Genomic DNA, 57,671 nt, shown 5'->3' on the forward strand with positions numbered 1-57,671 from the left:
CTCGGCGCAGAGGTCATCCAGTAGATCGTGGTAGGCAGTGCCGTTGATGTAAATTGAGGTCGGATCAAGCCAGGCAAATTTGTCGCCCTTGGTGTTTGGTGCCATGATACCAAAGTACCAGCGATCATCTCTTGGGCCTTTATCGTGGGTCATTTTGGGTCTCCCTATCGTTTGGTGATTTCCATAAGTTTGTTCAGGCGGGCGGGATCGATATTGTAAAAATCGTCCTCGTAATTGATGCCGGTCGCGACCATGAACAGGTCGACGTCATCGTCGTAATCCCCTGCATTTTCGGGGGTGATCCCAGAAGCGATACCCAGAGCAGTATCGCCGCAGTTTTTGCGAAACACCTGGATTTTCCCAAGGTCAGCGGCATGCCCGGTGGCCACACCGGAGGTCAGAACCACATCCATGTGCTGACAGGCCAGGCGTGCGCAATATCCATGCTGTGACGGGTCTACGTCGCGTTGTTTTTTGAATGCGGTGCCGCCCACATAGAGGCCATCCCATCCACTCTCGGCGCGAATGCGGCTGATTTCAGTCGCTTCAATCTGGTCGTCTTCGGCGCGGCGTTCGTCGATCCGGGCATCGTCGGCCCAATAACTGTCCACCCGAATACCTTCGTCCTGCAGTTTCCCTAAGATGGGGAAGGCTTCTTTGCCTGTGACGGCAAGAAAGTTCACCCCGATCCAATCGTCCGGAAAATGGCCACGAATGGCCCGAACAATGGGCACCAGTTTCTCTTTTTCAAAGTCGTGATTTATCAGGTAAACGCCGGGGCAACCGCCATCGAGAGCGATCTGAACATTGCGTTTCGTCTGCTCTGTGTCGATCACATGGATCACAGGCAGAACAATTGGTCCTGCGTTCCCGAATTGGGCGTGAAAATCGTTTCTGTGCATGGTTTGCCCTCGGCGGCGTCATCGTTGATGCGACGTTAGGGGTTCCATTTTGATTAGTAAAATTTATAGATATAATACCCACATTAGCAGGAGAAATGATTCATGATCGCGACCAACATACCAACGGATCTGCTCAGAACCTTTATCACGGTCATAGATCTGGGGGGGTATACACGCGCAGCTGAGGCATTGGGCCGCTCGCAACCGGCCATAAGCCTGCAAATGAACCGGTTGCAGGAATTGTTGCAAATCAAGTTGCTCGAACAAGATGGTCGCGCGCGTAAGCTCACAGAATCTGGAAATGCGCTGGCCGCATATGCGCGCCAGATCCTGCATTTGAATGACGAGGCCGTGGCACGATTCCAGGGCTTGGATAAGCAGGGCATTCTGCGGATTGGCTTGCCCACCGACTTTGCCGTTTCAAAGCTTCAGACTGAAGTTGCGCAATTCATTGACGACTATCCCAACGTCGATGTGAAGGTGGTTTGCGGCTTGTCACGCGCGCTGTTCGAATCCCTGCACCGGGGAGAGTTGGACCTGATTATCGGGCTGAGCAGTGCAGCAAGCCAACAGTATCTGGTTCGGGTTTGGGAAGATCAGCCGATTTGGGCAACGTCCAAAAAGCGATTGCCTAAAGATGGGAGCCCTGTGCCCTTGGTTTGCCATCCCAAAGGGTGCGAATACCGCATGAGGATGACCGAGGCACTTGGGATGATCAATCGTGACTGGCGCGTGGTGTATACCAGCCCTGACATCTCTGGCCTTTTGCATGCGGTCAGTGAGGGATTGGGCGTAAGTGCTTTGACACACGCCACGCTGACACCGGATTTGCGCATCCTTTCCGAGGATATGGGTTTTCCCAAGTTGCAAAAGATACGCATAGGATTGTTCTACAAGCTGCCCGAAATGTCAGCGGCAGGTATTGAGCTGTCGAATCGGCTCATTCAATGTTTGGACGAGAACGCCGACAAATATTTTACGCACTCCGAACACCCGCCCAAACCTTGAAAACAAACCTTTGTTTAAACGGTGCACAGCGCTGAAAGTGCGTCTGCTGGCTGTGCCGGCCCCCGGGGAGCCGCGGCAAAAGTATTTGAAATCAATGGGGTAAATATGTTCACTGAGGTGAGTGGTTTCGATACTCACCCAATACATCAGCATTAGTTATGTAATCATTTTTGCAATTAATTATCAAAATGTGTCGTGCTGAGCTTAATCTCTTCGACAAGAGAAAAGAAAAACACCGATTGGGAGAAATGGGATGCCAACGAATCGAATCAATAAGTTGATGGGCTGCACCGCCGCCACCGCGTTGATTTTTCAGACTGCTGCAACATCGGCGCTGGCTGGCGAAATTAATATGCTGGTTTGGGAGGGATACGCCGACCCGAGTTTCATCACGCCTTTTGAAGAAGCGACCGGATGCAAGGTGTCAGCCACTTATGTGGGTACCAGCGATGACTACGCCGCAAAGCTTGCCGCAGGTGGTAGCATCTACGATCTGACATCCGCGCCGCTCGATTCGACCGGTATCCTTGTCGATGCTGGTTTCATCGACCCGATTGATTTGTCACGGATCGAAGGCTGGGACGATATTTACCCTCAGTTTCGCGAAGCTAAGGCCATAAACAAGAATGGCGAAGTCTACGGTGTTCCCTATATCTGGGGCTCGGTTCCGATCATGTACCGTACAGATATGATCCTGGAAGAAATCGATTCAATCGAAGCGTTCTGGGACGAAAAATATGCGGGTAAGATATCGATCTGGGATGATCGGTCTGCGCTGTATATGGCGGCGCGTATGAACGGTGTCGAAGATGTCTACAATATGGATGCCGATCAACTGGCCGCGGCCCGTGAAAAAATGATTGAGCAAAAACCACTGGTTCGCAAATATTGGACAACAGCGGGTGAATTGGTTGACCTGTTCGTCAAAGGCGAAGTCTGGATTTCCAACACATGGGGTGGGTATCAGTCTTCGCTGATTGCCGAACAAGGGATCCCGGTGGTTGAAATCCTTCCCAAGGAAGGGGCAGGTGCCTATGCGGACTCTTGGAATATTGTAAAAAACTCACCCAATGTTGATTGCGCTTACGAGTACATTAATTTCGCAATTTCACCCGAAGGCCAATGCGGAGTTTACCGGGTAACTGGGTACTCGCTTTTGAACGAAGCGTCGGCACGCGAATGCATGACGCCCGAGGAGTTTTCGGCGGCGCATCAGGATGACCCAGCGTATTTTCAGCAATTGAATGTTTGGGAAAACCTGGGGGCCAATACGGAGCCGTACACAAACGCCTGGAATGGCGTGAAAGCTGCCAACTAAGACAAGAGTTTTCGGGCCACCAAGCAGTGGCCAGTACAGAACAGATCATCAGGAGTCGGCAATCCCGGCCTCCTGATGATAGACAAACAGGGAGAAAAGCGTGACCCGCACCTTCGAATATTTACGCCCTGCAAGCATCCGCGAGGCCATAGAGATGAAGGCAGCGCACAAAGACCGCGCCCGAGTATGGGCTGGCGGCACCGACATGTTGCTGCATTTCAAGCGCAAGATGCTTGATATCGACTATTGTATTGACCTCACCCATATCGACGAGTTGCGGTTTATCTCCGAAGACGCCGGAGTTTTCCGGATCGGGGCAATGGCCACACTTGATGATCTTGACCGGGCATCTGCAACGAACCCTGCAAGCGAAGCACTGGGTGAAACAGCCCGGATGATGTGCACAAAGCAGACCCGCACCATTGCAACGGTTGGTGGCAATATGTGCCACGCCTCTCCCTCTGCCGATCTTTCGCCACCGCTGACAGCCCTGGGAGCAGAGGCCGTGATTGTTGGCTTGAACGGCGAACGCACGATGCCGCTTGAGGATTTCCATGAGGGTGTGAACAAGACGGCTTTGGCCGCTGATGAGTTGTTAACGGAAATTCGCATTCAGAACAGTACTGGCCGCATCGCTGCATCCTATAATCGTGTTGCGCGCACAGTCGTTGATATCGCACTTGTAAGCTCGGCTGTCTGTCTGCGCCTGGACGACGACGGCAATATCGACCGCGCAGGTGTGGCGCTCGGTGCGGTTGCACCCAGCGTGCTGCGAGTCTCCGGTGCCGAGGGCGTTTTGTCTGGCGCTACGCTTGATCACGCCGTGAATGGGCTGGCAAAACAAGCGGGTGAACAGGCCGCTAAATCGGCTCGGGCAATTTCGGACATTCGCGCCAGTGATACATACCGCACTGATATGACTGCTGTGCTCACCGCGCGAGGCATCCAAAAATGTGTGGCCAATCTGAAAGGCAAATCATGACCCAGATTCTTAATGTAAATGGTCAGTCCTATCCGGTTGACATCAAACCGCACAAATCACTGTCCGACGTGTTGCGCGATGAGCTTGGCCTGCACGGTGTTAAAGTTTCCTGCGGCGAGGGCGAATGTGGATCATGCACAGTCCTTATGGATGGCGAGCCGGTCACATCTTGCCTTGTGTTGGGCAGTCAGGCGGTCGGGCGCGAAATCACGACCATCGAAGGCCTGGGCTCCCGGGATAATCTTGATCCGGTTCAGGAAGCCTTTATCGAAGAACAAGGGTTTCAGTGCGGTTTTTGCACACCGGGTTTTGTTATCGCGGCCAAAAAGTTCCTGGAGGAAAACCCCGAACCGACACAGGGCGAAGCCGCCATCGCCATGAGCGGGAATATCTGCCGCTGCGGGGCGCACCCCTACATAGTGAATGCTGTGTTGAATGCCGCCGAAAAAATAAAGGCGCGAAAAAACGGATAACCACACCTGGCGCACAGGCGCTTGGGGCCGGGCCTGACCCGGAACGACAGTTTGGAGGAAAACATGGGCCAAATTCGCTCACCTAAGAAGTTCAAGATCGTCGGCAAAGGCATTCCGGTGCTTGATGCCAAGGACAAAGTGACCGGCGAACTGGAGTTTGGCGTCGATTTCGAGCTGCCAAGGATGGTGCACGGTAAAATCATCCGCAGCACCGTTCCACATGCACGCGTCAAGAAAGTGGACGCATCCAAAGCGCTGGCTTTGCCGGGCGTTCTGGGGGTTGTTACGCACGAAGATGCCCCCGATCTGAACTGGGTGGGTGTCTGGGACAACTACCGGGGAAAAGTACTTGATGGCATTGCCCGCTTTGTCGGTGATGAGATTGGCGCGATCGCTGCGACATCAGTGGAAATTGCTGATCAGGCGCTTGAGCTGATTGAGGTAGAATACGAATTGCTTCCAGCTGTACTCGACGTCGAAAAGGCTCTTCTGGATGACGCACCTCAGGTGCGTGAAGAAGGCAATGTTCGCGACGAGTATTCCGTCATCTGGGGTGACACGTCAGAGGGCGAAGGCGATGCCGATGAGGTTGTCGAGATTGAGATGCGCTTTAAGGCGCAAAACTATGCCGGGATCGGTCGCAATGCCTGCATCTGCGATTGGGATGGTGACAAGGTCAATATGTGGACCTCGTCTCAAACACCGTCCGAACTGCAAATGGGCATTCATCAAGCCTTTGGCATTCCGATGGCCAACGTCCGTGTCGTAGCGCTGCCCTCGGGGGCATCCTTTGGCCTGTGGTGGTCAAATAACTTCATGATGGTAACGGCCTTGTTGGCCCAGAAAATCCGCAAGCCAGTGAAGATTGAACTGACCAGCGAAGAGTGTATGGGCGCCGTAAAACGCCGCCATATCGAAATCACCAAAGGCAAGATGGGTGTTAAAAAAGACGGCACCCTGACAATGGCGAAGTTCGACCACCTGATGGATAACGGGGCCTATGGCTTCAAAACAGATGTGTACTTCTTTTGCTGTGATCTTTGGGGCGGCGCCAAGAATGGTCGATATGGTGTGCGCGGGGCCAGTACCAATCTGGTGACGTCCGGCTGCATGCGGGCTGTTGGCGACATCACAATGGGCCTTGCCGTGGAACGTGCTGCTGATATGGCAGCGATTGCTGTGGATCACGATCCGGTCGAGTTCCGGATCAAAAACCAGATCAAGGCGGGCCAATCCCTGCGGATGCAGGAACCGCGCCAGCACATGAAAGGGTCGATGACAGATTATGTAGAAGGTCTGACCGATACCCAGAAAGAGGGATGGCCGGAAATGTTCCACCTGTCCTCTGGCGACACAGAAGCTTTGTTGCGTCAGGGCGCTGAAAAGTTCCGCTGGAAAGAGCGTTTCAAAGGTTGGGGTGTTCCTTCCAGCTCTGAAGGGAGCAAACGCCGCGGTGTAGGTGTTGGCACAGGGGCGCATTGTTGCGGTGTGGAATTTGGTGGCAACGTAAGTTCGGTTGTTCGCGTGAACCTTGACGGTTCGATCAATGTCTTTTCTGCCTGTGGTCGGCAGGGGCAGGGCAGCGAGACCACGTTGAGCCAGGTTGCCGCCGAAGAATTTGGTGTTCCAATGGACATGGTGAACATCGAAACCGGTGACACCGCTGCGGTTCCTTTCGCTTCGGGCTCATCTGCTTCAACAACCATGTTCCGTGTCGGCTGGGCGACACGCGAGGCCGCCAAGGATGCCAAGCGACAGGTTTTGAAAATCGCATCGCGTGAGTTCTTTGACAATATCGATCCCGAAGAACTGACGATTGAGGACGCGATGATCTGCCTAAAGACCCGCCCCGAAGACAACCGCCGGGTTTCGCTCGAAGAAATGATGAACGAGCTGTGCTCGGATTCACTTGCTCAAACGACGGTTATTACCGGGCGTCCGGATACCGCAATGCCCCCCACCATCGCCTTTGCCCGTCAATGGGCCGCGCAGTTCTGCGAGGTCGAAGTCGATATCGAAACCGGGATGATTCAGATCGTCGACTATCTTGCCGGTCAGGACAGCGGTACCGTGATGAACCCTAAGGTTCTGAAGAACCAGGTGATCGGCGGCGCAATCTGTGGTGCAGGCTTTGCACTTTATGAAGGGATCGAATTCGATCCCAATGATGGCCGAGTACTGAACGATGGCTTACTGGATTACAAACTGTTGCGGACGGGCGACTTCCCCCCTGATGCCGAGGTTTTCTTTGTCGAAAGCGAAGATCCGGTTGGTCCATTTGGGGCACGGGGGGCTGGGGAATCCCCGGCGGCCGCAGCTGCTCCGGCCATTTGCCAAGCTGTCTATAACGCTATCGGCGTTTGGGTGGATGTACCGATGACGCCTGAGGCTGTCGTTACTGCCCTGAAAAAGAAAGAAGCGGCTTCGGCGTAAAAGCGGTTTATGAACAACGGTGTAAGGCTTTGGGGTACCATTGCCACTTAGCCTTATCCAAAGCCTTTAACGCGCTTTGACGCGCGGCTTGCACAAAAGCGAAAAAGCGATTCCAAACGGGATTGTGACAATGGGGATACTCTGCGCATGACGGATATTTTGCAACTTCAGGGCCTGCGTAAAACCTACGGAGGCGGGTCTATTGTGGCGGTTGATAAAATGGATCTGAATGTGCAGAAAGGTGAATTCGTTACCTTTCTTGGCGCTTCGGGGTGTGGGAAAACGACAACCCTCAGGATGATTGCAGGATTTGAGGCCCCAGATGTGGGCAGCATTTCTCTGGATGGGGAAGACATTACACAAATGCCACCGCACAAGCGCAAGATCAACACGGTGTTTCAGGACTATGCGTTGTTCCCACACATGACGGTTTTGAAAAACATCTCGTATGGGCTCAAACGTATGGGACTTCCAAAGCATGAATGCGAGAAGCGCGCGATCGAGGCTTTGGAAACGGTCGAATTGCCAGACAAGGCGGGACAATACCCCGACAACTTGTCAGGCGGGCAGAAGCAGCGAATTGCTCTCGCGCGGGCGTTGGTTTGCAACCCAACGGTTTTGTTGTTGGACGAGCCACTGTCCGCATTGGATGCCAAATTGCGCGAAGCGATGCAGGTTGAGTTGAAAAAGCTGCATGACACGATTGGGCTGACGTTCATACTGGTCACGCATGATCAGACCGAAGCGATGGTGATGTCCGACCGGGTGGTGATCATGGACAAAGGACGTATCGCCCAAATTGCCAAGCCGGTAGACCTGTATGAACGCCCAGCGACACCATATGTTGCCGACTTTATCGGCACTGCAAATTTCATTGATGGCGATGTGGCTGCAATAAAGAACGGCGTCGCGACTGTGAAGACCATTGCCGGTGTTGTCGACGCCATGACTTATGGCAAAAGTTTCAATGTGGGTCAGAGCGTTCGATTGTGCGTGCGGCCCGAGAAGCTGAAAATCCTACACGAGAATGAAGACTTGACGGGGATGTCCGTCATATCCGGCCATATTGAGGACAGTTACTTCCATGGCAGCTATGTGCGGAATGACCTGACGATCGGCGAGCGTCAGACTCTCGTGATAGACAGCCAGCTGAATGCGAATATGGAACATGCTGGCGTGAAGACCGATGAAGCCGATGTGCGCGTCGGCATTCGAGCCGACAGCGTAATGATATTTGGGTAAGCCACCATGAGCCTTCTGAGAAAAAACAAAGCTGCCGGATATGCGGTCTTATCAGGTCCATTGATCTTTGTGTTGGCCTTGCTGGTGGTGCCCTACCTGATCATGTTCAGCTACAGTTTCTACCTGAAGACCTACCCGACATTTCAGCCGGATTTTCAGTTTGGAAACTACGCACTGCTGTTTACCGATCCGCAATATTATCAGGTGTTTCTGCGAACCTTCCTGATCGCTGTCAAAGTCACATTGCTGTCACTTCTGTTTGCTTTCCCGATCACCTATTATCTTGTGTTCGTTATAAAGTCTTCGCGCCTGCGGTCGCTGCTTTATCTCGCGCTCATCCTGCCATTGTGGGTGTCTTATCTGTTGCGCGGCTACATTTGGAAGATCATTCTTGGGAATGACGGCATCCTGAATTCACTGCTGATGTATCTGGGAGTTATCGACGAGCCCAGCCAGGTTTTTTTGTACAACCAAACATCGATGATCGTGACGTTTGTCTATATCCTCATCCCCTTCATGGCGATGCCGATCTATGCGGTTTTGGAAAAGATACCGCGCAATCTGATCGAAGCTTCCGAAGACCTTGGCTATCCGGCCTGGCAAACGTTTCTTCAGGTGACACTTCCTTTGTCGATCTCAGGTATTGTGGCTGGCTGCACCATGACCTTCTGCCTGACATTCGGGGATTTCATCACACCCATTCTGGTGGGTGGAACGGATGGTACTATGGTGGCCAATGTTGTGACCACGCAATTCGGAGCGGCACTGAACTGGCCGCTGGGCGCGGCCATATCGGTGGCAATGCTGGTTGTGGTCCTGATCGTTCTGAACATTGGTGACCGGCTTGAAAAACGCGGAATGGTGAAGGGGTAAATCATGCTAAACCGAAATATTTGGCGCCTGTTTGCCTTGCTGATGTTTGCGTTTCTTTACGTACCGGTGATCGTGCTCGTGGTCTACAGCTTCAATGACAATTCCATCATGAAGCTACCGCTATCCGGATTTACACTGGGGTGGTACAAGTCGGCCTTTGCCAACACCCAGATTATTGATGCCTTGACCAATAGTTTGATCGTGGCGGGTTCGACAACGATATTGTCTCTGGCAGTTGGCATTCCGGCTGCCCTTGCGATTAACCGCGTGGATTTTCGGGGAAAAAGCATTTTCAATCGAACCATCCTGTTGCCCATCGCTCTGCCCGGTGTGATAACAGGTATTTCGTTGCTGAGCTTTTTCAGTTCGCTTGAAATCCGTCTTAACCTTGGCACGATCATCTTGGGTCATACTGTTGCCTTAACTTCGATCACGGTCACGCAAATCCTTTCGCGCCTGCAAAACTTCAATGAACGCCTGGAAGAGGCATCAGCTGATCTGGGTGCGCGAGGGCTTGAGACATTTTTTCTGGTTACTCTACCCAATATCAAAACAGCGATCATTGGCAGCGCGTTGTTAGTGTTTACCCTCTCGTTTGACGAGATCCCGATTACCTTCTTCCTGACGGGGCGCGACAACACGCTGCCAATGTATATGTACTCGGTCATGCGTCGAGGGATTACGCCAGAATTGAACGCCATAGGATCGGTGATCATTGCGGTTTCTGTGGTTCTGTTGGTTACATCTGTTTTGATGCTAAACCGCTCCAGAACTTCGCCAAGATGACGAGCATAGGCGGAACAACCCGACTTTGACAGACGGAAAACTGCACGCTTTGAAGCGAAACATTCATCGCTTTGATTTGGTTGCAGCCGCGATGTGTAAGTTCATGAAGCGGACATCAGATCAGCTCAAAACCCTACTAAGTTTTCGATCATGTAGGAATAGAAAATTGTCAGTCATCATGATCCTCCCCCTTTGAATCGGTCCGCCCCTATAGTTAGGAAACGGAGGATCACAGATGGGAATCAAACGACACAAGCCGGAAGAGATTGTCACGAAGTTGCGGCAGGTTGAGGTGTTGTGCGGTCAGGGAATGCCGCGCACCGATGCAATCCGTCAGGTGCAGATAACCGAACAGACATTCTATCGTTGGCGCAAGCAATACGGAGGCATGGGGACGGACCAACTGAAGGAGCTCAAACGTCTTCAGAAGGAGAATGATCGGTTGCGCAGAGCGGTGTCGGACCTAACGCTCGATAAGCTCATCCTGTCGGAAGCCGCACGGGGAAACTTCTGAGCCCCTCTCGTCGCAGGGCCTGTGTCGATCACATTCGCAGCTCAATGCGGTTGTCTGAGCGACGGGTGTGCCGGGTCTTGGGTCAACACCGGTCCACTCAGAGACGGTTGCCAGTGGGGCGTGCAGATGAGGCGCGTCTGGTGGCCGACATGATCGAGCTGACCCGCCAGTATGGACGCTACGGTTATCGCCGGATCGCCGCTCTGCTGAGGGATGCAGGTTGGCAGGTGAACGACAAGCGCGTCGAACGTCTGTGGAGACGAGAGGGGCTGAAGGTCCCAATGAAACAACCGAAGAAAGGACGGCTCTGGCTCAATGACGGGTCATGTGTTCGGCTCCGACCAGAGTATCGCAACCATGTCTGGTCATATGACTTCGTGCATCACAGGACAGATGACGGGAAGGCATTCCGGACCCTGAACATCCTCGACGAGCACAGCCGGGAATGTTTGGCGATCCGGGTGAAACGGAAGCTGAACTCGACCGAAGTCATCGACGCGCTGACAGACTTGTTCATCCTGCGCGGTGTTCCCGCCTACATTCGCTCTGACAATGGCCCGGAGTTTATTGCCGAGGCGGTCAGGAACTGGATTGCAGCTGTCGGTGCAAAGACCGCTTACATCGAGCCAGGATCACCTTGGGAGAACGGATACTGCGAAAGCTTCAACGCGAGGCTCCGCGACGAGCTGCTCAACGGCGAGGTCTTCTACTCGCTGTGCGAAGCCCAGACCATCATCGAAAAATGGAGGAAACACTACAACACCAAACGACCCCACAGTGCTTTGGGCTATCGCCCACCGGCACCGGAAACCATCATCCCGAGGACGAGCCAGCCGCATCCACATCACCCGGTTTATCCGTATCTTCTGAGGAGGATGGTGATCGACCGGCCCAACCAGGTCTGGTGTGCCGACATCACCTTCGTGCCGGTCAAGAATGGCTTCCTGTATCTCGTGGCAATCATGGATTGGGCGTCGCGCAAGGTTCTGAGCTGGCGGCTGTCGAATACGATGCACGCGGACTTCTGTGTCGAGGCGTTGAAAGACGCCATCGCCCGGTTCGGCCCGCCCGAGATCATGAACACCGACCAGGGCAGCCAGTTCACCGGATCGGCCTGGATCACCACGCTGACCGAGGCCGGGGTGCGCATCTCGATGGATGGGCGCGGTCGCTGCATGGACAACATCTTCATCGAACGACTTTGGCGCTCGCTCAAGCAGGAGGCGGTCTATCTCGAAGAGATCAGTGATGGCTTCCAGGCCCGGCGCGTCATCAAAAACTGGATGACATTCTACAATACCGAGCGGCCTCATTCCGCGCTTGATCGGAGAACACCGAACGACGCATATTGGGCTGGCTTGGAAGAGCAAAAAGCAGCATGAAACCTAAACCCGATACACCTTAGAAGCGCTGCAAACCTGTCCGAAAAAATGGGACCACTTCAAGGTGATGCGGCACCACAAGATAGGCGGAAACCGGGGCAAAGAATACAACTTCGCCGCTGGCGACTCAATGTCTACCATTGGATTGACTAGAATAGTTCGAAACTGGATCAAACCGCCACCAACACTGACTTATGCTCTCTGACAGTCAGAACGATAAATGCCACCTTTGCACCCAACATCTGCCTCAAAACCCAGACAAACTCAATTTGACCTATTGTTGACACACGGTTTTCTTATGTTTTCTCGCCTGTTCCGCCAATATCGCCGCTTCTTACTCGGCTGCGGCTTCCTTATGTTGATCTGCTATATCGCAACTACATTCGGTTACTCGGAACCCCTTGAAATAGACGCGCCCCCTATCATTGCCGCCGTATCCCTGACCCTCGCAATTATTCTTGTCATGGGCCTGCTTATTACTACCCTCGCCTTGTTCCTCCCCGCCTGGTTGCCACTGGTCGAGCTTTTCGGGCTTAAAGGTCTGCTATGTAAAGTTCTGCCGACGAAAGAGAGCTACTGCCTCAGCAACAAGTTCTGCGTTTGACGCGGCCATGGACTGATCTTCAAGTCTATTCCCGTCCTCAAGTCCTACGCGTGTAGACCATCGCCTGATCCGCGCCTTGCGCACGAAATGCCATACCGTTGAATCAAATCCATGCAGAAGTATGGGGCGCTGTACCCCGGCTTCATTCAAGACAGCCTCGATACCATGTAGCGTCTCTTTAGCCCGTTCGATGTCCTGCCCTTCAATTTCAAATAGGACACGAAAGACCCCGTCACGTTGCGGCAGCGACACGAAACGCTTTGCGTCTTGAACTGTAGCGATGCCCGCTTCGATACCAACGCCTTTCGCTTCAAGTATCGAGAAAATCTCCGGCGCATCCGTTTCCGACAGGTTGACCGATGCGTAGTCCGGTAGGACAGACCAAGCTTGGATACGCTGCCTAGTCAGAGCAATGTCATTCTCGATCCATGCCCCAGTTGATACACCAACCAGCGTGCCTGGGCAGGCGCTTCGGATGCCACGCACAAGCTCATCCACATGGGCGAGGCTTTCATTTCTGTCCGGGTCGCGAGGGTGGATATGCAGTTCCCCTGCTCCAGAAGAAATGCATACTTCAGCATCAGCTATCATCGCGTCGGTCGTCAAAGGAAGAGACTGGTGGTAGCCCTCAGGCCGGGCTCCGTTAATGCACGCTTGAACAATCATCTGGTTGGCCTGCCTCTTCTTAACCTGTCATTGCGGACTTTCGTGCGATGCGAAGCATTTGTCAAAGAGGGCTCGAACCGGGCTTTCTCTGTGCGTCAAACGAATGGCAGCTTCCCAATAATTCAGGTCGAAAATCATGGGGTCCTGAATCTCAGAAATTCAAAATCCTAAGTAGCCGATTTTATTGTAGCCACAGTCTCAGCAATTAAGTGATCCGACACACATTCTAAACTGGGTTGCGACAAATTCCCTATCTTGCTGAAAAGCAAGGAGAACGGACATGGCCCACACAGAGCTGGATTTGCGTGAACGACGCGCAATCGAGGATATGTTGAATGCGAAGATGCCGGTGAGCGAGATCGCAGCCGAGATCGGCAGGCATCGCTCGACCGTCTATCGCGAGATCAAGCGGAACTATTTCACCGATGAGGAACTGCCGTACCTGAGCGGCTACTACGGAATGAATGCTCAGAGATACGCATCAGATCGGCGTGCACGAAGGCGCAAGTTGATCCGCCTGGATGATCTGCGTTCTCATGTCATCGCTCAATTGAAGATTGGCTGGACACCGGAACAGATTGCCGGCCGCCTCGGATATGACGACCAGCCTGTGCGCGTCAGCCATGAGACGATCTATGCCTATGTCTACAGCGCCGAAGGCCAATCAGAACAACTGGCCCGCCATTTACCCAGCCGTCGCAAGAAACGCAGGCCGCGCTATGCCAGACGCCCACGTGGCCAGGTATTTCCGCCGGATCGGTCCATCCATGAACGCCCTGACTATGTGAAGACCCGCGAGACGTTTGGCGAATGGGAAGGCGATCTGATGATCTTTGAGCGTTCTCAGGGCACGATGAATGTCGCCTCGCTGGTGGAACGCAAAACCCGGTTTGCTGTTCTGTTCCGTAACAATGACCGCAGCTCCACGCACCTCATGAACAAGCTGATGGACGTCATGGACCCCCTGCCCCAGCCAGCCCGCAAGTCGATCACGTTCGACCGTGGATTTGAGTTCCGCGCGTGGCGCAAGTTAAAGGTCGGCATCGGAACGGAAAGCTGGTTCCGCGATCCGCAAGCACCCTGGCAGAAAGGCTCGGTCGAGAACCTGAACAAACGCGCACGTCGATATCTCCCCCGAGACACACAGCTCGCGGCGCTCTCAAATCGCAATATGAAGGCGATCTGCGACCGCCTGAACGGAACGCCCAGAAAGTGTCTGGGATGGCGAACACCAACCGAAGCATTCAGAGAAGAGATGACGAAACTGAGATAGCGGAAACCGTCGCAACGACCCTTGAGCCATCACGGGAGAGCGCTACCCTGAAGTGCGACTCCTATTAGAAAACAATGAGTTATCTAATAGGAGATCATCGCATGGGAGCCGTGTATTCGCAACTATCGTTGTCTGAGCGTCGAAAAATCGAGAAATGGTGGCACGCAAAAGTGCCCGTCAGAGAGATGGCACGTGTCTTGAACCGCCACAAGTCGACGATCTTTCGAGAGATTAAGCGCAATTTCTGGGCCGATGATGCCTTCCCCAAGAAATATGCAGGCTACTTCGGCCATGCTGCTCAATTGCAGACGGACAAACGCAGATCCGTGCAGCGAAAGCTGATCAGGCATCCCGACCTACGCAAGACCGTGGTTGCGCAGATCAAGGAAGGTTGGACGCCCGAGCAGATCGGCAATCGAATGATCTAGGGTCAGTACCCATTAATTTTCGGGATTCCGCTCGGGTTTGAAGCGTGATTCAAGCTGTGCAGGAGGACCTGCCCATGTCGGATCAATTCTGGCTCACCAAAGCCCAGCTCAAGCGCATCGAACCCCATTTTCCGCTGTCGCATGGCGTGCCTCGTGTGGATGACCGTCGCGTTGTGAGCGGCATCATTCACGTGATCCGCAACGGCCTTCGGTGGCGGGATGCTCCCGAGGTCTACGGGCCACACAAGACCTTATACAACAGGTTCGTTCGCTGGTCACGCATGGGTGTCTTCGACCGCATCTTCGCCAACCTGGCCGCCGAAGAGGGCCCGCCCGACCGGCTGATGATCGACAGCACCCATCTCAAAGCCCACCGGACTGCCGCCAGTCTGCTTAAAGGGGGGATGTTCCCCGCCGCATCGGGCGCACCAAGGGCGGGCTGAACTCCAAGCTGCACGCGGTCTGCGACGGTATCGGGCGGCCGATCATCTTCCTGCTTACCGAAGGCCAGATGAGCGATCATAAAGGCGCGGCGATGATCTATCCGGTGCTGCCGAACGCCGACACGCTAATCGCTGACAAGGGGTACGACAGCGACGCGTTCCGCGAGGCGCTATCCGGGCGGGGCATCACACCTTGCATCCCGCCCAGAGCAAAGCGCCGGGCGCCCGCAACCTACTGCAAATCCTTGTATAAGCAGCGCCACAAGGTTGAGAACATGTTCGCCAAACTCAAGGATTGGCGACGCATCTCAAGCCGCTACGACAGATGCGCCCACACCTTCTTCAGCGCAATCTGCATCGCCGCAACCGTCATATTCTGGCTCAATCAATGAGTCCTGACCCTAACTATGCGGATTTGATAACCGACCAAATTGGGTCACCTGAAATCTTGGCGACGTTTCTTGCTATACGCTTTGTGTAGGATTGAGTCTCAAAGCGTGTTCGACTTGAGGCACCGTCCTCAAGATAGGAAAGGCTGAATCCAATAGTAGCGCTTTCGTTGTTTGAAGAGTCGCCGACTGCCGCACCGATGCCCCTTGCACCTGGTATCGTCGCCACTTCAGCTTCTGCCACCAGCGACACGCGCACTTGATCAAGCTCATCAAACAGTTCCGAAAAACTGGTCGGAGCATGAGACACAGGCGCGCCAAGATCCTGTGAGTACCGTTGCCTGATCTCATCGTTACTGAGACGTGCCAATAACGCTTTACCCAGCGAAGTCTTGTGTGCAGCAAGTTTTTGACCGGCCTCTAATACAAACCGCACCTGCTCGCGCCCTTGGATTGTTCTGAGCGCAACGATCTCTGATCCATTGAGCGCTCCGATGTATCCAGTACGCCCGGTCAGCCTGACGGCCGACACAACCTCAGACTCAACAATTGGCAGCAGCTCCATTCTCTGCTCGAAGACAGCCCCCAATTGCAACAAAAGGCTCCCGGGCCCGTACTTACGTTCATTTTCAGCCCGATACAGAAGTCCCAGTTCAGCCATTTGCACCATCAGACGCGACGCGCCGCTTTTAGACAGACTTGTTCGCTTCGCAACCTCGGTTACAGACAGATTCGGCAGCTCCGTTGAGAAGCAGGATAGGACATCGATTGCCTTCTTTAGGGAACTCATTTTTTGCTTTCCTCCGTTAAGCATAGCATACGCTAAGTACTGATAAATGCAACAAAGTACACCTTTCTTATTTTTTTGTTGCATTTTTCGGGACAAAAAGACTACCATCCCGGCATCACCAAAGAAGAATACCGTCCAGCAGAAAACAGGGGAATATATATGTCGTATTCAAAAACCTTTCTTCGGCGCGACGCGCTAAAGCTCATGGGGTCGTCGGTAGTACTTGCAGGTGCTGCCGGCACGTTTCCACTTCGCGCCATGGCAGCAGATGCCGCAAAGGGCGGAGTACTGCGCGTCAGTATCCAAAACCGCCCGAAAGAACTATCGCCCTTTAACAGCCTTAACCACACCGGCTACCTGATCGCGGAGCTTCTGTACTCTGGTCTGACACGCGTCGACGAAAACCTACAAGCTGCGCCGGATTTGGCTGAAAGCTGGAGCGCTAACCCAGAGGCAACCGAATTCACCTTCAAACTTCGGGACGCAAGCTTCCATTCTGGGGCACCGGTGACTGCGGCCGATGTGAAAGCCTCGATTGAAGCTGTTCTTGATGAAAAGACCGGCTCCGGCTCACGTACAGCGATTGGCCCGATTTCGGCCGTTGAAGTGATCGACGAAAAAACCGTCAAGGTCGTCGCAAGGGCACCATATGCAGATATGCCAGTCACTCTGGGTGATCCGCGGATGAAAATCGTTCCTGCCCGTATTCTGGAAGCAGAAGGCGTTGAAGGACTATACAATGCCGCCGACGGATCCGGGCCATTCAAACTTGGTGAATTCGATCTAGATCGAAAGATCGAGTTTATGCCGAACGCGGATTACTGGGACTCTGCCTATCCGAAGGTGGGTGCAGTACACCTGCTGCATTATCCCGACTTAAATGCGGAAGTGTTGGCTTTCCAAAACAAAGAAGTCGACGCGATGATCATTGTCGACAATGCAAACTTCAACCTTTTGTCGCAGAACCCCAAAATTGCAACGCGTCGCCAATCGACCGCCCGCTGGTTCGGACTGGTTATGCGCTTTGACCGCGCACCGTTTGACAACGTGAAAGTGCGCCAGGCGCTGCGGTACACGCTGGACAGGCAAGCCATGATCGACATCGTTCTCGATGGTTATGGCAGGCTCGCCTATGACAACATCCTTTCGGATGACTACCCCTATTACCACCAGCCAGAAAAACCCAAGCGCGATATTGAAAAGGCAAAGGCCCTTATGGCTGAAGCCGGCCATGCTGACGGCGTTTCTCTGACGATTTACACAGCAGATCGCCCTGCGGAACGTATGAAGGTGGCCCTGGCCATCAAAGAGATGGCAAAACCAGCCGGGTTCAACATCGAGGTGCGCCGCGTTCCATATGATGAATACCTAGATAAAGTCTGGAAGAAAGAAACAGCATATGTGGCTGCTTGGAGCATGAAACCTACAATGGACGCGCGATATACGGCTCTGTTGAAATCTGATGCTCCTTGGGGAGACACCGCATGGAACAATGCTGAATTCGATGAACTCGTTGATCGCGTGCAGCAAACGGTGGACCCTGATGAACGCAAAGAGTTGTTCCGCCAGATTCAGGAACTCACCAACCGCGACGTGCCCTACATCATCCCATTCTATCAGGATTATCTGGCCGCACATTGGAAACATGTCGAAAACTTTGAAATGCATCCGTTGCAGTACTCGCATCGTCTAGAGCGCAGTTGGCTGACGGACGAAGCACCGGGTCGCAAAACCTGATATTATCGTCTTCTGCTTAACGTCCCGCGCGCGGCAAGCGGCGCGCGGGACAATGCGCGACGGCAATTCATTGGATGTGAGAACGGTATGAGCCTGAACTATCTGATGCGGAGAATCTGGACGACAATTGTTGTCGTTTTCCTAGCCTCCTTCATCATTTTTGCGATTGTGAATTTCCTGCCCGGCGATGCCGCCACAATGGTTCTTGGAGAGTTCGCAACAGAAGAGGACCTTGCAGCGGTAAGGGAGCGGCTTGGGCTGAACGAAAGCCCGTTCTCGCGCTACGTATCCTGGCTGGGGGGCGTTGTCACCGGTGATTTTGGCCAATCGACATCCCTGCAGAAACCTGTGTGGGATGCCCTATCGGTTGCGATTGGCCGTTCGATCATTCTGGCGCTGCTGGCGCTGTCCATCGTCATCGTAATTGCCATTCCCATGGGCGTCTTTGCAGCCACGAAGCGCGGCAAGATCGGGGATCTGATCGTCAGCTTCTTCTCATATCTCGGCATCGCGCTGCCAGAATTTATTACAGCAAGCCTGCTGCTGGCCTTTCTCGCGGGTCCGGCGTTGGGCATATTCCCGGCGGGCGGCTACGCATCGTTCAGTGAAGACGGGGTTGGAGAAGCGCTCCGCCACCTCTTCCTGCCCGCGCTGTCGCTGACCTTTATTCTCATGGCTCACATCTCACGACTAGTGCGGTCTGAAATGGTCGACGCCCTGGCCTCGGACTACGTTCGAACCGCGGTCTTGAAGGGTTTGTCGAGACGGCAGGTTGTCTACAAACACGCGCTACGAAACAGCCTGCTCCCCGCCATCACAATCATTGCGCTGGACATCGGGTATTTGCTCGGCGGTGTGCTCGTGATCGAAGAGATTTTCGCCTATCCGGGGGTTGGACGCATGATGATTTTCGCGATCCAGAACCGGGATCTCCCGCTAATCCAAGGCACTGCTCTGTTCATCGCCGCGGTCTATGCTCTCGCCAATCTTACCGCAGATATTCTTTACGCAAGGCTCGATCCAAGGGTGCAATATGATTAAGATAATCAAAAGACTCTGGAAACATCCCATCGGAAAAGCCGGGCTTATCGCCACCGCGTTCAACCTGTTCCTATTCTGCTTTGGCCCCTATATCACACCCTTTGACCCCGAAGAATTCCATTCTTCCCAAAGGTTGCTCGGCCCCAATGCCACCTTCTGGCTGGGCACGGATGAATTTGGTCGGGACATCCTGTCACGCATTCTAGTGGGTGCGCGCGCTACCATTGGATTTGGCATCCTTGCGACGGCCATTGGCACAGCGGTCGGCTCGGCCATTGGCATCACCTCTGGATATCTTGGCGGATGGGTTGATGAAATCGTCATGCGGATCGTCGACGCGTTCGTCGCCATCCCAAATTTGCTGCTTTCCATGCTCATTGTGATCGCCATCGGCGTTTCGACCGAAAACGCCATTCTGGCCATCGCCATAGCCTTTGCGCCAAGTATCGCACGGGTCGCGCGAAGCACGACGTTAAGCGTGAAGCAGTTGGACTATGTGAAGGCTGCAATGGCGCGCGGCGATACAACCGCGTACATCGTCTTTCGGGAAGTGACACCAAACGTAATCGCGCCAGTGATTGTTGAAGGCACCATTCGCATTTCCTTCGCGATCATGCTCGGGGCAACGCTCTCCTATCTTGGTCTGGGCGCTCAGCCGCCAGCATCGGATTGGGGATTGATGGTCTCCGAAGCGCGTCAATATCTTTTCCGCAACCCTTGGCTCGTCATTTGGCCTGGCCTCGGAATCGCGATTGTGTCGATCGGTTTTAATCTGCTTGGTGACGGCCTTCGGGATGTCCTCAACCCCAGATCGCATCACTAAGGATTCTCAGGGATGATAAAGCTACTAGAAATCCAAGACCTAACGATCGAGTTCGAAACCGACACAGGTACTTTGACGGCCCTCCGAGGCATCAATTTGCACATCGAAGAAGGCGAGGCTGTTGCAATCGTCGGCGAAAGCGGCAGTGGCAAAAGTACCCTTGCCTTCGCCACCATGCAATACTTGGCTGAAAACGGCAGGCAGGCCAATGGCCGGATTACCTTTCAGGGCCAAGACCTGTCTACCCTGTCCAGAAACAAGCTTCGTGGGCTGCGCGGATCCGAAATATCCATGGTGTTTCAGGATCCCGCAACCTCATTCAATCCGACGCTAACAATTGGAGAGCAGATCGAGGAAACGATACGTGCTCATGGGGCCGTTTATGCACCACAAGAGATCACGAAACGCGCTGCCTCGCTGTTAGAGAAGGTCAGGCTACCGGATCCCGCGACTGTCATGCGCAAGTATCCGCATCAGCTTTCAGGTGGCGAAAAGCAGCGCGCGCTCATCGCATCGGCCATTTCAACCAACCCGAAGCTGTTGATCATGGATGAGCCGACCACGGCATTGGATGTCACAACCGCAGCCGGTCTCGTCTCGCTGCTCAAAGACCTTCAACGCGATCTCGGTGTCGCCCTGCTCTATATTACGCACGATCTTGGAATCATGGCGCAAATCGCCAATCGTGCCTACGTCATGTTTCGGGGAGAAGTTGTGGAATCCGGACCCGTCAGCGAAATCGTGAATCAGCCCAAAGAGACATACACGCAGAAACTTCTGGAGAGCGTCCCAAATCCTGATCCTTCCTTGCCGCAAAAAGAGCGGCACGTCGACACGAAAGGCACTAAATCGCCACCGAGCGAAGGCGTTCTTTTGCAAACAAACAATCTAGGCGTTCGCTACGCCGTGAATTCAAAATCCGGATTTCTGAGTTGGGCCAGACGCTTTGAAATCAACGCAGTAAAAGAGATCAATATCAAAGTCGGTTCCGGCGAATCCGTGGCTTTGATTGGCGAAAGTGGATGTGGCAAATCAACGATTGCCCGAGCCCTTGTCGGACTAAACGGCTATTTTGGCGAAGTGATTTTTGACCGCAATACCTACACCGCCACAAAGCCGTTCGATCAAAGCTATCGGCGCGATGTTCAGATGGTGTTTCAGCACCCTGACTTGTCGCTCAATCCACGTATTCCGGTAAAGCAACTTATCGGCAGGCCTCTTACTCTGCAGGGTGATCTATCCAAGGATGAAATTCGATCCAGGGTGGAACAGATCGTCGAACTGGTGAAACTCCCCACAGAGCTGTTGTCGAGATACAGCCACCAACTCTCAGGCGGTCAAAAGCAGCGAGTGGCTATTGCGCGGGCCTTCATCACAAACCCCAAACTTGTGATCTGCGATGAGATCACATCCGGATTGGACGTGACTGTTCAGGAATCGATCATGGGGCTGCTGACCGAACTGCAGTCAGAGTTCAATACTTCCTATCTGTTCATTACGCATGACATCAATCTGGTCCGAACATTCGCCGACCGCATCTATACAATGTATTTTGGCGATATCGTCGACGAACGGACGCTCAGCGATGTGTCCATTCGGGCCCCCTACCATCCCTATACTGAGATTTTGGTGAAGTCAGCTTTGCCACCCAAGCTGGCCCTGACGCAGAAACCGGTTGCGATTGCAGGGAATCTTCCCAGTCGGCTTTCCCCGCCGTCGGGATGCGCATTTGCCACCAGATGTCCGAGAAAAGTTGGCGACGTTTGCGATCAGAAAGCCCCGCCTCCAGTCAAATTCAGTAGCGGTCAGACTGTTCACTGCCACGTGCCGTATCAGGAACTGTCTTCCCTTGAAAACCTTTAGCCAGAATTGGAACCCGCTATGAAGCACGCATTCAAGACTGGTACCAACACGTACCAAGACGCTCACATCCGTCATATGCCAATCACCCGCTTCGGCACGCGGTCCGCTTACCTGTGTTGGAGCGACTTATGACCGTCACACTCCTATCTGACCCCAACAAACTGATTGCTCGCTTTGGTCTAGAATTCTGGGACCGTCTGACCTATCCCGGTATATTCCGAGGTGCCCCACGTCTCGTAACGCCGGTGCTTCTGTCCGTCGATGATGCAGAAACCATCGTGATTTCTGACTCTGACAGCGATGCCGCCCAAGCTTTGCCGGGTGACATCGACGTCGCCACCTATGGCCGCTATTTCCGCTGGGATGACGTGGATGGCACCCGGGCCTGCCTTGGATTTGGCGCGACCTTGCACAAGGTGGTCGGAGACAGAGAAGTGCTATGTGACCCCGATCTGCCGGTGGCCCGCTTTCAAGACCTTGCCGATTTTGCCAAGGTCAGCCTTTCCGGGTTCAGCCCGTCTCAGGATCTGGTTTTACATCGCAAATCCAAGTCAGAGATTGTCGCGCAATGGCGGCATACGAGGGATGCAGACGCTGAAAGGTTGCAGGATTTGATCGCGAAGATGCCCCATGGAAATCCTCTCGCGGCTGCCTTGCTGCGACCCATCGAAGGCTACGCCGCACTTGACTGGCTTGTCGAGGAAGTGGGCGTCGGAGCGGTCATGATCACGGCCCCGCATGAGGTCGAGATGTTCTCGGGCCTGCCTGCAGAGATGAACCGCCAGTTGGGGTTGATCGCCATTTGGGTCTCTGGCGATGACATCTTGATTGCTGCGCCGAAACAGCTCCCCCGCAGCGATTTTCGCGCGGAAGTGCCTGCGCGTCCCCTGGCAGACCTTCTGCTCGGCAAGGGCACTGTGGCTGTGCAGAAAAACGACATGAGCATCGGGCGTTGGTCGGAACTGACCAGCGCGGGCCTTGATCTGTGTGGGGGCGATGAAATCCTGTGCCGGTTTCAGGACCTCCGCGCAGGTGAGGACCTGATTTATTTCATCGTTGCGGGCAATGCAATGCTGGAAGGTATCGCCGCAGCCCGGCGCGCCTTTGGGCGGCATGGCAGGAACGGTATGAGTGAGAGAGACCTTGTAGGCGCCCACCGGATCGGTGCGCGCCGCTACCTTTCGGCGATGGGGTTCGAAGGCCGGGATGAGCGGTGTTTTGACATCGTGCACTCAGGCGCGCGGACCCATTTGCCCGCAACCGCCTCAGACGCAATTGTCACGGATCAGGATGTGACGATCAAATTTGATATGGGAATTTTCCTGAAGGATGCTGCCGGATGTGTGCGCGGCGTCTCGGATATTGCCCGGACAATCTGCACCGATCCCAATCTGGCACAAATGCATGATCTGATGCGTCGCTCATTGGTCAAAGACCTGATACCGCGCATCCGCCCGGGGATGACCGGCGCGGACGTGTATGCTGAGGGATTAAAATGCCTGGCCGCGCTGGAGTCTGAATTGCGCGCTGCCGGGTTGCTGCCCGATGGCTGCGGCGTCGATGGATACAGCCGCGATTGCGGCCATACGCTACAACGCCAAACGATCTCATCGGTCTACTTCCTGCCCAACAATTCCAAACTTGTTGAAGAGGGTATGCTGGGCTGTGTCGAATATGTTTGGCCCATTGGCGACATCCTTTTAGCCGTCGAAGACGGGTACTATGTCGCGTCAGACAAAACAGTGCCCTTCACCCATGAGGAGAAGGAATGACGGACCCAGAGATCACGGAAACCGAGTTGATCAAATTGACTTCGGATCTGGTGCGTATTCAAAGCCACTCCGGCGATGAACACGACGTTCAGACCTTCATCTTGGATTGGTTTTCCTCCCACGGGATCACCTGTGAACGCGAGCCTGCCAAAGATGGCCTGTTCAATGTGGTCACAAAAATCGAAGGCCAACCCGGCGGCCCGACGCTTTGGATTGGCGGCCATAGCGACACCGTTTCGACGGGGTCGGGCTGGAGCCACGACCCCTATGATGCGATTGCGCGTGATCGCTGCCTCTATGGGCGCGGAACGATGGACATGAAGGGCGGCTTGGCCTGTACCATGTTGGTGGCGCGAAATTTGCACGCCGCGCGTTCAGAGTGGCATGGCAGGGTCATCTTTGCATCGCTTGCCGATGAAGAGGCTTTCTCACGCGGGGCCGAAGCGCATGTGTTCGGCCTGGAACAGATCGACGCCGCACTGATGTGCGAACCCCATTTCGATGACGTCACCATCGGCGCCATGGGCAAGGTCAATATTGATGTCGAGGTCACCGGCCGCGCAGGCCATGCCTCGCGCCCTTGGCAGGGTGTGAACGCCATCTGCGAGGCGGGTCGGCTGCTGGCCTTGCTGGCGGATTTCGAGCGCCCGGCCTCTGGGGCCTTCCGGCCCAGCCACTGCGTCTTTGGGATCAGCGCAGGCAATGGCAGCTACACGATCTCGATCCCAGATCAGTGCAGCTTTCGGATCAACTGGCACTTTGGTCCGGATGAGACCGTCGATGACGGTATTGCGCAGATCGAAGGTCTGGCGCAGTCACTAAACTCACCCGCAACCTTCACTGTCAGCGCGCGGTCACCGCAATATGACGGCTACCTGCTAGCCGGAGACCATCCACTTGTCACGACTTTTACTGAGAGCGCGAAAACCGTGCTTGGCAGCGCGCCGCGGCCTGAAATTGGCAAAGGGGTTTCGGATGCGAATATCCTCTGTGGTCGCGCTGGCATTCCCACGCTGCTCTTTGGGCCGCGTGGCGGCAATATGCATTCGGATGACGAATATGTCGAACTCGACAGCCTGATCCAGGTGCCCCCCGTGCTGATGCATTTCGCGCGATCTACCCTTGTTCCTCAGTCTCCACTCAAAGAGATCCCCAGATGACCCAGTTCCGTCCAGATGTCTCCATTGAAAACGTGATGACGCATGTCACGCATATGCAGCAGCATTTCCCCAACCGAAAAAGCGGCGACGGTCAGGACTTGGAGGCCGCGCGTTACGTTGTCGAGCGGATGAAAGACTACGGGCTACGCGCGGAATTGCAGCCATTTGAAACCTATGACAGCGACATCGGCACATCCTGTGTGAAACTTGGTGGAATTGATGGCGAAGACATCGCCTCCCTGCCCTGCCTTCACGTTGAACCCACCCCTGACGCCGGCCTTACCGTCGAACTTGTTGATGTTGGACCGGGAGGGACCGAAGACTACGAAGGCAAAGACGTGCGCGGCAAGATTGTGCTGGCCGAAGTCTCCTATGCGCCGGCCACTCCGGAAAAGGCACGGATCGCGGCTGCAAACGGGGCTGCTGCGATCCTCTTGATGAACTGGGGGCGAGACAACAGCACAGAAATTCCCTGGCGCGGCCTGAAATCGGTTTGGGGCAATCCAACCCCGGAAAGCGTGGTCGAAATGCCTCTGATCCCTGGGGTCAGCATCTCGCGCGCAGATGGCCTCCGCCTGCGTGGCCTGATGGCTGAGGGGACGGTCACACTCTACCTGCGTCTGACCGCCCATCGCGAATGGCGCAGGCTCCACCAACCTGTGGCATGGCTGGATGCCCCTGAGACCGCGCCTCAACGAGACCAGTTCATGGTGGTCTCAGCCCATGTCGACAGTTGGAACCCCGGCGTCACCGACAATATCGCTGGCATGTCTGTCATTTTGGAAATGGCGCGCGCCTTTGCGGCGCAAAAAGACAAGCTGACACGCTCAGCCGTCTTCTGCTGCTGGAACGGCCACGAAGTTGCCGAAGCGGCTGGCAGCACTTGGTTTGTTGACAGTCACTGGGAAAAAATCAACCGTGACGCAGTCGGTTACCTCAATGTCGACAGCGTTGGGATGCGCAACACAAGCGTATTCCACGTCAATTGTAGCCCCGAACTGCAGGCATTGGCACACGCTGTCACGGATGAGGTCTATGCGGAACGCCTGCCACGTTCGGTAACGCCTTTGCGTCGGGTTGGCGACCAATCGTTCTTCGGCGTGGGGGTTCCCGCCATCACAGGACGACACATGTTCTCTGCCGAGGTGATCCGTGAGCACAACGGCGCGACATTGGGGTGGTACAACCACACAGGTTTTGACACTCTCGAAGAGGTTGATCCGGCAGCACTGGCTGGAGACTTGGAATGGAACTCCGCAGCACTAAGCTGCTTCCTAACAGAACAGACCCTCCCCTATCGCTTCGCTGATCGTCTCGCTGATATGAAAATCCGGTTCGAATCGGCCTTAACGAACAGCACGCAGAAATCCGGTCTTGAGGTCGTGTTCTTCGACATCGCTCGCCTGGAGCCTGAGATAGCCTGGCTCGATTCTGTTCTGATGCAGACTGATCTGCCGACGGCCCCGCGATTAATCGCGGATCGCGCTGCACGCCGCATTGCACGCCAGCTGACGTTTCTGACAAGCGCTGCTTTGGGCAAATATGGTCAGGATTCCTACGGTTCCAGCACACTGCTGCAACCTGTGCCTTTGTTGGCCTGCCTGGCGGAGTACGAAGCGACAACACCGGGAAGCATGGAAGAACGTCTGTTGTGGACAAAACTGATTCAACTGCGCCACCAACTGACAGATGCTTTTGAGCTAGCCCATAACGCAGCCGTGGACGCGCGAAATCTTTTTGCGACCGTAGAAAATGGCGAAACGGAGGACGGCTGAGATGGAAATTCAAATCCTAAATCCATCAAGCCGTACAGACACAGGGATCACCAAAGCGATTGGCCAAAGCCTCGCTTGGTGCCGGGGGCCATTGATGCCTGCGTTTCGGTGCCTGACGCTTGCTGATGGACCCCGTGGCATTTCCACTGCGGCCGACAGTGACAGGGCTTCCCCTGTAGTTGCGCGCCATATTGCTGAGGATGAAACCGCAAGCGCCTATGTCGTGGCATGTTTTTCGGACCCGGGTGTCTTCGCCGCACGCCAGTTGACCGACAAACCGGTGATAGGCATTGGTGAGGCCGGTTTTGCCGCTGCGATGATGCTTGGAGATCAGATCGGTACAATCTCAGTCTCGAAAGGTGGCGCCAAGAAGGTCAAGCGTCAGGTCCGGCATCTTGGTCTGACTATGCGCCATGGAGGGCATCGGGATCTTGGGCTCGATTATGGAGATCTTCAACATCACGACCTCGTCAATGAAACGCTCATTAGGCGGGTGCAGGAAATGGTGGATGAGGGTGTCGACGTCGTTCTTTTTGCTGGCGCAGGTCTGGCGCAATATGCAGGCAATTTGCAAATGAAAACCAGTTTGCCTGTTGTTGATCCTACGCAAGCCGCTGCGCTGGTGGCACTAACGCAAGCCATGGCCCAGTCAAAGTGTTGAGGACCCGGCGATCATGGGCATGACAATTGAACTGATCATTTTCGGTGTGGTTGTCGCCTTTGCAATCCCAATTCTCGTCGGGCTGGACAAACTCTTTGATAAATAACTACCGGAGGATAATATGACTCATATTGTAGCTAAACCCGCAAACGCCGCCGAACCTGCGCCAGAATACCTCTGGCCCGACGGTGCGCAATCCGCCGTCTTTCCAGCATTCGATGTAGACAGTGAATCCGTCTGGCTGGGAGCTGACCCAGAAAACCAGCGACGGCTGGTGACCACCTCTTACGGCGGCTATGAGGCCCGCGTCGGGATTCCGAAGATCTTAGAAGTGCTGCGCCGCCACGAAGTCCGGGCAACCTTTTTTATCACCGGATGGTCGATTGAAGCTCACCCAACGACCTGCGAAACAATCCTGAATGACGGGCATGAAATCGCCCATCACGGGTATCTGCATCTGAGGCCGGATACCGCCGATCAAGCAACATTGGAAGAAGAGATGGATCGCGGTCTCGAAGTGATGAAGCGCGTGTTAGGGGTCACCCCGGTCGGCTATCGTGCCCCTTGGGGCGAAACCAGTCCTGAAAATATGGAGCTTCTCAAGTCACGCAGCATTCGGTACTCAAGTTCGTTCCGAGATGACATTCGTCCCTATCGCCACCTGCTGGCCAGCGGTCCCGGTCCTGTCGAAATTCCCGTGAATCTGTCATTCGACGACTGGACTTATGGCTTAACTCATCGCACCAGCCCCCGCCCGATGTTTCCGCGTCAGCATGTGTTGGACATTTGGAAAGAAGAGTTCGACCAAACCCACGAATGGGGCGGAGTCACAACCATGGTAATGCACCCGCAGGTGACAGGTAGACCAATGCGTATCAACATCATGGACCAGTTTCTGTCCCATGTACGCGCAACCGGAAACACTTGGATCGCGACGGGGGCTGAGATCTGCAGTCATTACGAATCTTGCGAGGCCAAGTCTGGCTGACACCACAGACGGCGTTAGATATTCAGGTTAAAGCTCACAACTCAAGGGCCGCTTCCTGCATTGTGAATCTGCCGAGAGCATGACCGTCCGCCTGATGGTTGAACTGTGTTCCAGTCTTATGGGCCGCTCCGTGATGGACCGCCCGACGCGAGGCTTCTGAAAATGGTAGAAATGAAACAAGATCTGAACACCGTTCCCTTTGTCAGCGTCAAAAACATGATGCGCTTGGTTTTCAGCATTGCGTTGGAAAAGCCCATTGGCTTTTGAACGACAGGCCGCTTAAATGAGAACCCGGTGCGGTACTAAAGCGCGATAGGTCCAAACCCTATTTGTTAACGTTGGTTTCGATCACAGAGGAAGACGGTGCACTATCTGGATCAATAGCACGCAATTTGTAGGCGTCGCTCTTTAGGGCCCAATTTTCATAGAGAGATACGATGTCCTGAAGTGGCCATTTGGAGTCATCGATACGTAGGTCTGTCTCCTTCAAATCGTCAGGGCCCATAACGACCAGCGATGCCGATTGCAGCGGGTCGCGCTCGCTGCCCGCTGCTTCACCTGACAGAATTCCTGCGAGAAGCTTATTTTCAAGAGTGCCGGAAGCCTCTTCGAAGCCATGAACCATCTCCGGCAACACCTCAGCGCTTCCCAGAAAGTTCCCGATTGCCAGGCAATCCGCCCCAACGAGACCGCCGGAATGATCGAGGCAGGAACTGCCCGTGTAGTGCATTCCTTCACCCGTAAGCGTCAACACACCAAGCTGGCGCCAATGATTGGCATGGGCTGCGCTTCGCATTGCCTGAAGCACTTCGGCCGCGTCGGCACCTTCTTGAAAGGCTTGCAGCCCGATACGGTGCAGACGTGGGTCTGTACGCGCCTGCGAGAAAACCACGCATCCGGGCCCCACGGCACCGACACGCGCTCCAACGGCGACGGAGGAGGTAGTGACAGCGAAACCGATGCGGCACGTCTCGGGGCAGCGCCCAGCAAGCGAATAAGTCATTCTTCGATTTCTACTCCGGTCTGCGTCGCGATCAGCCCATAATGTTCGATCCGACGGTGTTTTGCGAAGTTGAACACTGAGCGTCGAATGTACTCGCCGAGTTTCAAGTCACAATTGTAAGTGATGAGTTCGTCTTCTTCAGTCACCGCACGCGCAACGGTTTCTCCGGTTGGAGCCACGATAGCTGATCCTCCAATCATAGTGAATCCGTCCTCAGAGCCACATTTTGCGGCTGCCATGACCCAAGCCCCATTTTGATACGCTGCTGATTCCAGGCTCAGACGGTGGTGATGCTCACGCAGGTGTACTGGTTCACTGTGGTGAATGTTACGGGTGGGGGTATTATACCCGAGCATGAACACTTCAGCACCCTTAAGGGCCATTACCCGAAACGTTTCAGGCCAGCGACGATCGTTGCAGATGCACATCCCAATTCGCCCTACATCTGATTTGTAGACCGGAAAACCGAGATCTCCCACTTCGAAATAGCGTTTTTCTAGGTGCTCAAATTCCGCGTCACCAATAGGATCTTTGGTACCGGGCAAATGGATCTTGCGGTACTTGCCAATGATATCTCCGCTCGGTGAGACAAGAACCGATGTATTGAAGCGTCTGATTTGCCCATCAATCAATGTCTTTTCTGCGTAGCCTAAGTAGAAGCCAATACCCAACTCGCGGGCGGTATCAAACAAAGGTCGCGTTGCTGTCGAGGGTAGGCTTTCCTCATAAAATCGGTCAAATTCATCAGGATGGTTATACAGATAACGTGGAAAAAAGGTGGTTAAGGCTAACTCCGGAAACGTGACCCAACGCGCGCCGCGCGCATTCGCCTCACGCAATAGATTTACGAGTCGACCGACCACCGCCTCGCGAGTGTCATCCAACTGAATAGGACCTAGCTGTGCCACCGCAAACACGACATTTCGGCTCATTCGTTCCTCCAATAATGGGTAGACTCAAAGGTGTAGACAAGTTGACCTTCAGCGGGAAATAATAATTTAGGCCTATGAAATAAGAGAAGGTTATTGTTGATGCTCCGCTTGCGGCAACTTGAGATGCTTTGCGCCGTTGTAGAGCTTGGAACCACATCTGGTGCGGCGGAAGCACTAGGTGTTAGCCAACCCGCAGTTTCGAATATGATCAGACATATTGAGGACTTGGTTGGATTTTCACTGTTCCGCCGTGAAAAGGGCCGTCTGACTCCAACTCCAGAGGCCCTACATATCGCCCAAGAAGCCCAGCATCTTTTTGCACAGCAAAAGCGCATGGACCGGATCGTCCAACAAATTCGGGGCGGCACTACCGGCCAGCTGAGCTTGGTCGCAACACCTTCAATAGGAAATGTTTTGCTGCCAGAGTTAGTAACTCGTTTCATGCAGACAAAGTCGAGACTGAAGCCGAGCATTGAGTTGGGCAGCGTCGACGAAGTGATCCAATACTTAGTCAGCGGTCGCTCGGAACTGGGTTTTTCAATTACTCCGCCACGGCATTCTGCATTAAATGTTCAATCTTTGGCGGAAGGCCAAATGGTTTGCGCCATGCCGACAGATCATGACTTGGCCCATGCGCGATTTGTTAGGCTCGTAGACCTAAACCATGTTAAGCACATCTCTTATGGAACATCCACGCCACTGGGCCAGATGATCGATCAAGCATTTTCGAGACAGGGCATCGAACGCCGCTATGATTGCGAGGTACGTCACACATCGACTGCTTTGGAATTGGTCTCTGCGGGTGCTGGTGTCGCTTTGGTGGACAGTTTTGCTCTACAAGGCACCGCTCGAGGCGGCATCATCTCCCGCCCGATCGAGCCCACTCTCCCTGTTAGGTTATATGGAACTACATCCAAGCTCTTTCCAACGTCACAAATGGTTCGACTGTTCCAACAGTTTCTGCAGAATGCGTTGGATACTGACGCCGATCCGGACAAAAGTACATAATCTTAGATTATTCTAGAGGTCAAATTTTTTATTTCTCCAAATAGAGTGCCTCTGATTTGATGGCTCTGTGCCGCATTTCTGTTGCGGCATCTCGTGGAGAATACAGCAGAATGTCGAAGCCAATCATATCGGTACGGAAAGCCGTTAAAACATACGGATCAGTCCGCGCTTTAGACAACATTGACTTGGATATTCACGAAGGAGAGTTTCTAACGCTACTCGGCCCATCTGGTTCTGGGAAGACGACGCTGCTGTCCGCGATTGCTGGTTTCCTCTCATTGACAAGCGGATCGATTCAGGCGCGCGGGTCAGATATTACGCGGCTGCCGCCGGAAAAGCGCGACTTTGCAATGGTATTTCAAGGGTATGCGTTGTTTCCAACAATGACCGTGGCTGAAAATGTCGGCTACCCGCTTCGGGTACGAAAGGTACCGGTTTCGAAACGAACTGAACGCGTGCGCGAATGCCTAGATTTGGTGCAAATGTCAGGTTTTGCAGACCGGATGCCGCACCAACTTTCAGGTGGGCAACAACAGCGGATCGCACTGGCGCGCGCCTTGTCGTTCAAGCCTGACGTCTTGCTTTTGGACGAGCCGCTCTCAGCACTAGACAAAAAACTCCGTGCTGATCTGCAGTGGGAACTCAAAGCTCTGCATGACAGGTTGGGCGTCACGTTTATCTACGTCACCCATGACCAGGAAGAAGCCATGTCGATGTCTGATCGGGTCATAATCCTGAATGACGGCTTCATTCAGCAGGAAGGCCTGCCAAACGAGCTTTACGACTTTCCCAAAAACAAGTTCGTTGCGAGCTTCCTTGGAAAGTCAAACTTCATCCCATCGAACATAAAGAACCAGGGTAACGGCAGATATACAGCCAAAGTTGCGGAGCAGAGTTTTGATATCCCACAAAACCCCGGGAGCAGTTTCGACGGATACACTAGCCTCGCGATCCGACCAGAACGGATCCGAATGGGATTGCCGGGGCACGAGTGTTTTACCGGTCGCATCCGGCAAGTAAGCTATCTAGGTGAACGCTGTCTCGTCCTGGTGGATCACGACGCTTTCGGTGAAATCCTGATTTCGCAAACGACTTGGAATGCAGAAATACCACCGGAAACCAATTTGGAAATTAGTTTCGGTTGGGATGGGAATGCATGCGTACCGATTGACGAGGTCTGAGAGCCGGGGCGCGTGCCAATGGCACGCCCAAGATAGATAACAAAAGTCCGACAAAACAAGGGCTGCAACCAACCTAACCAACTTGGAGAAAGAGCCATGGAGACAACGGATCAACAATTCAAAACCGATCTCGCTGAAATTGCAGTTGAGAAATACAAAGCGGGAACCTTATCGCGGCGTGGATTTCTGACTGCGCTCGGCGCACTGGGGCTGGTGCCAATGCTTGGAAACCGGGCTCATGCTCAAGCGTCGGAAATCGTAATTTGCAACTGGGGCGGAGCGGCCTCTGAAATCCTTGCAGATGTGTTGGGCACTGCGTTCACCGCAGAAACGGGCATCCCACTCCGCGTCGATGGCGCAGGTCCATCGCCGGGAAAAGTGCGCGCTATGGTCGAAAGCGGTGCGGTCGTCTGGGACGTGCTGGACAGTGGCGCTGGGTCTGCGATTGTCATGAATAAGGCGGGTATAATCCAGCCAATCGATTATGACATTGTGGATGCGACTAAAGTTCTGGAGGGTACAGCGCTTCCCTTCGCGGTTGGAAACTACCTATTCGGCTATGGTTTGGCCACAAACCCAACAATGCTTCCAAATGGTGTGCCACAGAACTGGGCAGATGTCTGGGATGTAGAGCAATTCCCTGGCATGCGGACTTTCCGCAAATCCGTGCGCGGCCAATTGGAAAGCGCGGTTTTAGCCTTGGGAATACCGAGGGAGGAAGTCTACAGCTTCCTTGACGAAGAGGGTATCAAAGCTGCCATCGCGAAATTCCGCGAGTTGCGCGACAACATCATCGTCTGGGGTTCGGGCTCCGAGAGCCAGAACCTCTTCCTTCAAGGCGAGGTAACCATGGGCAAGATCTGGTCAACGCGTGCCTTCCTGCTAAAGGATCAGATGGAGCCCGGTACTTTCCAACTGAGTTTTGAAGGCGGCGTCTTGCAGCCGGGAATGTGGGCTGTGCCTGTGAACAACCCTGCAGGCACCAAAACGGCCATGAACTTCATCGCAATGACGCAAGATGCTAATCTGCAAGTTGAGTGGTTCAAAGCCATCGGCAACGCGCCGATCAACCCGGAGGCCGCCACGATGGTCCCATCCGAACTGGCCGCTTGGAACCCAGCTGATGCTGCAAACGTCGCCCGGATGGTGATCTATTCGGACGAGTGGTACGGCAAAAACCAAGTCCATGCCGAAGAGCTCTATATCGACGCGCTTATAGGCTGATTTGACGAGAAGGAACTCCCGAAAATGTCCGAAAAGTCAAGATATTGGATGCTTGCACTACCTGCGCTGGCGCTGATGACCATCTTTTATATTTGGCCCGTTCTGAACATCTTCGGGGTTTCTGTAACTGAACCCGAACCAGGCCTCGGGAACTATGCTAGGATGTTTGATTCCAATGCCGTGAGGGTGAGTTTTGTCCTCACATTCCGCATTGCGGCCTTGACCACAGTCTTCTGTTTGTTTTTGGGCTACATCGTCGCTTATGCGATCACAACTTACGGTGGCCGCTGGGGGCCTTTGATGCTTGGCCTAGTGCTGCTGCCCTTTTGGGTTTCTGTCCTGGTGCGGTCTTTTGCCTGGATCGTGCTGCTCGGCCGTTCGGGGCTGGTGAACGATACCTTGACGGGATGGGGGCTGACGGAGGCTCCGATCCGTCTGATGCATAACGAACTTGGCGTGCTGATCTCGATGGTACATGTCATGTTGCCCTTTGCCATCCTGCCAATGCTCGCCAATATGCGGGGAATTTCTCAAAGCCACATGATGGCAGCCCGAGGCCTTGGTGCGAGCGAGTGGCGTGCCTTTCGAGAGGTCTACTTCCCACAAACACTTCCTGGCGTGTTTTCAGGTGGCCTTTTGGTCTTTGTGTTGTCGCTTGGATTCTACATCACGCCGGCGCTCTTGGGTGGCGGACGTGTGATGATGCTTTCCGAATACATCACCTATCAGATTCAGGAACTCCTACGGTGGGGGCTTGCTGCTTCGTTGTCGGCTGCTTTGCTGGTAGCCACGGCGCTTGTGCTGATTATGGCCGGGCGTTTCGTAAACCTACGCAAAGTCTTTCTGGAGCGCAAATAATGCCAAAGTCAACTCTGCGCATCTTTTTCTCTACCGGCTGCTGGATGGTGTTGGCGTTTCTTGTTCTTCCCATTCTCATAGTCATACCCGTATCATTTACTGACACCGCATTCATTGGGCTTCCTCGTGATGGGTTGTCGACCCAGCACTATGAAACATTCCTCAGCTCCCCCAAGTGGCTTCACGCAAGCTTCACAAGCCTATGGATTGGTGTACTTGTGGCGGCGGTCTCAACCATGCTGGGCACACTCTTTTGTATCGGCGTTTGGTTTTTGTCGGACCGGGCAGCCATGATCGCGCGTTGGGTGATGATTGTTCCCATTTTGGTGCCGCCGGTGGTTCAGTCGTTGGGGTTTTATAAGTTCTGGGTTGTGCTAGGCTTGATCGATACGCACTTCGGCGTTATCCTTGCGCATACACTCTTGGCGCTACCATATGTGACAATATCGGTTTTTGCAGCACTAACTAACCTAGACCGGCGAATTCCACAGGCTGCGCGCAACCTAGGGGCTTCATTGCCCCTAACCATCCTGACTGTGATCCTACCCTCAATTCGACCGGGTATGATTGCCGGCGCTCTCTTCGCCTTCACTGTGAGTTTTGACGAGGTTGTAGGTGTGCTGTTCCTAACCGTGCGCCGGGTGGAAACCCTGCCGAAGGTCATTTGGGATGGTATACAAGAATCAATCGACCCCGTGATCGCGGCCGTCGCGACAATCCTTGTTGCGATCACGCTGCTTGTTACCGTGTTTGGCCTGCGAGGACGCAAAGTATGGGTGCCGCGCGCCGGAAATGAGTAAAAATGGGGGATACGACGCATGACTTTTTCCATCATCGGTCATTGTGAACGCACTGGAGCCTTTGGGGGCGCGATCACTACCTCTGATCTCGCCGTGGGTAACAGATGTCTTCGTTTGGCTCATGGCAAAGGGGCAATTCTGTCACAACATCGTACGGACAGTCGGCTCGGAGATATTGGTATTGCTCTTTTGGCCAAGGGGCAGAGCGCAGAAGACACAATCCAGGAGGTCTGTGATTCCTCGCCAGACATCGACTGGCGGCAATTAGGTGCATTAGATGCACGCGGCAAATCCACCGTCTATCATGGTCGGCGGATGTATTCGATTTATAGCCACTGCACGGCGCCCGGCTGCCTTGCACTGGGCAATATTCTTGATAATGATCGGGTCACCAATGCAATGGCTGCTGCCTTCGCTGCCGATTCAGAGCTGCCGCTAGCCGAAAAATTGCTGCGTGCGCTTGAGGCAGGAGAAGAATCCGGTGGCGAGGTTGTTGGTGTGCTGCGATCAGCTGCACTTCAGGTCACAGGAGAGCATGGCATCGCTACTTATGACCTGCGTATCGACATGTCTGACGGTCGTGCAGTTCAGGATCTGCGATCACTTTTCGAAGCCTATAAGGGCCGCGAAAAAAGCTTGCGCGATGTCGCTCTCAGTCCTGATGCGGTACCAGTGCAAAGAGTGCTTTTTGACGCTAGCATCCAGCGAATTGAAGAGCTGGGCCTATCCGACCGCTTCCCGACCGCCGAGCAACACCAAAACTGGATCATCTCGGGGTAGCTGATATGGAATTAGACACCGTCATTCACTCAGGTCAGATTGCGACTGCTGACTGGACGGCATTCGGAGACATTGGGATCAAAGATGGCCGCATTGCGGCCATTGCTGAAAAGCTGCCTGATGGCAATCAACGCATTGACGCGGGCGGGCGGATTGTTATGCCCGGAGGTATTGAAGCACACTGCCATATCGCTCAGGAAAGCTCGTCCGGGGTTATGACCAGCGACGATTATTTAAGCGGCTCAACATCAGCGGCGTTTGGCGGAAATTCCACAATCATTCCATTCGCCGCACAACATCGCGGACAATCCGTGGGAGATGTGATCTCGACGTACAGCGCGCGCGCCGCCAGTTCCGTACTGGACTTTTCCTGGCATCTCATCATCACCGATCCGACCGAAACTGTCTTAAGCGAAGAATTACCCCACGCGTTCCAGTCTGGCATCACCAGCTTCAAGGTTTTCATGACCTATGATCTTATGAATATCGGCGACGGAGGGATGCTGGATATTTTGACCATCGCCCGGAAGCATGGTGCGATCACGATGGTCCATGCAGAAAACAATGACATGGTCAAATGGATGAATCGGCAGTTGGTGGATCGCGGCCTGACAGCCCCGCGCTACCACGCTATTTCACGCCCGGAACTCGCGGAAGCGGAAGCGATTAACCGCGCGATTCAGCTATCCAAACTTGCCGATGCGCCACTTTTTGTTGTGCATGTTTCGACCGCCGCCGGTGCCGAGATTGTCCGGCGTGAGAAATTTGCAGGCGCAAAGCTTTTTGCCGAAACCTGCCCACAATATCTCGCACTGACGCGGCAAGCACTCGACAAACCCGGGATGGAGGGCGCAAAGTTCATCTGTTCTCCGCCACTACGCGGTGCAGAAACACAGGACGCACTATGGCACCACGTGTGCGAAGGCACATTCGAAAGCGTGAGTTCAGATCACGCGCCCTATCGCGCGGACGAAACCGGTAAGTTTCTCAATGGCAAGGATGCCCCCTATCCCAAGATTGCCAATGGCATGCCCGGGATCGCAGCCCGCCTGCCTTGGCTTTTCTCCGAGGGGGTCGTCTCGGGGCGCATAACGCTTGAACAGTTTGTTGCACTAAGTTCCACAAACGCTGCGCGCACCTTTGGCTGTAAAACAAAAGGGCGCATCGCCCCGGGTTGCGATGCTGACATTGCGATCTGGAATCCTGAAACTAGACGCAGAGTAACTTTAGAAAACCAGCACGACAACATGGACTATACGCCCTTTGAAGGGCAAGAGCTGGCAGGCGTCCCGGAAGTGGTAATGAACCGCGGCAACGTCATCGTAAAACACGGCACATTAAAAGCTGTTCCAGGGCAGGGTCGCTTCTTCAAACGTGCACCGATAGAACCGCGCGGTCGGTCAGGTGTAGTGCTGCCCGAATTCAATCCTGAGCAGAATTTCGGCACGGTCCTACGAACGTGAGTATTCTTGTCTACAATCCAAACTCATCTATGACGGTCACGCTGGCTATCGCTGACTCACTCAAACCGCTGGGTGAGTACTTCGAAGTCACGCTAAATGTCGATGGCCCTGCGACGATCCGAACCGACGAGGATGCCTATCTGGCTGGCAACATGTTTCTATCACGCGCCCTAACCTCGGATTGCGACGGTTTCATCATCGCCTGTTTTTCCGACCCGGGATTGGATCAAGCGCGTGCAAAATTGACAAAACCGATAACCGGAGCACAGGAGGCATCTATTTTGGAGGCCACTGAACGCGCGGAACGGTACGGTATCATCGCGCTTTCGTCTAAGGCTGTTCCACGGCACCAAAAGAACATTGCGAAAATGGGGTTGCTGGATAGGCTTGTGGCCGAGCTGCCGCTTCCCGACGTTTCCGCAGCAGCTTCAGGACAAGATGTTATCTGGCCGGAGATGCTGACAAATGGGCGTGACCTTAAACGACAAGGCGCCGGAGCTATTGTGCTCGGTTGTGCGGGTATGGGGACGCTTGCTGAGAGGCTTCAGGCGGAACTCAGTATTCCTGTAATTGATCCAGTCCAAGCGGCAGGAAAGCTCGCACTTAGACGGCGGAACCAGCAAACTAACAGGAGACCAGTGTGATTAACTCGCTCCCAAGCAACGACAAAACGACGGCTGTCTTCGGCAGCTACGTTCTGGATGGCCGTTCTGAAATCCCAACTGTCATTCGCGATCATTGGGTGATCCTAGAAGGCGATAGGGTTGCCGCGATTTCCGATACACGGCCAATTGGCGCGGATGTCGTGCTTGATGCGCCGGGGCGTTTTGTGCTGCCAGGGCTGATGAACTTGCACAACCATTGTTTTAGTGAAGCAATCGCACGCAGCCATGTGGAAGATGGCGGTGGTGTTAAGGCGGACAAAAGTATCGTTTATACCGTGCTGTTGCCGCTCTCAAAGTCTGGTCTGGATATTCTCTCATCCCAAGAACGCCTTGCGATTGCGCGCATGGGAATTGTTCAACTGTTGCTGGGTGGTGCGACGTCGGTGATGGAACCGTTCCGCAACGGTATTCCAGAGATGTTTGTTGCGGCCCTGGAACTCGGCATTCGCTTTTGGGGGGCACCATATCTCTTCTCGGCGTCCGATCCCCGTGCAGAAGATGGGGAAGTTGTCTATAATGTGCAATCCTCGGACGGATCGGACAACACAGCCGACCTTAAGGCTTGGAATGCCCTCTATGAAACCTGGCAAGGTCGGGACAATGGACGCATCGGTCTTGCAATGAGCCCTCATGCGACCGACACTTGTGATCCGGATTTGCTGCGCGCCTCGGTCGAACGTGCTCGGCATCTTGGTGTCCCCATCACGACGCACTTAGCACAAAGTGCCAGTGAGGTCGAGAAAATCAAAGCGAGATGGGGCGGCAGGACACCGGCCGAATACCTCGATTGGCTTGGTGTCCTTGGGCCGGATCTTTTGGCAGCGCATTGTGTGTTCTGCTCGGACAATGATCTGGCACTTTTACGCAAACGTGATGTCACCGTCATGTCTTGCCCCCGCGTGTTTGTCCGCATCGCAAGAACCGCGGCATTTGGCCGGTTCGAAAAGGCAGGGTTGCGCACGATGGTCGGCACCGACGGATACAACATGGATCTGTTAGGAGAGTTGAACGCGGCCGCAATCATTTCCAAAACAACGTCCGCCGATCCAGAAATTGCTTCTGCATCGAAGCTGCTGCAAAGCGTGACTTCGGCCGGCGGCAAGGCAGTTGGTAGGCCGGACATCGGGCGCCTGAAACCTGGCGCAAAGGCCGATCTAACGGTTGTCGACATGACCCATCCGCACTTGCAACCCCACATGGATCCGGTCCGTACCCTGATATCGCTTGCAAACCGGGCCCAGATTGACAGCGTGATTGTCGATGGCCGTTTGCTTGTTTCAGGCGGTGAGATCTGTTTGGGGGATCAGTCCCGCATTGTAGCCGAGGGCTGCGCCGCGATTGAAAAAATCTGGGATCTTCCCGAAGCGCGCGCGGCATTGTCGAAAGCATAACGTACCCCACCCTAGCTTTGGACCGACACGTTCAGGCTTCGGTGGTTCAAGGACGGTTTTCTGGCCAACATGATTTTCCACGTACTCCCGCTGGCAGAAGATAGTTTTCTGTGACTCGACTGTGATCGGAGAAATTCCGGCTCCAACTTCTGTGACACTGACGCCAAACAAAAGGAGACACCATGGCGTCCGCCTCCAGACAGCTTATTCGACAGGTCTTAAATGCCTACAATTCCGAATTTGAATCCAGCGTTGTTAACCATGCCAAATCTTTGTTGCTTGACACCTTGGGGGTGTCGCTTGCTGCGAGAGAGGCCCCCGAAGCACTCAGATTACGTAAAGCGCTTCAAAACTCGGGGGGCCTGACTTCGGCTGGTAGCGGTGCGATCCTTTGGGGAAGCCAAAACACTGCTTCTTGTGGGGACGCTGCCCTATACAACGGAACTTTGGCTCATGCCCTTGAGTTGGATGATTTCGGAGGCGCAGACCACTCAGGAGCCGTTGTGTTCCCGGCAGTTCTCGCAGTGTCTGAGCTTCCGCTTAATCTGTCCGGCCTGGAATTTCTGAAGGCGGCGATCGCAGGTTACGAGGTAGCCCGCAGGGTGCTTGAGGCAGCAGGTGCCTACCGCATTCACAATGCAGATGCGGGCTGGCATTCTACTGCGACATGCGGTGCGCCTGGCGCGGCCGTTGCCGCCGGCTTGGTTCTTGGTCTTGATGAAGATCAACTGGTGAGTGCTCTCGGATTCGCCACAACAATGATCGGAGGGACCTGGGCTTTCAACTCGGATGGCGCAATGAGCAAGCGTCTGCATCCGGGTTGGGCAGCAAACCTTGGTGTCAACGCAAGTCTATGGGCGCAAGCCGGAATTACTGGTCCCGAGTTTGCCTTTGAAGCTGATTGGGGGGGGTTCTTCAATACCTATGCCAAGGAAGGCGCGGAACCTCAGAAACTGCATGAAAATTTTTGGGTCTGGCCGCGGGTGCTGCGAAGTGGAGTCAAACCATATCCGTGCTGTAGGGACAACCACAGCGTAGTAGATATCATGCTAGATCTGCACAGTGAGGTTCAGGGACAGCTTTCCAACGTTAAGCGAATCGAAATCAGATGTATTCCAGAGATGTACAAAATGTTGTCAAATGCGACACCAAAAAACATGGTCGAAGCACAACTTTCAATGCCTTACAGTTCCGCTGTAGCTTTGGTTGATGGGAAAGTAACTTTGGATCGCTTTGCCAACGAGGCTCTGGCTGACCCAACTGTCCGCCGCATAATCGAAAAAATTGAAATGACGTCCGACGCAAGTCTTGAAGATGATGCTGAACCTCTAGTTCTGGTCCATATGAACGATGGAACCACTAACGAACGCACAATTCCGTTCGCTAAGGGAGACCATAAAAACCCCCTTGGCACTGAAGAAATTGAAGCAAAGTTCTTTGACATGTGTAGGATCGGAGGCATCGGAAATTCAGCAAAAGAAATCGTCGAGGTTGTTGACCGGATTGAGACTGCGGAAAGCATTCGCCCATTGCTTGATCTTCTGGAGGCGCCAACTCAAGAGACATCGAACGGAGCACCTGGCAAAGCGGCATGAACGGCGATTACTGAATTACTCGTGGTAACCTTTTAACTGAATCTCCCTGAGTGGCGGTCTCCGTCACAACCTGGCCCGGCGTAATGCCGGGCCCTTTTTTCGAGGAGGAATGTTTAAGCCTGTTCAAAGTCAATAAGGTGTTCCAACGGGTAGCCTGAGAACTTTTTCACCTTTGACAAAACGCAGTGGCTGCGAATTTTTGCGATCGGCGACTTAGTGGTTAGTCGCTCAGTTATCCCTGTGTAGTCGTCAACATCACGGCAAATGAAACGCGCAAAGTAATCATAGTCGCCCGACACCTGATAGCACTCAACAAGAGACCGCTCGCTCTTAACCGCTGCTTCCAACTTTCTGAACGCATAGGGGTTGTGTTCACGGAGGCTGATTTCAGCCAGGAAGGATACATTGCTACAGATTTTGCCGATATCGAGGTTGGCAACGTAGTTTAGGATCACACCTGACTTTTCCATGTTCTTGATACGCTTGTGGCACGGGCTTGTGGACAAGCCGGATTCGTGCGCAACTTCGGCAATGCTGCGCCTCGCATTATCTTGAATTAAAAGAAGAATTTTTCTGTTAACCAGATCAAGAGGGTTTTCCATGCGGATGCATCCAAGGCTGTGTCGTTGATTTATGTAACTCAAAGGATTTTGCACAACGGACGTGACAAAAAAAACTGTGCCAACGGTAGACACGTGACAATAAATGTCGTCAAGGCAAAAAATACAACTATAACTCCTCAATTCTTCGTGTGATCCTCTGGCGTGGTTACAACATGGAGGAAAATATGTCTCAGTCTATCAAAAAACTTGCAGGGAGTGCTCTCACCGCTGCCGTATTGTCCGGCGCACCCGCGCTGGCGGGCACTTTGGAAGAAGTGATTGAGCGCGGTCATCTGGAGTGCGGCGTCAGCACAGGGTCGTCGCCCGGCTTCGCTTTTTTGAACGAAAACAACGTCGTCGAAGGAATTGATGCGGACACTTGCAGGATTGTCGCTTCGGCGATCTTTGGCGATCCGGGAAAGGTCGTATTTTCTCCTCTTGAGAACAAAGAACGCTTCACAGCCCTTCAGGCGGGTGAGATCGACATGCTCGCTCGCACGACCACTTGGACCCTGTCGCGTGATGTCGGCCTGGCTTTCGATTTTGCAGCCGTCAACTACTACGATGGTCAGGGGTTCATTGTCCGGGCCGATCTCGGAGTTTCCAGCGCCAAAGAACTGGATGGCGCAACGGTCTGCACCACCAGCGGAACGACATCTGAACTGAATCTTCGTGATTTCTTCTCGGCAAACGGGATGACATTCAGTCCGGTCGTCTACGAAAAGTCTGCGGAAACCCGGACATCATTCTTCGCTGGCCGTTGCGATGCGTTCAGTTCTGATGCTTCCTGGATCGCCGGTCTTCGCCTCCAGGCTGAAAACCCGGACGACTACGTGGTTCTGCCTGATATCATTTCCAAGGAGCCTCTGGGCATCGTTGTGCGCCACGGTGACAACGTATGGAAAGATGCTGTTGCCTGGGCATTTTATGCGGCCGTCGAGGCAGAAGAGCTGGGGATCACCTCGGAAAACGTTGATGAAATCCTGGCCAACAACACCAACCCGGCGGTCGCACGTTTCCTCGGTGCTGAGGGCAACTTGGGTGAACAACTGGGCTTGCCGGCAGACTATGCCTACCAGGTCATCAAAAATGTCGGAAACTACGGTGAAATGTTCGAGCGTACTGTTGGGAAGGATTCCCCACTCAATCTTGAACGTGGCATGAACGCTCTTTGGACCGACGGCGGCATGCAATACGCGCCTCCTGCACGCTGATTTTAGAAAGCTAACAACACCAGCGCGACACAACTGTCGCGCTGGTGTTCTAATAGGAGGTTACTATGAATAGGCAGCATTTTAGCATGGCAGTTCAAGCGGCAACCATAATTGGCTTGTCCTTGTTTACCTGGTTTTTGATCATCACGACTAAGTCGAACCTAGATGCAACAGGAATGTCCAGCGGATTTGGCTTTTTGGAAGAGAAGTCCGGTTTTGAAGTCGCGTTTTCGCTGATCGACTATTCAGGCGACAACACCTATTGGCGTGTTTTTCTGGTAGGCATTACCAACACGCTCTTGGCATCCGTAATTTCGATCATTGGGTGTACGGTAATCGGTTTCCTTGTGGGCATCGCGTTGCTGTCTCGCAACTCTCTGACCGCAGGCGTCGCCCGTATTTATGTTGAAACGTTCCGTAACGTGCCGCTGCTTTTGAACATTCTGTTCTGGTACTTCGTCATACTCAACTTGTTCCCACGTGTGGCAGACAGTTTCGAATTCGGGAATTTCGCCTATCTGAACCAGCGTGGGTTCTATCTGCCGGCAATCGAAACCACGGGTCTGGGCAGATTAATTTTGCTGGCAATCATCAGCCTGACAACCGTTGCTGTCTTCACATACTCAAAACGCCAGAAAGAACTGAAGGGCTTTGGTATCTTCAGGACCGGTTGGATTTTTCTGATTTCGGTTGTCCTAATCGCGCTGTTTATGGTTGTTGGCATAATCCCGACAGAGATCGAGTTGCCGACAAAAACCCGGTTTAACATTTCTGGCGGCGTTTCCATCATCCCCGAGCTTTTTGCTCTGGTGATCGGCTTGTCAATCTATCACGGAGCATTTGTCGCCGAATATGTTCGCGGGGGGTTGCTTGCAGTTTCCAAAGGACAATCTGAAGCCGCACTTTCGACCGGGCTGTCTGATTGGCACACAATGCGACTGGTTATTCTGCCGCAAGCCATGCGTGTCATCATCCCACCCTACATCAGCAACAATCTGAATGTGGTGAAAAATTCATCACTGGGAGCCGCAATTGCATTCCCTGAACTGGTAAATGTTTTTGCAGGAACGTCGCTGAACCAGACCGGACGAGCCATCGAGATCGTTCTAATGGTGATGCTGTTCTATTGTATCATTTCGATGCTGATCTCCCTGGTTATGAACATCTACAACGCAAAGGTGCAGATCAATGAACGGTAAACTCGTATCTTTTGCGCGCAGTCTTGTTGCGACCCCTTTCAGCATCGCAATGACGCTGGTTTGGATTTTCATCGCCTACAAGGTTGTTCCGCCAGTTGTGAATTGGGCACTGTTTGAAGCAGTATTCATTGCCAAAGACGGCTCTGAATGTTCGCGTAGCGCCGCTTGTTGGGCTTTCATTGCCGCACGTTTTGATGACTTCGTATTCGGGCGATATCCGGCAGAAGAACGTTGGAGGGTGGCAGTCGCATTTGCCTTGCCTCTGGCACTCGCCCTGTCATCCAGAAACGCCTCTCAGAAGAGCCGTGGAAAGATTCTTTTTTCTTCGATCCTGATTTTTCCGGTTTCTGTACTCGCGTTTATGTATGGGGGTGTAATGGGGTTGGAGGTCGTTGAAACTCGTTTGTGGGGTGGCTTTGCCCTGACACTTGTCATTGCAACCTGCTCGATTGCTTCGGCATTGCCAATCGGGATATTGCTCGCACTTGGCCGTCGTTCTCACATGCGCGTAATTGCCCTGCTCTCAACGATCTTTATTGAAGCTGCGCGATCCGTTCCGATGATCACAGTACTCTTTGTGGCCTCAATCATGTTCCCGTTCTTCGTGCCTGAGGGTATCGAGATCGACAAACTTCTGAGGACAATCATTGCGATTTCGCTCTTTGCCGGAGCCTATATGGCCGAGGTTATCAGAGGCGGACTTCAGGCTGTGCCCACAGGACAGTACGAAGCGGCGGCGGCAATGGGGCATGGCTATTGGCAAAGCATGCGCTTTGTCATTCTGCCCCAAGCGTTGCGCATTTCGATCCCGGCAATCGTCAATCTCTTCATCGGTTTCTTCAAGGATACGACGCTGGTGTTGGTGATCGGATTATTCGATTTGCTCAATATGGTGCTTTCCGCAACTTCCGACCCCAAGTGGTTGGGTTTCGAGGTCGAAGGCTATGTGTTCGCCGCCTTCGTCTATTTCATTTTTTGCTACAGCATGGGCCACTACGCCCGACGCTTGGAAGCCAAACAGAAACATAGTTAGGTGACGACAATGCAGACCAAAGAAAACCCCGTGACTGAAGGGCCTCTGCTGGAGGTGCGCAACATAAACAAATTCTACGGCAACTTTCACGCTCTTAAAGAGGTCTCAATGGGATTGAACAAGGGCGATATTAAGGTGATCTGTGGACCTTCCGGCTCGGGTAAGTCCACCTTGATCCGCTGCATGAACTTCCTTGAAGTACCTGAAGCTGGAGATGTTGTATTCAAAGGAGAGAAGGTTCAGGACACTGCCAAGGCGCTGCGAGATCTGCGCAGCCAGATGTGCATGGTGTTCCAGAGCTTCAACCTTTACCCACATTTGACAATTCTTGAGAATTGTACGCTTGCACCGATCTGGGTGAACAAGACCCCCCGCAAAGAAGCCGAAGAACAGGCCATGCATCACCTGGACCGGGTGAAAATTGCAGACCAAGCTTCAAAATATCCCAACCAGTTGTCAGGTGGGCAACAGCAACGTGTCGCAATCGCGCGCGGGTTGACAATGAACCCCGAAGTTATTCTGTTCGATGAACCTACTTCGGCCCTTGATCCCGAGATGATCAAAGAGGTGCTGGACGTCATGATTTCGCTCGGAAACTCGGGGCAAAGCATGATCTGTGTCACCCATGAAATGGGTTTTGCCCGCGAAGTGGCCGACAGTGTGACTTTCATGGCTGACGGCGAAATTGTTGAAACCGGCAAGCCTGACGAATTCTTCACCAATCCACAAACCGACCGCGCAAAGGATTTTCTGTCGCATGTGCTCTGAAATGACCAACAAAACTATTAACAAAATGTGGGGGGGGCGCTTTGAAAAGGGCCCTTCTGAAACCATGGAGGAGATCAACGCGTCCATCGGTTTTGACAAGCGCCTCTACAAACAGGACATCAGAGCGTCGCAGGTTCATGCCCAAATGCTAGGGCGTCAGGACATTATTTCGTCTGATGATGCACAGGCAATCACAAAGGGCCTGGATCAAGTTCGTGCTGAAATTGATGCTGGCGACTTCGAGTTCAAAACCGCACTCGAAGACATTCACATGAATGTCGAGGCACGGTTGACCGAACTCATCGGGCCAGCCGCCGGACGCTTGCACACGTCTCGTAGTCGCAATGATCAGGCTGTCACTGACGTGAAGCTTTGGCTGCGCGATGAAGTCGACACGCTTGATGCGCAACTGGTGCATCTCATCGAAGCTCTAATCGACAAGGCCGAGGAGAACTCTGACACGGCCATGCCGGGCTTCACCCATTTGCAGGTTGCTCAACCAGTTTCGTTTGGACACCACCTTTTGGCCTATGTTGAAATGATGGGTCGGGATCTTTCCCGATTACGGGATTGTCGAGCACGGCTGAACGAATGCCCGCTCGGGGCGGCTGCCCTTGCCGGATCTCCATATCCGATCGACCGGCACTGGACGGCCGAACAACTTGAGTTTGACCGTCCTACAGAAAACTCGATGGATTCCGTATCGGCTCGGGACCATATTGCTGAGTTTTTGTTCTTTGCATCCATGAACGCCGTGCATTTGTCTCGCCTGGCTGAAGAGCTGGTGAACTGGAATTCTGACGGGTTCAAATTCGTCAATCTAAGCGATGCATTCACATCAGGTTCTTCGATCATGCCGCAGAAGAAGAACCCGGATGCAGCCGAGCTTCTGCGGGCCAAACCTGGTCGCATCATCGGTTCACTCAACGCGCTACTGATTGTCATGAAAGGGCTTCCGCTGTCCTTCATGAAAGACATGCAGGAAGACAAGGAGCCGATGTTTGAGGCCGCCGACAGCATTTCGCTGTGCATTCGCGTAGCGACGGGTTTGATAAAAGATATGGAACCCTACAAAGACAATATGAAGAGCTTCCTGGACAAGGGTTTCGCAACGGCCACTGACTTGGCAGACTGGTTGGTTATCGAGTTGGATATCCCCTTCAGGCAGGCACACCATATCACCGGCGAAATCGTAGCCATTGGCGCCAAATCCGACCGAACGCTGTCGCAAATCAGCCTTGAAGAGCTTCAGGCTGTTGAACACAAAATCAACACCAGCATTTACGATGCGATTTCGAATGAAACCTCCCTTGCCGCACGCAAGTGCTTTGGTGGCACCGCACCGGAAAATGTACGTGAGGCCTGCGGGCGGGCGCGGAAACGGTTTTTGTCGGACCAGGGAGAATAAAGAGAAATGAAGTATATAGATATCCCAAACCAACCCCGTAACCGGGCCGTATCCCACGAAACGATGGAATGGCCTAAAGGCAAGAAAAGTGCGCTGTTTCTCAGCTTTGACTTTGATGCCGAAACCGGTTGGATTGATGAAAACCCTAATGATTGGCACAAGGAAGTTGCTGTTTCCCATGGCGGTTATGGCGCACGGGTCGGCGTCCGCAAGATCCTGGAACTATTGCAACAGCTGGAATTGAACGCGACCTTTTTTGTGCCGGGTTGGGTTGCCTTGGCGCATACCGAGGTTTGCGAGAACATCCTAATAGGCGGCCATGAAATCGGTCATCACGGGATGTACCATCTGCTGCCGTCAGCGGATGATAGAGACCGAGCTATCGAAGAAATCGACAAGGGCTTTGAGGCCTTGAAAAACCAGCTTGGGGTTCAACCGGTTGGCTATCGGGCTCCACTCGGTGAAAACAGCGGTGAGTTCCTAGATTATCTTTACAGCCGTGGCATTCGCTATTCCAGTTCCTGGCGCGACGATGTTCTTCCTTATCGCCATGTGTTGGAGAATGGATCACCGGCTCCGATTGAATTGCCTGCCAACTATTTCTTCGACGACTGGATGCACAGCATGATCAAAGGAAGCGGTCGTAACTTTGTCGCACCTGAATTGGTTCAGTCGATCTGGCGGGCGGAACTGGACGAAACTCATGATTGGGGCGCTCTGACGACGACGGTTTATCACCCACAGGTTTCTGGTCGGCCATCTCCACTTCGTACCCTACGGGAATTTCTGGGTTATGCGAAATCCAAGGATGACCTTTGGATTACAACAGGTGAGCGGATCGCGCGCCACGTGGAAACAACCCTCTGACGTTCTTATCCTCTGACCGGAGCAGTGCTCAGCAGACGACATGAACACTGTTCTTTAGGAAGCCCTAATAGTGTGTGATATGCAACAGAAAAACATACGTGTTATTGGCGCCCCGGTTGAAACCGGGGCAGGACGTCGTGGCTGCGTTATGGGGCCTAGTGCCCTCCGCTGCGCAGGTTTGATAGAGATGCCAGGCGAACTTGGCTACAATGCTGAGGATGCCGGGAATACAAAACCCGCGGAAATAGGCACGCTTGAGGATCCTTTTGGTGTCAAAAACCTAACTGAAACTGTGGCCTGGACTGTTGCGTTAGAGCAGGCATCCTACCGCGCTCTAAATGAGGATGCGTTTCCGATCTTTGCAGGCGGCGACCACAGCGTGTCCATGGGATCGGTAGCTGGCGCTACGCGTTACGCAGCTGAGCAAGGCAAACCCTTTTACATGCTTTGGCTTGATGCCCACCCGGATTTCCACCGCCTCAACACAACATCCAGCGGCAATCTTCATGGCTCGCCAGTGGCCTATGTCACCGGTCAAGAGAGCTTCTCGGGCAATTTCCCCGATCTCTCAGCTCCGGTACAACTTGAAAACATCTGCATGATGGGCATTCGTTCAGTTGATCCGGCGGAACATCATTTCCTTGTCAAACAAGGTGTCGAGGTCAACGACATGCGCCGTCTTGATGAAACCGGCGTTGCCAAACCTCTGAGGGCCTTCCTGAATCGGGTCCAGGAAAACGACGGTTTCGGGGTCTGATGCCGGAGGGGGCAAAACCCTACGTTAAGGGTCAAGCCGACGTTCATTCATAGTGCGGTGGATTCAACAGGAGAGCCCGTTGCAGAAGTTTAAAATTCTTTATGTCTGCAACCGCAGAGAATTGCTTTCTTGTAGTGGCAAAAAGTAGCGCTGCGCGGCGAAGAAGGAATGCGATCGCGAATTCGCACCTGGTCATAGAATACATGTGGGAACCGGTGCCCTATGCGGATTCAGTGACCGCCCTGCATCCAGGATTATGTTCGTCGATTACTGACTTGCGTCCCGCGGCGTATCAATGCTCACAGCCGGGCGACTGTCTCTGAAAACTTATCTCGTTTCAGAAGCTGCCCACGTCCGGCTTCGCCAATGATCTTGCCGTTCTCGAATACCACCTCGCCGCGCGAGAGGGTCATGCGCGGCCAGCCGGTGACTTCCCAGCCTTCGTAGGGATCCCAGTCGGCAGCCGTATGCATATCTTCGGCGCGAATGATCTTTTTGTAGTTAGGATCAAAAACGACGATATCCGCGTCTGATCCAACGGTGATTGTGCCTTTGCGCGGGTAAAGCCCGAACAGCTTTGCCGGGTTTGTCGCTGTTACCTCGACCATTCGGTTCAGGTTCAGCTTGTTCTTCAGAACGCCCTGCGAGTAAAGCATCGGAACCATGGTTTCCAAACCGGCCATGCCGGCCAGCATCTCATCGACTTTATCAGAGTTCTTTTTCTGGATGGCGGCCCATCCGTCATGGTCAGTGGCGATGGTCTGCAATACGCCGCTGTCGAGCGCCTGCCAGAGGATGTCCATTTGTTCGGATTCGCGAAGGGGTGGCCATCCGGTGTAGAGGTGCCCGTCCGGCCCGTCGAGTTTTTCACGCGAAAGGTGCAGGTAGCAGGGGCGGGTTTCGCCAAATACCATGTCGCCCTTGCCGCGTGCGCGATTGACGGCCTCGAGGCTTTCCTCACATGACAGATGCACCAGATATGAGGGGACTTCAGCCACCTGCGCCAGCCCGATCCCGCGCATCGCGGCAATGCCTTCGGAAATCTGCGGTCGCGAGTCGGCAAAATATTTGGCGCCGTATTTGCCTTCGGAATTGAACCGCTTGGCCAGATAGTTCAGACAACAGGCATCCTCCACATGCAGATTAACCATGCCGCCCGCGCGTCCGACCTCGGCCATCATTTCCATATACCCGTCGATGTGATGTTCGAACGTGCCCATCATGAAGATTTTGAAACTGGTGTGACCTTCTGAAATTGTGTCACGGATTTCCTGAATTGCAGCGTCATTGGGTTCGAAAATGGCGACATGAAACCCGTAGTCGATGATCGCCTTATCCTTGGCCATCTTGTGCCATTTCTCGATCGTCTGGCGCGGGGTCTCGCCGGGACCGGGAAGCGCATAATCGATGATGGTTGTCACACCGCCCGCAGCTGCGGTCGCGGTGCCGGTGTTGAAATCCTCGGCCGTGTGCATACCCTGAAACTCGCACTCCACATGGGTGTGCACGTCTACTGCGCCAGGCAAAAGAAAGAGCCCCGAGGCATCGATGGTTTTCGTCGCCGGACCCAGACCATGGCCGATCTGTTTGATCTTGCCGCCTTCGATGCCGATATCGGCGTGATAGGTATCGCCGCTGGTGACGATTGTGCCGTTCGAAATGACTAGATCCATGGGTTTGGCCTCCGTGTTATTGCGCGCCGCGATCAGGCTACCGCACGCGATTGTTCAAGCGTTTTTCTCCCCGTGAGCGGATGAACTCCCCTGCCAGAGCGATCAGAATATTGGCAACGACGATCAGCGTTGAAAGGGCATTGATTTTTGGGGACAAGTGATACCGATACTCTGCGAAAATCACTAATGGCAATGTCTGATCATGACCGCTGGCAAACCAGGTGAGCGTGTATTCCGAGAAACTGAGGATCATGCAGATCAACGCACCTGCCATGATCCCGTTCTTGATGAGCGGCAGCGTTACCTTTGTAAAGGTCCGCACGCGACCTGCGTAGAGATCAAGAGATGCCTCCTCCAGCGAACGGTCGAACCGCCAGAGCACCGACGAGATCACGATTACCGCAAAAGGCAGACAGAAAACGGCTTGCGCCAGAACCACCATTGTGAGGTTGCCGCTTTGATCCAGAAAATCCTGCAGCGTGGTAAAGCTGATGCCCAAGATCGTCCGTGGGATGATGATCGGCAGGAACAGGAGCGCGGCCAATAGAAACCGCATACGGAATTTGTAGCGAATGATCGCCAGCGCGCCCATTGTGCCCAACACAACCGACAGAATTGTCACGAAGAAGGCTACAATCAGGCTGTTCCACAGGGCGGTCAGGATGTTTTTATCCGTCAACACGACCGAGAACCAATCCAGCGTAAGGCCCGATATCGGGAAAACAATGAACGGTGAATCATTGAAGGCAAACAGAATCAGAACGATCACCGGAATATACATAAAAAGGTATACCGCGACGACGGCCATGATTTGGCTGATATTTGATCCGCGCAACATCATGCGCCTCCTCCTCCCAATCCGCGGGCGATCCACCTTTGTCGTGTTAACGTAAAAAGGAACAGGCTTACGATGACCGCAACGATCACCAGCAACAGCCATGCCATCGCAGACCCGAGAGGCCAGTTGAACGAGGCGCCAAATTGCGCGGTAATCACATTCATGATGGTCACACCCGAAGTGCCACCCAGAAGGTTCTGTGACAGGTATTCGCCAGTTACGGGAATAAAGACCAGCATTACCCCGGCAAATACCCCGGGGGAGGTGAGTGGTAGCATAATTTTGTTGAACGTGCGCGCCGTGCCTGCACCAAGATCATTACTGGCCTCGATCAATGACCGGTCCAAACCTTCGATATTGGCCCAGATTGGAAGGATCATGAAAGGCAGGTAGATGTAGATGATCGAGATCATCACACTGAAATTGGAAAACAGCAGGACTTCGATTGGTTCGGCTATGAGCCCGACTTCCAGCAATAATGTGTTCAGAACACCCTTGATACCCAGGATAATCCGCCAGGCGTAAACCCGGATCAGATCGCCGGTATAGAGCGGGATCAGCAGCCCCATGAGCATCAGGTTTTTCCAGCGCCCGCTGCGCCAGGCGATGAATTGCGCGGTTGGATAGGCAAAGATCAGCGTAATGACACAGGTAACAACAGCAAACACCAATGCCTTGATCGTTAACGAAATAAACAATCCACTGGTCAGTGCCTCGTGGTAGTTTTTCAGGGAGAACCCCGGTGTGATGCGAAAATTTTCCACCGTATAAAAACTGTAGACCAGCAGCACCAATAACGGGCAGATCGCGAAGATAAACACAAACAACGCGACCGGATACATGAACCATGGTGCGCGTCGGAACCTTTGGGTTTCGTCGGAAATGGCCATTACACGCCACCCTCGCTGTGCTCGACCAGCACCAGATCAGCGCTGTTAAACCCGAGTGTCACCGGCTTTCCGACCGCCAATGCCGAAGCGCCTTCGATACTGTGAACCGTCAGTTCCGGTCCGTCGTCGACCTGAGCCAGAAACTCAAATACCGTGCCCTTGAATACCCGGGCCGTCACTGTCGCGCTCACTTGATGTTCGGTGGTTTGCGCATGCGTGCCGATCGCGATCTTTTCGGGCCGAAGCGAAATCGCTTCGCCAGATTGGCCCGATGGGTTCTTCAATGTCACATCAAGCCCGAGAATCCGGATGTTCAGGTGATCGCCGGACGCATCAATTGCATCGACGGGAACAATATTTGAGCCACCCAGGAAATCCGCGACGAAATGCGTTGACGGTTGATTGTACATCGTGATCGGGTCGGCGATTTGCTCGATCACCGCGTGGTTCATGACGATGATCTCATCACTCATGGTCAACGCTTCTTCTTGATCATGGGTCACATAAACAAACGCGATCCCAAGCTCTTGCTGAAGGCGCTTCAACTCAATCTGCAAATGGTGCCGCAGCTTGAGATCCAATGCGCCGAGCGGTTCGTCCAGCAAAAGAATGTCCGGTTTGTTGACGAATGCGCGTGCAACGGCCACGCGCTGACGCTGTCCACCTGAAAGCTGGTCCGGATAACGGTCGCCAAAGCTGCTAAGATCAACCAGATCAAGTGCATCCTGAACTTCCTGTTTGATCTCGGCCTTTGGCAGTTTCCGGCTTTCCAGGCCATACGCGATGTTTTCCGCGACAGTCATGTGAGGGAACAGTGCGTAGGATTGAAAAACCGTGTTCACTTGTCGCTCGAACGGAGCTTTGCCCTGGATATCCTCGCCATTCAGAATAATGCGCCCGGCGTCGGGCTGCTCGAAGCCCGCTATCAGCCTCAAAGTGGTGGTCTTGCCGCAGCCACTTGGCCCCAGCAACGTGACGAAACTGCCAGCTTTGACGCGAAATGAGATATCATCTACCGCCGTTACATCACCGTACCGTTTGGTCAAATTCTCCAGTTCCAGAACGTATTCAGGTTTCACGCGCTACCTCGGTTCATTGCTCGGTGAGGGACTTGCCGAAAGAGGAAACGAGGCCGGACACGGAATCCGACCTCGTATCAGGTCAACTGGCCTTCACTTCGTCCCAGAGTTTGACCCAGCGATCATAGCCTGTCGGCTGCTGCCGCCAAAGGAAGGTATCCATCACGCTCAGGTCATCAAGGAACACGCGCTTCTTCTGCTCATCGGACAGGCGGTCCATTGCGGTATCGGCGCCACCCGCATAAGGCCCCTTCTCCGCAAGCGTTTCGATGAAATCAGCGCTCAGGATATAGTTGATGAAAGCTTCGCATGCGGCCATCTTCTCAGGATCGGTAACACCTGCGGTCACACAATTGTTGTCAGCCCAGCCGACGGCGCCCTCTTTCGGGATGGCAAGGCCGATCGGCATGCCCTGGCCCTGCAACTCGTAGACTGGCGGAACCCATGAATATGCCATCCAGATTTCGCCACTGGCCAGGAGATTTGTCACATCCGAAAGCGATGACCAATATGTGCGCACCAGTTTCTTCTGCGCCAGCAATGCCTTCTTGCACTCGGCGAGTTCCTTGTCATCCATCACCCAAAGGCGGTCGGGCGAAATGCCAACATGGAGCGCGGCGACTACAATGCTTTCAACCGCATAGTCCCAAAGGGCGATCTTGCCTGCATATTTTTCGTCGAAAAACGCGCTCCAGCTTTCCGGGTGGTCCATCTTATCAGTACGGTAAGCGACCGCGTTTATTCCCCAAGCCATCGGCAGGGCGTATACATTGCCGTCCGCGTCCTTGTTCCAGGATACCTTCTTGAAAGGCTCAAGAACCCGGGCTGCATTTGGAATATTGTCCAGGTTCAACGGGCTAAGAAGCCCGTTCTCGATGTAGATCGGGATGGTGTTCAGGCCGGGCGTGATAATGTCCCAGTCCCGCGTACCGCCGGCCATCATCTTGGCCAGGAGTTCATCATCGTTGGATATCTGCCCGAAGTTGAAATCGAAACCCGTCTTTTCGCGGAACGGCTCCATATAATAGCCTTGGGTGTAGTTTTCCCAGGTCAACCAATTCAAAGTGCCAGACGCCGCAAGAAGCTTGGTCGGCAATCCCCCCAGCATACCAGCTCCGAGCGCTGCAGTTCCGCCGCGTTTGAGAAAACTGCGCCGCCCCAAGGTTTTAAATGTGTTTGACATTTTGCCCTCCATGTTTGCGTGCCATTCGGCCATTCATTTTTCATTGGATTTTTTTTGCGTTGATACGACACTAACACATGTGTTACATTTGTTTCAAATGAAAAATCCATTATTTACATTCGTAATATTCGATCAGGTGGCGCTTGCCGCTCTTCGAGATGGATGCAGCGCAATGATAGAGAGGGTTCATGACAGATATTGATCAAGTCATTTCCGCGCTCGTCAAATCACGAGGCGCTATGGGCAAGCAGCTAAGGCGGGCAGCCGATTACGTGCTGGAAAATCCCGATCGTGTTGCCACCCAGTCCATGCGACGTCTGGCCGCTGACGCTGGTGTCACTGCGCCCACCATGTCCAGGGTGGCCAAGACCGTTGGTTTCAGCAGCTATGAGGATTTCCGCAATCTGTACCGCAACGGGTACCATCAGATAGCCCACAACTTTGGGGATCGCGCGCTGAAGCTGCAGGGCCTACACGGGGAATCTGATGGTCATATGCTCTGGCAATCTCTGCTGGAAGCCAACAATGCCCACCTGCAATTGCTTCTTGAAGGCACGCGCGGGCTTCAGATTGAAAAGGCAGCATCGGCAATCCTATCCGCGCGCAGAGTCTTTGTGACCGGCATGCAAAGTTCGTTCGCGTTTGCGACCTACCTGCATTACATCGGTGGCCTTGCATTTCCGAACTGGACGCTGATTTCGGGACGCGGCAGCACCTTGGCGGACGAAACCTCTGCTTTGTCCGACAAAGATGTGGTTATCGTAATTTCATTCGCGCCTTATGCGCGGGATGCAGTCCGGCTGGCTGAACTGGCAGTGCAGCGCGGTGCCTCGGTCATCGCCATCACCGATGAGTTGACATCACCGCTCGCCGCATTGGCCGATGACCTATTCGTCGTGCCCAGTGATAGCCCCCAGTACTTCAGTTCTTATGTAGCAACTACGGCCCTTATCGAAGCTCTGGTTGCCAACCTGGTGAGCCAGAGCGGCGAAGAAGTCGTGGACAGAATAAAAAATATCGAAGCCACCAGAGAAACCTTTTCCGACTACTGGTCAGAGGACAATTAAAGGATGGGCATGAAATGAGACTGTCATTGCTCGCATGTCAGATCACGGTGCCGCCGATGATAACTCAGCAGGAAAAATCCGATCATGTAAACCGTGTTTCCAACCTTGTGAACGCCGCCCTCATTGACACAACTGTCGACGCAATCGTCCTGCCCGAGCTTGCAAATCTCGACTACTCACGCGCCACATTCGAACAGCTTGAACAGCTGGCAGAACCTCTGGACGGGCCGACATGCGCCGCCTATGCATCAATGGCACGCCGCCATAATGCCCATGTCATCGGTGGATTTGCACGAAAATCCGGAAACGATTTTTTTATCTCACAGGTCGTTTTTGGGTGCGATGGGCAACTGGTCGGGACGTACGACAAAATCCATGTAGCGCAATACGGTGCGTCGATGGAGAAAGAGTATTTTGCGCGCGGACGGCAATTGCTGGTTTTTGAAATCAAAGGCATTCGCGTCGCTCCCATCATTTGCTACGACATTCGAATTCCCGAACTGTTTCGAACGCTTTGCGTTGATCGCGGGGTTCAATGCGTTCTGCATTGCGGCGCCTATGCGCGCGACGAATCCTTCTTCAGCTGGAAACACTTTGCGGTGACCCGAGCGATGGAAAACCAGATATTTCTGCTTAGTCTCAACCGGGCGGGAGATTTCTTTGGTGAGTCCATTCTTTGCCCGCCCTGGGTGGACGAAAACAATCGGGAATCCGTTTTCCCGTCCACAGAAGTACTACGGCATGTTGAACTCGATATGACGCTATTGGACCAAATCCGTGAAAAATATCCGTTCCTGCACGACCGCCTCGATGACTACAAATCGCTGCCGGTGGCAAGCCACATCAAAACGTAGACATCGCCTGGGCACCTGACCTGAATCAAATCGCTAAGAAAAGGCCTACAAATGGCGCATTCCCTTCCCTCTCACGCATCTGTGGTTGTCATCGGCGGTGGTATCATGGGGTGCTCAACACTCTATCACCTTGCCAAGATGGGAGTGTCCGATGCAATTTTGCTGGAACGCAACAAGCTCACCTCCGGCACAACCTGGCATTCTGCGGCACAGGTTCGCGCACTGCGCCATTCGCAGAACCTGACCCGGATGATCCAGTATTCGGTCGACCTGTATTCGCAGCTGGAACAGGAAACCGGCCAGAATGTCGGCTGGATTCAGAAGGGCAGCCTGTCCATCGCCACATCCGAAGGGCGGCTGACTCATATCCAGCGGCAAGAGGCGCTGGCCCATGCCTATGGGGTCGAGGCTTATTCGATCAGCACAGGCGAAGCCACGGAGCGCTGGCCGTTGATGAATGCCGAGGATGTGATCGGCGCGGTCTGGTCGCCGGATGACGGGCGCGTCAGCCCCTCCGATGTCTGCGCAGCTCTGATTAAGGCGGCCAAAGGGCTGGGCACCAAACTGTTCGAAAACACCGGAGTCACCGGCATTCTTACGGAAAACGGGCGCATCAAGGGGGTTGAGACCACACAGGGGACGATCACCTGCGATGCGATTGCGCTGTGTACCGGTCTATGGTCGCGCGAACTGTGCGCCATGGCTGGGGCCGAAGTGCCAGTTCAGGCGTGCGAGCATTTCTACCTGCTGACCAAGCCGATCGACGGCATCGTGGGCAACACGCCAACGTTGAGCGATCATGACAGCCACCTTTACATTCGCGACGATTCCGGCGGTCTGCTGGTCGGCTGCTTTGAGCCGATGGGCAAAGCCGTTCCTCCGGGCATTCTGGACGAGAACTTTGAATTCAGCCTGCTGCCCGAGGACTGGGATCATTTCGAACCGATGATGATGAACGCGCTGAATCGTCTGCCCGCTCTGGAAACCGCAGAAGTCAAGATGCTGCTGAACGG

50 protein-coding genes and 3 pseudogenes (1 of these 53 running past the window's edge) are annotated in these 57,671 nt (G+C 53.8%); 42 read left to right on the plus strand and 11 right to left on the minus strand.

Translation table 11 applies throughout. The features are described 5' to 3' along the window. Window positions 1–164 precede the first annotated feature (164 nt). Window positions 165–902, minus strand: coding sequence for an adenine phosphoribosyltransferase (locus tag V6N02_RS18130; RefSeq protein ID WP_371227895.1), 738 nt, complete (start codon window positions 900–902; stop codon window positions 165–167). Window positions 903–1,004: 102 nt separating this feature from the next. Here V6N02_RS18130 and V6N02_RS18135 point away from each other — a divergent pair, with 102 nt between their 5' ends. The 10 genes and pseudogenes from V6N02_RS18135 to V6N02_RS18180 all read left to right on the plus strand — a co-directional run. Beyond that, window positions 1,005–1,910, plus strand: coding sequence for a LysR substrate-binding domain-containing protein (locus tag V6N02_RS18135; protein ID WP_371227897.1), 906 nt, complete (start codon window positions 1,005–1,007; stop codon window positions 1,908–1,910). 253 nt (window positions 1,911–2,163) lie between these two features. Next, window positions 2,164–3,228 (plus strand): ABC transporter substrate-binding protein, encoded by a 1,065-nt coding sequence (locus V6N02_RS18140; protein ID WP_371227899.1) that lies wholly within the window; start codon window positions 2,164–2,166, stop codon window positions 3,226–3,228. A 100-nt stretch (window positions 3,229–3,328) separates the two neighbouring features. Further along, window positions 3,329–4,210, plus strand: coding sequence for an FAD binding domain-containing protein (locus V6N02_RS18145; RefSeq protein WP_371227901.1), 882 nt, complete (start codon window positions 3,329–3,331; stop codon window positions 4,208–4,210). After that, window positions 4,207–4,683: a (2Fe-2S)-binding protein gene (locus tag V6N02_RS18150; RefSeq protein ID WP_371227903.1), complete on the plus strand. Its 477-nt coding sequence runs from the start codon at window positions 4,207–4,209 to the stop codon at window positions 4,681–4,683. Before V6N02_RS18145 ends, V6N02_RS18150 begins: the two co-directional genes overlap by 4 nt. A 63-nt stretch (window positions 4,684–4,746) precedes the next feature. After that, on the plus strand, window positions 4,747–7,116 hold the full coding sequence (locus V6N02_RS18155) for a xanthine dehydrogenase family protein molybdopterin-binding subunit (protein WP_371227905.1): 2,370 nt from the start codon (window positions 4,747–4,749) through the stop codon (window positions 7,114–7,116). A 147-nt stretch (window positions 7,117–7,263) separates the two neighbouring features. Continuing rightward, window positions 7,264–8,358: an ABC transporter ATP-binding protein gene (locus V6N02_RS18160; RefSeq protein WP_371227907.1), complete on the plus strand. Its 1,095-nt coding sequence runs from the start codon at window positions 7,264–7,266 to the stop codon at window positions 8,356–8,358. Between the two features lie 6 nt (window positions 8,359–8,364). Beyond that, on the plus strand, window positions 8,365–9,231 hold the full coding sequence (locus tag V6N02_RS18165; protein WP_371227909.1) for an ABC transporter permease: 867 nt from the start codon (window positions 8,365–8,367) through the stop codon (window positions 9,229–9,231). Window positions 9,232–9,234: 3 nt separating this feature from the next. Continuing rightward, a complete protein-coding gene (locus V6N02_RS18170; protein ID WP_371227911.1) occupies window positions 9,235–10,017 on the plus strand; it encodes an ABC transporter permease in 783 nt (260 codons plus the stop codon). Window positions 10,018–10,252: 235 nt separating this feature from the next. Further along, window positions 10,253–11,352, plus strand: a pseudogene (locus tag V6N02_RS18175) (IS3 family transposase); the annotation flags it as partial. Then, window positions 11,350–11,913: pseudogene (locus tag V6N02_RS18180) on the plus strand (IS3 family transposase); the annotation flags it as partial. The pseudogenes V6N02_RS18175 and V6N02_RS18180, both read left to right, overlap by 3 nt. A gap of 544 nt (window positions 11,914–12,457) precedes the next feature. Here the strand turns inward: V6N02_RS18180 and V6N02_RS18185 are convergent. Then, window positions 12,458–13,183 carry a 3-keto-5-aminohexanoate cleavage protein gene (locus tag V6N02_RS18185; RefSeq protein ID WP_371227913.1) on the minus strand — a complete coding sequence of 242 codons (726 nt, stop codon included), beginning with the start codon at window positions 13,181–13,183 and terminating at the stop codon, window positions 12,458–12,460. A 280-nt stretch (window positions 13,184–13,463) separates the two neighbouring features. Here V6N02_RS18185 and V6N02_RS18190 point away from each other — a divergent pair, with 280 nt between their 5' ends. From V6N02_RS18190 to V6N02_RS18200, 3 genes and pseudogenes are all read left to right on the plus strand, one after another. Beyond that, window positions 13,464–14,456 carry an IS30 family transposase gene (locus tag V6N02_RS18190; RefSeq protein WP_371227915.1) on the plus strand — a complete coding sequence of 331 codons (993 nt, stop codon included), beginning with the start codon at window positions 13,464–13,466 and terminating at the stop codon, window positions 14,454–14,456. 101 nt (window positions 14,457–14,557) lie between these two features. Beyond that, window positions 14,558–14,881: pseudogene (locus tag V6N02_RS18195) on the plus strand (transposase); the annotation flags it as partial. Between the two features lie 77 nt (window positions 14,882–14,958). Continuing rightward, window positions 14,959–15,719 (plus strand): IS5 family transposase gene (locus V6N02_RS18200; RefSeq protein ID WP_371227919.1). Its coding sequence is split into 2 segments (ribosomal slippage): window positions 14,959–15,292 and window positions 15,292–15,719, totalling 762 coding nucleotides; the frame shifts between segments, so codons are not numbered across the junction. A 13-nt stretch (window positions 15,720–15,732) separates the two neighbouring features. Here the strand turns inward: V6N02_RS18200 and V6N02_RS18205 are convergent. Next, on the minus strand, window positions 15,733–16,506 hold the full coding sequence (locus tag V6N02_RS18205) for an IclR family transcriptional regulator (RefSeq protein ID WP_371227921.1): 774 nt from the start codon (window positions 16,504–16,506) through the stop codon (window positions 15,733–15,735). Between the two features lie 75 nt (window positions 16,507–16,581). Here V6N02_RS18205 and V6N02_RS18210 point away from each other — a divergent pair, with 75 nt between their 5' ends. From V6N02_RS18210 to V6N02_RS18250, 9 genes are all read left to right on the plus strand, one after another. Next, window positions 16,582–18,243, plus strand: coding sequence for an ABC transporter substrate-binding protein (locus tag V6N02_RS18210; RefSeq protein WP_371227923.1), 1,662 nt, complete (start codon window positions 16,582–16,584; stop codon window positions 18,241–18,243). Between the two features lie 87 nt (window positions 18,244–18,330). Then, complete coding sequence (locus tag V6N02_RS18215; RefSeq protein WP_371227925.1) at window positions 18,331–19,284, plus strand: ABC transporter permease; 954 nt, start codon at window positions 18,331–18,333, stop codon at window positions 19,282–19,284. Then, window positions 19,217–20,107, plus strand: coding sequence for an ABC transporter permease (locus tag V6N02_RS18220; protein ID WP_371227927.1), 891 nt, complete (start codon window positions 19,217–19,219; stop codon window positions 20,105–20,107). Before V6N02_RS18215 ends, V6N02_RS18220 begins: the two co-directional genes overlap by 68 nt. A 12-nt stretch (window positions 20,108–20,119) precedes the next feature. Further along, complete coding sequence (locus tag V6N02_RS18225) at window positions 20,120–21,970, plus strand: dipeptide ABC transporter ATP-binding protein (protein ID WP_371227928.1); 1,851 nt, start codon at window positions 20,120–20,122, stop codon at window positions 21,968–21,970. A gap of 128 nt (window positions 21,971–22,098) precedes the next feature. Continuing rightward, a complete protein-coding gene (locus V6N02_RS18230; protein ID WP_371227930.1) occupies window positions 22,099–23,742 on the plus strand; it encodes a M24 family metallopeptidase in 1,644 nt (547 codons plus the stop codon). Then, window positions 23,739–24,902 carry a M20 family metallopeptidase gene (locus V6N02_RS18235; protein ID WP_371227932.1) on the plus strand — a complete coding sequence of 388 codons (1,164 nt, stop codon included), beginning with the start codon at window positions 23,739–23,741 and terminating at the stop codon, window positions 24,900–24,902. The genes V6N02_RS18230 and V6N02_RS18235 overlap by 4 nt, the downstream gene beginning before the upstream one ends. Further along, complete coding sequence (locus V6N02_RS18240; protein WP_371227934.1) at window positions 24,899–26,677, plus strand: M28 family peptidase; 1,779 nt, start codon at window positions 24,899–24,901, stop codon at window positions 26,675–26,677. The genes V6N02_RS18235 and V6N02_RS18240 overlap by 4 nt, the downstream gene beginning before the upstream one ends. 1 nt (window position 26,678) lies before the next feature. After that, complete coding sequence (locus V6N02_RS18245) at window positions 26,679–27,338, plus strand: aspartate/glutamate racemase family protein (protein ID WP_371227936.1); 660 nt, start codon at window positions 26,679–26,681, stop codon at window positions 27,336–27,338. Between the two features lie 121 nt (window positions 27,339–27,459). Continuing rightward, on the plus strand, window positions 27,460–28,326 hold the full coding sequence (locus tag V6N02_RS18250; protein WP_371227938.1) for a polysaccharide deacetylase family protein: 867 nt from the start codon (window positions 27,460–27,462) through the stop codon (window positions 28,324–28,326). Between the two features lie 325 nt (window positions 28,327–28,651). On the opposite strand, the gene V6N02_RS18255 is transcribed toward V6N02_RS18250, so the two are convergent. Together V6N02_RS18255 and V6N02_RS18260 are read right to left on the minus strand one after the other, a co-directional pair. After that, the gene (locus tag V6N02_RS18255) at window positions 28,652–29,329 is read right to left on the minus strand and encodes a DUF1028 domain-containing protein (protein ID WP_371227940.1); all 678 of its coding nucleotides are present in this window, start codon (window positions 29,327–29,329) and stop codon (window positions 28,652–28,654) included. Next, window positions 29,326–30,261: an N-carbamoyl-D-amino-acid hydrolase gene (locus V6N02_RS18260; protein ID WP_371227942.1), complete on the minus strand. Its 936-nt coding sequence runs from the start codon at window positions 30,259–30,261 to the stop codon at window positions 29,326–29,328. The genes V6N02_RS18255 and V6N02_RS18260 overlap by 4 nt, the downstream gene beginning before the upstream one ends. Window positions 30,262–30,360: 99 nt before the next feature. Between V6N02_RS18260 and V6N02_RS18265 the strand changes: the two genes are divergently transcribed. From V6N02_RS18265 to V6N02_RS18310, 10 genes are all read left to right on the plus strand, one after another. Further along, window positions 30,361–31,269: a LysR family transcriptional regulator gene (locus V6N02_RS18265; protein WP_371227944.1), complete on the plus strand. Its 909-nt coding sequence runs from the start codon at window positions 30,361–30,363 to the stop codon at window positions 31,267–31,269. A 110-nt stretch (window positions 31,270–31,379) separates the two neighbouring features. Continuing rightward, on the plus strand, window positions 31,380–32,450 hold the full coding sequence (locus V6N02_RS18270; RefSeq protein WP_371227946.1) for an ABC transporter ATP-binding protein: 1,071 nt from the start codon (window positions 31,380–31,382) through the stop codon (window positions 32,448–32,450). A gap of 96 nt (window positions 32,451–32,546) precedes the next feature. After that, window positions 32,547–33,674, plus strand: a complete 1,128-nt coding sequence (locus V6N02_RS18275; protein WP_371227948.1) for an extracellular solute-binding protein — start codon at window positions 32,547–32,549, stop codon at window positions 33,672–33,674. A gap of 24 nt (window positions 33,675–33,698) precedes the next feature. Next, complete coding sequence (locus V6N02_RS18280; RefSeq protein ID WP_371227950.1) at window positions 33,699–34,532, plus strand: ABC transporter permease; 834 nt, start codon at window positions 33,699–33,701, stop codon at window positions 34,530–34,532. Beyond that, a complete protein-coding gene (locus V6N02_RS18285; protein ID WP_371227952.1) occupies window positions 34,532–35,332 on the plus strand; it encodes an ABC transporter permease in 801 nt (266 codons plus the stop codon). The genes V6N02_RS18280 and V6N02_RS18285 overlap by 1 nt, the downstream gene beginning before the upstream one ends. An 18-nt stretch (window positions 35,333–35,350) precedes the next feature. Next, window positions 35,351–36,112 (plus strand): DUF1028 domain-containing protein, encoded by a 762-nt coding sequence (locus V6N02_RS18290; RefSeq protein ID WP_371227954.1) that lies wholly within the window; start codon window positions 35,351–35,353, stop codon window positions 36,110–36,112. A gap of 5 nt (window positions 36,113–36,117) precedes the next feature. Continuing rightward, entirely contained in the window at window positions 36,118–37,575 is a 1,458-nt protein-coding gene (hydA, locus tag V6N02_RS18295; protein WP_371227956.1) for a dihydropyrimidinase, read from the plus strand. Continuing rightward, window positions 37,572–38,219, plus strand: a complete 648-nt coding sequence (locus tag V6N02_RS18300; RefSeq protein ID WP_371227958.1) for an aspartate/glutamate racemase family protein — start codon at window positions 37,572–37,574, stop codon at window positions 38,217–38,219. The genes hydA (V6N02_RS18295) and V6N02_RS18300 overlap by 4 nt, the downstream gene beginning before the upstream one ends. Further along, the gene (locus V6N02_RS18305; RefSeq protein ID WP_371227960.1) at window positions 38,216–39,631 is read left to right on the plus strand and encodes an amidohydrolase family protein; all 1,416 of its coding nucleotides are present in this window, start codon (window positions 38,216–38,218) and stop codon (window positions 39,629–39,631) included. The genes V6N02_RS18300 and V6N02_RS18305 overlap by 4 nt, the downstream gene beginning before the upstream one ends. A gap of 182 nt (window positions 39,632–39,813) precedes the next feature. Next, window positions 39,814–41,226 carry an MmgE/PrpD family protein gene (locus tag V6N02_RS18310; RefSeq protein ID WP_371227962.1) on the plus strand — a complete coding sequence of 471 codons (1,413 nt, stop codon included), beginning with the start codon at window positions 39,814–39,816 and terminating at the stop codon, window positions 41,224–41,226. A gap of 113 nt (window positions 41,227–41,339) precedes the next feature. On the opposite strand, the gene V6N02_RS18315 is transcribed toward V6N02_RS18310, so the two are convergent. Further along, window positions 41,340–41,828: an Lrp/AsnC family transcriptional regulator gene (locus V6N02_RS18315; protein ID WP_371227964.1), complete on the minus strand. Its 489-nt coding sequence runs from the start codon at window positions 41,826–41,828 to the stop codon at window positions 41,340–41,342. A 185-nt stretch (window positions 41,829–42,013) separates the two neighbouring features. Between V6N02_RS18315 and V6N02_RS18320 the strand changes: the two genes are divergently transcribed. From V6N02_RS18320 to V6N02_RS18350, 7 genes are all read left to right on the plus strand, one after another. Further along, window positions 42,014–43,042, plus strand: coding sequence for an amino acid ABC transporter substrate-binding protein (locus tag V6N02_RS18320; RefSeq protein WP_371227966.1), 1,029 nt, complete (start codon window positions 42,014–42,016; stop codon window positions 43,040–43,042). Window positions 43,043–43,128: 86 nt separating this feature from the next. Continuing rightward, on the plus strand, window positions 43,129–44,241 hold the full coding sequence (locus tag V6N02_RS18325) for an amino acid ABC transporter permease (protein WP_371227968.1): 1,113 nt from the start codon (window positions 43,129–43,131) through the stop codon (window positions 44,239–44,241). Further along, window positions 44,231–45,274 (plus strand): amino acid ABC transporter permease, encoded by a 1,044-nt coding sequence (locus V6N02_RS18330; protein WP_371227970.1) that lies wholly within the window; start codon window positions 44,231–44,233, stop codon window positions 45,272–45,274. The genes V6N02_RS18325 and V6N02_RS18330 overlap by 11 nt, the downstream gene beginning before the upstream one ends. Window positions 45,275–45,283: 9 nt before the next feature. Next, the gene (locus V6N02_RS18335; protein ID WP_371227972.1) at window positions 45,284–46,042 is read left to right on the plus strand and encodes an amino acid ABC transporter ATP-binding protein; all 759 of its coding nucleotides are present in this window, start codon (window positions 45,284–45,286) and stop codon (window positions 46,040–46,042) included. A gap of 1 nt (window position 46,043) precedes the next feature. Beyond that, window positions 46,044–47,450 (plus strand): argininosuccinate lyase, encoded by a 1,407-nt coding sequence (gene argH / locus V6N02_RS18340; RefSeq protein ID WP_371227974.1) that lies wholly within the window; start codon window positions 46,044–46,046, stop codon window positions 47,448–47,450. A gap of 6 nt (window positions 47,451–47,456) precedes the next feature. Beyond that, complete coding sequence (locus V6N02_RS18345) at window positions 47,457–48,317, plus strand: polysaccharide deacetylase family protein (RefSeq protein WP_371227976.1); 861 nt, start codon at window positions 47,457–47,459, stop codon at window positions 48,315–48,317. A gap of 79 nt (window positions 48,318–48,396) precedes the next feature. Further along, the gene (locus tag V6N02_RS18350; RefSeq protein WP_371227978.1) at window positions 48,397–49,074 is read left to right on the plus strand and encodes an arginase family protein; all 678 of its coding nucleotides are present in this window, start codon (window positions 48,397–48,399) and stop codon (window positions 49,072–49,074) included. Window positions 49,075–49,373: 299 nt separating this feature from the next. Here the strand turns inward: V6N02_RS18350 and hydA (V6N02_RS18355) are convergent, their stop codons facing one another. From hydA (V6N02_RS18355) to V6N02_RS18375, 5 genes are all read right to left on the minus strand, one after another. Next, window positions 49,374–50,798, minus strand: coding sequence for a dihydropyrimidinase (hydA, locus tag V6N02_RS18355; protein WP_371228187.1), 1,425 nt, complete (start codon window positions 50,796–50,798; stop codon window positions 49,374–49,376). Further along, window positions 50,785–51,585 carry an ABC transporter permease gene (locus V6N02_RS18360; protein ID WP_371227980.1) on the minus strand — a complete coding sequence of 267 codons (801 nt, stop codon included), beginning with the start codon at window positions 51,583–51,585 and terminating at the stop codon, window positions 50,785–50,787. The genes hydA (V6N02_RS18355) and V6N02_RS18360 overlap by 14 nt, the downstream gene beginning before the upstream one ends. Continuing rightward, complete coding sequence (locus V6N02_RS18365) at window positions 51,585–52,475, minus strand: ABC transporter permease (RefSeq protein WP_371227982.1); 891 nt, start codon at window positions 52,473–52,475, stop codon at window positions 51,585–51,587. Before V6N02_RS18365 ends, V6N02_RS18360 begins: the two co-directional genes overlap by 1 nt. Further along, a complete protein-coding gene (locus V6N02_RS18370) occupies window positions 52,475–53,554 on the minus strand; it encodes an ABC transporter ATP-binding protein (protein WP_371227984.1) in 1,080 nt (359 codons plus the stop codon). Before V6N02_RS18370 ends, V6N02_RS18365 begins: the two co-directional genes overlap by 1 nt. Before the next feature lie 82 nt (window positions 53,555–53,636). Continuing rightward, window positions 53,637–54,737, minus strand: a complete 1,101-nt coding sequence (locus V6N02_RS18375; protein ID WP_371227986.1) for an ABC transporter substrate-binding protein — start codon at window positions 54,735–54,737, stop codon at window positions 53,637–53,639. A 188-nt stretch (window positions 54,738–54,925) separates the two neighbouring features. Here V6N02_RS18375 and V6N02_RS18380 point away from each other — a divergent pair, with 188 nt between their 5' ends. The 3 genes in view from V6N02_RS18380 to V6N02_RS18390 are tightly spaced (at most 51 nt apart) and all read left to right on the plus strand, a layout consistent with a single transcriptional unit that may run on beyond the window. Next, entirely contained in the window at window positions 54,926–55,804 is an 879-nt protein-coding gene (locus V6N02_RS18380) for a MurR/RpiR family transcriptional regulator (protein ID WP_371227988.1), read from the plus strand. A gap of 14 nt (window positions 55,805–55,818) precedes the next feature. Continuing rightward, the gene (locus tag V6N02_RS18385) at window positions 55,819–56,658 is read left to right on the plus strand and encodes a carbon-nitrogen hydrolase family protein (protein ID WP_371227990.1); all 840 of its coding nucleotides are present in this window, start codon (window positions 55,819–55,821) and stop codon (window positions 56,656–56,658) included. Window positions 56,659–56,709: 51 nt separating this feature from the next. Next, on the plus strand, window positions 56,710–57,671 hold the start of the coding sequence (locus V6N02_RS18390) for a GcvT family protein (protein ID WP_371227992.1). Its footprint extends 1,429 nt past the window's final position; only the first 962 of its 2,391 coding nucleotides appear in the window; its start codon is at window positions 56,710–56,712; the stop codon falls past the right edge of the window.

It is taken from the genome of Roseovarius conchicola, from assembly GCF_041403425.1.
Classification (GTDB): domain Bacteria; phylum Pseudomonadota; class Alphaproteobacteria; order Rhodobacterales; family Rhodobacteraceae; genus Roseovarius; species Roseovarius conchicola.

Excerpts from the sequence above, each read along its gene's own strand:
- V6N02_RS18190 (WP_371227915.1), top strand. The coding sequence starts at position 13,464 with ATGGCCCACACAGAGCTGGATTTGCGTGAACGACGCGCAATCGAGGAT.
- V6N02_RS18245 (WP_371227936.1), top strand. The coding sequence starts at position 26,679 with ATGGAAATTCAAATCCTAAATCCATCAAGCCGTACAGACACAGGGATC.
- V6N02_RS18230 (WP_371227930.1), top strand. The coding sequence starts at position 22,099 with ATGACCGTCACACTCCTATCTGACCCCAACAAACTGATTGCTCGCTTT.
- V6N02_RS18140 (WP_371227899.1), top strand. The coding sequence starts at position 2,164 with ATGCCAACGAATCGAATCAATAAGTTGATGGGCTGCACCGCCGCCACC.
- V6N02_RS18250 (WP_371227938.1), top strand. The coding sequence starts at position 27,460 with ATGACTCATATTGTAGCTAAACCCGCAAACGCCGCCGAACCTGCGCCA.
- V6N02_RS18290 (WP_371227954.1), top strand. The coding sequence starts at position 35,351 with ATGACTTTTTCCATCATCGGTCATTGTGAACGCACTGGAGCCTTTGGG.
- V6N02_RS18345 (WP_371227976.1), top strand. The coding sequence starts at position 47,457 with ATGAAGTATATAGATATCCCAAACCAACCCCGTAACCGGGCCGTATCC.
- V6N02_RS18155 (WP_371227905.1), top strand. The coding sequence starts at position 4,747 with ATGGGCCAAATTCGCTCACCTAAGAAGTTCAAGATCGTCGGCAAAGGC.
- V6N02_RS18240 (WP_371227934.1), top strand. The coding sequence starts at position 24,899 with ATGACCCAGTTCCGTCCAGATGTCTCCATTGAAAACGTGATGACGCAT.
- V6N02_RS18205 (WP_371227921.1), bottom strand. The coding sequence starts at position 16,506 with ATGAGTTCCCTAAAGAAGGCAATCGATGTCCTATCCTGCTTCTCAACG.
- V6N02_RS18255 (WP_371227940.1), bottom strand. The coding sequence starts at position 29,329 with ATGACTTATTCGCTTGCTGGGCGCTGCCCCGAGACGTGCCGCATCGGT.
- V6N02_RS18185 (WP_371227913.1), bottom strand. The coding sequence starts at position 13,183 with ATGATTGTTCAAGCGTGCATTAACGGAGCCCGGCCTGAGGGCTACCAC.
- V6N02_RS18325 (WP_371227968.1), top strand. The coding sequence starts at position 43,129 with ATGGCAGTTCAAGCGGCAACCATAATTGGCTTGTCCTTGTTTACCTGG.
- V6N02_RS18150 (WP_371227903.1), top strand. The coding sequence starts at position 4,207 with ATGACCCAGATTCTTAATGTAAATGGTCAGTCCTATCCGGTTGACATC.
- V6N02_RS18270 (WP_371227946.1), top strand. The coding sequence starts at position 31,380 with ATGTCGAAGCCAATCATATCGGTACGGAAAGCCGTTAAAACATACGGA.
- V6N02_RS18170 (WP_371227911.1), top strand. The coding sequence starts at position 9,235 with ATGCTAAACCGAAATATTTGGCGCCTGTTTGCCTTGCTGATGTTTGCG.
- V6N02_RS18260 (WP_371227942.1), bottom strand. The coding sequence starts at position 30,261 with ATGAGCCGAAATGTCGTGTTTGCGGTGGCACAGCTAGGTCCTATTCAG.
- argH (WP_371227974.1), top strand. The coding sequence starts at position 46,044 with ATGACCAACAAAACTATTAACAAAATGTGGGGGGGGCGCTTTGAAAAG.
- V6N02_RS18335 (WP_371227972.1), top strand. The coding sequence starts at position 45,284 with ATGCAGACCAAAGAAAACCCCGTGACTGAAGGGCCTCTGCTGGAGGTG.
- V6N02_RS18310 (WP_371227962.1), top strand. The coding sequence starts at position 39,814 with ATGGCGTCCGCCTCCAGACAGCTTATTCGACAGGTCTTAAATGCCTAC.
- V6N02_RS18220 (WP_371227927.1), top strand. The coding sequence starts at position 19,217 with ATGCTCTCGCCAATCTTACCGCAGATATTCTTTACGCAAGGCTCGATC.
- V6N02_RS18265 (WP_371227944.1), top strand. The coding sequence starts at position 30,361 with ATGCTCCGCTTGCGGCAACTTGAGATGCTTTGCGCCGTTGTAGAGCTT.
- V6N02_RS18280 (WP_371227950.1), top strand. The coding sequence starts at position 33,699 with ATGTCCGAAAAGTCAAGATATTGGATGCTTGCACTACCTGCGCTGGCG.
- V6N02_RS18350 (WP_371227978.1), top strand. The coding sequence starts at position 48,397 with ATGCAACAGAAAAACATACGTGTTATTGGCGCCCCGGTTGAAACCGGG.
- V6N02_RS18165 (WP_371227909.1), top strand. The coding sequence starts at position 8,365 with ATGAGCCTTCTGAGAAAAAACAAAGCTGCCGGATATGCGGTCTTATCA.
- V6N02_RS18135 (WP_371227897.1), top strand. The coding sequence starts at position 1,005 with ATGATCGCGACCAACATACCAACGGATCTGCTCAGAACCTTTATCACG.
- V6N02_RS18225 (WP_371227928.1), top strand. The coding sequence starts at position 20,120 with ATGATAAAGCTACTAGAAATCCAAGACCTAACGATCGAGTTCGAAACC.
- V6N02_RS18360 (WP_371227980.1), bottom strand. The coding sequence starts at position 51,585 with ATGTTGCGCGGATCAAATATCAGCCAAATCATGGCCGTCGTCGCGGTA.
- V6N02_RS18285 (WP_371227952.1), top strand. The coding sequence starts at position 34,532 with ATGCCAAAGTCAACTCTGCGCATCTTTTTCTCTACCGGCTGCTGGATG.
- V6N02_RS18320 (WP_371227966.1), top strand. The coding sequence starts at position 42,014 with ATGTCTCAGTCTATCAAAAAACTTGCAGGGAGTGCTCTCACCGCTGCC.
- V6N02_RS18375 (WP_371227986.1), bottom strand. The coding sequence starts at position 54,737 with ATGTCAAACACATTTAAAACCTTGGGGCGGCGCAGTTTTCTCAAACGC.
- V6N02_RS18380 (WP_371227988.1), top strand. The coding sequence starts at position 54,926 with ATGACAGATATTGATCAAGTCATTTCCGCGCTCGTCAAATCACGAGGC.
- V6N02_RS18315 (WP_371227964.1), bottom strand. The coding sequence starts at position 41,828 with ATGGAAAACCCTCTTGATCTGGTTAACAGAAAAATTCTTCTTTTAATT.
- V6N02_RS18275 (WP_371227948.1), top strand. The coding sequence starts at position 32,547 with ATGGAGACAACGGATCAACAATTCAAAACCGATCTCGCTGAAATTGCA.
- V6N02_RS18365 (WP_371227982.1), bottom strand. The coding sequence starts at position 52,475 with ATGGCCATTTCCGACGAAACCCAAAGGTTCCGACGCGCACCATGGTTC.
- V6N02_RS18160 (WP_371227907.1), top strand. The coding sequence starts at position 7,264 with ATGACGGATATTTTGCAACTTCAGGGCCTGCGTAAAACCTACGGAGGC.
- V6N02_RS18130 (WP_371227895.1), bottom strand. The coding sequence starts at position 902 with ATGCACAGAAACGATTTTCACGCCCAATTCGGGAACGCAGGACCAATT.
- hydA (WP_371227956.1), top strand. The coding sequence starts at position 36,118 with ATGGAATTAGACACCGTCATTCACTCAGGTCAGATTGCGACTGCTGAC.
- V6N02_RS18215 (WP_371227925.1), top strand. The coding sequence starts at position 18,331 with ATGAGCCTGAACTATCTGATGCGGAGAATCTGGACGACAATTGTTGTC.
- V6N02_RS18235 (WP_371227932.1), top strand. The coding sequence starts at position 23,739 with ATGACGGACCCAGAGATCACGGAAACCGAGTTGATCAAATTGACTTCG.
- V6N02_RS18385 (WP_371227990.1), top strand. The coding sequence starts at position 55,819 with ATGAGACTGTCATTGCTCGCATGTCAGATCACGGTGCCGCCGATGATA.
- V6N02_RS18330 (WP_371227970.1), top strand. The coding sequence starts at position 44,231 with ATGAACGGTAAACTCGTATCTTTTGCGCGCAGTCTTGTTGCGACCCCT.